The sequence below is a fragment of the Shewanella litoralis genome, from assembly GCF_009828585.1.
Classification (GTDB): domain Bacteria; phylum Pseudomonadota; class Gammaproteobacteria; order Enterobacterales; family Shewanellaceae; genus Shewanella; species Shewanella litoralis.
Genome location: NZ_WSRZ01000002.1, coordinates 57,672 through 115,342, shown reverse-complemented (window position 1 = coordinate 115,342; position 57,671 = coordinate 57,672). Strand labels below are relative to the sequence as shown.

The following is a 57,671-nucleotide window of genomic DNA, read 5'->3' as shown; positions in this document are numbered from 1 at the left end:
ACAAACGGTATCTGCATTAACGCGTATAGATGATATCCGCACAGCTATAAGCACTATTAATTACATTTAAAACTGGTAAAGTTGGCAGAGCTGTTTACAATTAAACACATAAAAATATTAATAAAAGGGGCTTTTTCTTATGGGATTTTTAAGCCGTATTAGACGACTTATTTCAGGTCAGCCACAATTAACGGGCGGCATTGCTATTTTGGCACCGGTATCCGGTGAGATTGTTGCCATTGAGAAAGTACCCGATGTTGTTTTTGCCGAAAAAATCGTGGGCGATGGGATAGCCATCGATCCTAAAGGCGAATTTATTGTTGCCCCCATTGACGGCACCATAGGTAAAATATTTGAAACCAACCATGCATTTAGTATTGAGTCGCCACAAGGTCTCGAGCTATTTGTCCACTTTGGTGTAGGCACAGTTGAACTCAGAGGCAATGGCTTTAAACGGTTAGCCGAAGAAGGGCAACAGGTAAAAGCAGGCCAGCCTATTTTGTCATTTGACTTAGCCTTTTTACGCGACAATGTCGAAAGTTTACTCACCCCTGTGGTATTGGCTAACATGGAAGACATCACCAAGTTAGAAAAAGCTCAAGGCAGCGTTATTGCGGGTAAAGACGTGATTTTTACCGTACAAATGTAAGCTATTGCGCTCCATCACTTATGATGGTTTTACCGCCGCCCATGAACAAAATGCAAGCACCTTGGCTTGCATTTTGTGAAATCTATTCAAATACCTGCATTAGCCTTGTTCATGCTGCGACTCAATGCCACAATATCAGCATCATTTTTAGCAACAACGGCCTAGCCTCTACACAGTCGCTAAAACCATTTATTACCTCACCGACAAAGGGAGTTTTCTTTTGACTTTATACGGCATAAAAAACTGCGATACCGTGCGTAAAGCACGTAAATGGTTAGAAGCAGAAAAAATTGATTACACCTTTCATGATTTTCGTGATGATGGTTTAACGTCTGATACTGTCAATCAATGGGCCAATATTGTCGGCTGGGAAACATTATTTAATAAACGCAGTACCAGTTTTCGTGGTTTAACTGATGCAGAAAAATCAGACATTACCCAGGACAAAGCCATCGCGCTTATGGTGCAACACCCTACTCTCATTAAACGTCCAGTACTGGTCAATCAAGATCGCATTTTGGTTGGTTTTAAGGCTGAGCAATACCAAGCGTGGTTCGCATAATGAATAATGATGTTGTTGAATTAACAAAAGAGTTAATTTCTCGTCCGTCGGTCACGCCGCTCGACGAAGGCTGCCAAACATTAATGGCTAAACGCTTAGCTGCCATTGGTTTTGATATTGAACCCATGGTGTTTGAAGACACCACCAATATGTGGGCGAGACGAGGCAAAGGTAACCCTGTATTTTGTTTTGCAGGCCATACCGATGTTGTACCTACCGGTGACTTAAACCGTTGGCATACCCCACCGTTTGAGCCCACCATTATTGACGACTATATCCATGGACGCGGCGCTGCCGACATGAAAGGCTCGTTAGCCGCCATGATTGTGGCCACCGAGCGTTTTGTGGCAAAACATCCTGACCATAATGGCTCGATTACCTATTTGATCACCAGTGATGAAGAAGGCCCGTTTATTAATGGCACTACTCGCGTTATTGATACCCTAGAAGCTCGCAATGAAAAGATAACCTGGGCGCTTGTCGGTGAGCCATCATCCACTCATAAGCTTGGTGATATCGTCAAAAATGGTCGCCGTGGCAGTTTAACCGGCAATTTAACCGTTAATGGTATTCAGGGGCATGTGGCTTACCCTCACCTTGCTGATAATCCTATTCACAAAGCGTCACCCGCTTTGGCAGAGCTTGCGCAGATGCATTGGGACAATGGCAATGAGTTTTTTCCGCCTACCAGTTTTCAAATTGCCAACATCAATGGTGGAACCGGCGCATCGAATGTGATCCCGGGCGATCTTAAAGTGATGTTTAACTTCCGCTATTCAACTGAAGTTACCGCTGAAGAACTGATAAAACGTGTGGTGAATATTCTTGACGCCCATGGTTTAGACTACGAGATTGATTGGGTATTCAATGGCTTGCCTTTTTTAACTGGGGGCGGCCCACTGCTTGAAGCCACACGTGATGCCATTCGTGAAGTCACAGGCTATGAAACCGACCCTCAAACGACTGGCGGCACTTCAGATGGGCGTTTTATTGCGCCAACAGGGGCTCAGGTGATTGAATTAGGTCCAGTCAACGCCACCATTCATAAAGTAAATGAGTGTGTAAAAGTGTCTGACTTAGAAGTACTCGCTAATTGTTATGAGCGCATTTTGGAAAAATTGTTGTGCGACTAACCTCAAAGCCCAATGTTGATATTCCTCAGCAACAAGCTAAATTGTATGGCTTAGACAGCCAACATTTAGTTGCTGTTGGGGATTTTTTACTGGAGCAGCAAACGGCTGCGGCGTTTGGCAATATGCAACTCGCCGCCGCAAATAGTGGCATAGACTTACAGCTTTGCTCAGCTTATCGACCTTTTGAACGTCAAGTACATATTTGGAATGCCAAAGCCTCAGGCACACGACCTTTGCTGGATAAAGCATCGCACCCTATTGATTATGCTTCTCTGTCTGAGCAACAGCTTATCGACACGATTTTGATTTGGTCTGCCTTACCCGGCGCGTCGAGACACCATTGGGGCACCGATATTGATGTGTTTGATGCCAAGCAAATCAATAAACAATCGCTGCAATTAGTCAGTGCTGAATACCAGGCAACCGGCCCGTGTTTTGCCTTACATCAATGGCTTGTTGAACATGCCGTTGATTATGGCTTTTATTTTCCTTATCAAGCACAACAAAGTGGTGTAAGCCCTGAGCCCTGGCATTTAAGTTACTTTCCTGTCGCCAACGATTATCTCTGTCAGTTTCGGGCAGATGAATTAGCAAAGGTGTTGTCTCACGCTGAAATATCATTACAATCGCTGCTACTTGAACGATTAACCGAATTGGTTAATCACTATGTTTTTTATGTCGCGCCCTCTCCGGCTTAACGCCTGCGTGTCGCCCAGATAGACGAGCCAACAGCTATGCCAACCTTGCTACCCAGTATCATTATCGACAAACAGCCACTGCATTATATTGATAAAGGCTGCGGCCCTGTGGTGGTGTTTTGCCACGGTTTATTAGCCAATAGCCACATGTGGCAAGCGCAAATAGATGCGTTATCGACACAATATCGTTGCATTGCAATCGACTTTTGGGGCCATGGTCAAAGCCAAACCTTACCCGCTAGTTGCAATAATTTACAAGATGTCGCCAATCACGTCTTACAGTTACTTGATGCATTAGCAATTAACGATGTTGCATTGGTGGGTCATGGCAGCGGCGGAGCCATTGCTGCAGAAATGGCATTGCTGGCCCCAGCTAGGATACATGGTTTAGTGATGCTAAACAGTTTTGTTGGTTTTGAGCCACAAGTTAACTGTATAAAATATCAAGGCTTTATGGCGCAAGTGGCCAATGCCCAAGCGGTTCCTGTAGCGCTAGCCGCAAGCTTAACTGAATTGTTTTTCAGTAAAGACGCTAATGAAAGTAGCCAGCATAATATTGCCCTAGCTCAAGCCATCAAGGCGTTTGAGCAACAGTTAATTGCCATTAACGCGCAACAAATTGAGCCATTACTAAAGTTTGCCAACATGGCGATTTTTAAGCGCGATACCTTAGAGTCTGTTGAGGCTTTAACCTTACCGACACTGGTTGCTGTCGGTCTTAATGGCTACCTTCGCACTGCATTAGAAAGCTACTTAATGCACGACTGTATTGATGGTAGCCAATTACTGCATATCGAACAGGCTGGCCATTTAGCGAATATTGAAAAAGCCGATTTGTTCAATCAGCATCTTATTGATTTTTTGAGTAAAGTGAATTTTAATTAATCCACTAAATGGATAGACCAGATCCACAAACATTGCTGATATACTCGTAACTTAATGACATATTGCCTGTCAATCCTAACAGACAAAATACTGAATAATCCGAGCACCAATGAAACTCCTTAAACCATTATTTGATAATAATCGCCGTTGGGCAGAGCGGATCAACAAAGAAGATCCTACTTTTTTTGAACAGCTTGCTAAGCAACAAAATCCTGAATACCTGTGGATTGGTTGCTCTGATAGCCGAGTGCCTTCAAACCAAATTATTGACCTGTTACCCGGCGAAGTCTTTGTTCACCGTAATATCGCCAACATGGTTATTCACACCGATTTGAATTGCTTATCTGTATTGCAATACGCGGTTGATGTGCTCAAAGTTAAGCACATTATGGTTGTTGGCCATTATGGTTGTGGTGGTGTACGCGCCGCAATGGGCACCAAGCGTTTTGGATTAATCGATAACTGGCTTGGCCACCTACGAGACATTCACCGTATCCATCATGATGATCTTGAGCCCATGACAGAACAGCAGCGTTTTGACCGCTTATGTGAACTCAATGTAATGGAGCAAGTGTCAAACGTGATATCAACCAATATTATTCAAGAAGCATGGGACCGTGGCCAGGATGTGGCCGTTCATGGCTGGATCTACGGCATTAATAACGGCTTGCTTACAGACTTGGACGTAACCGTAGACCGTGTCCATGGCCGTAATATTCCGTAAATATCACATCACTTAAATATCGGCCTGCATTATCCTACAAAGGGTATTTCGCAGGCTTTTGTTTATGTTAAGCGTCAATTCTTGCGAGTTAACTTTTTAATAAAACAATATCAACCGCTAGTTTTTTAAACATCCATCCCTTGATGTCGGAATGAATTAACGAAAGATGCAGATTAAAATATTACCTTGTATATACCCAATCAACTTGAAGATCCGTGTTTCAGCGCTTCACCGTGTTTTCAATACTAGGCGCGTTAATGCGGTAATGTAGGTACCTTATAAATTAACGCAACAACGCTCTTGATTTAATAATCCTGGGAACACGGTGAAACTCCCAAAGGGCAAGTTTTACACGCGTTTATGCTGCGGCTTTTGTTAATTTAGCTGATTTTGGAGAGGGAATAACCATTACCCGCAATCAATGCCTTGTCTAAACGCGTGTAAATTCTTGCTGAAATCGAGCATCTTCAGGTTGTTTGGGTATATAATAAACCTCATCAGCTAACCCAAGTTGCGGTTAACTCACAACATATTTTGTTATTGAGGTGTCGTTTATCCTCAATCACTATTGTCGACAAACTGTAAGGCTAATTTAATGAACGTTACTCTTATCATTCCTGCACGTTATGGCTCAAGTCGTTTTCCTGGCAAACCTCTCGCCCTCATTGCGGGTAAGCCGATGATCCAACGCGTGTATGAGCGTGCTGCACTGGCTAAAGGCATTGACAATATTTACGTTGCCACTGATGACGACAGAATTAAGAACACTGTTGAAGGCTTTGGCGGTAAAGCGGTCATGACCGATCCTGATGCCGCATCGGGTACCGATCGCATTAACGATGCCATTGAACGTTTAGGTTTAGGTGAAGATGATTTAGTGATTAACCTGCAAGGTGACCAACCGCTTATTGACCCAAGCTCAATTGAACAAATGGTGAGCTTGTTTCAACAACACCCGGGCGAATTTGAAATGGCCACATTGGGCTTTCAAATTACCGAAGAAAAAGAATTAGACGACCCAATGCACGTTAAAGTGGTGTTTGATAACGACCACAACGCATTGTACTTTTCTCGTGCTCGTATTCCATTTGGCCGTGACATTAAAGACTACCCTGTTTATAAGCACATTGGCGTTTATGCTTATACCAAGCGTTTCATCAATGCATTTGCTAAATTACCAGTAGGCAGACTAGAAGACATCGAAAAGCTTGAGCAATTACGTGCATTAGAAAATGGCCATAAAATTAAAGTCGTTATCAGTAAATACAACGCTCCTGAAGTTGACGTGCCGGACGATATTGAAAAATGTGAGCGCATTTTAGCGGCAAATTAAATGCTACCGACACACACAATTAACAAGGAGTAACCCATGAGTTTAGAAGGCTATGAAGTCTGGCTGATTATCATCCTAGTGCTTGGTGTTATTGCCAGTAATATTGCCGTGTTAAAGTATTCAGCAAAATTTAAAATGCCACAATTTGGTGATCCAAAAGACAACAAGGCGACACCCAAGCAAAATAGCGCTGACACAGACCAACCGTCAGACACTAAAGATGATGACAGTAAGCCTAATGGCTAATATTGAGTCTCTGATCTAATGCTTATTAGAAACAAAAAACGCTAGCCTCTTCGCAGTGGCTAGCGTTTTTATTTATCTCGGTGAAGGCGTTGAAAGGACTGAACTGAACCCAACCGTACTTAATTTAGCAACGCTTAATCTTCGGCAATAAATCGAGCTCGGTTGAATAACATAAAACTAAGCCGGCATTACTCGTTGTCATACATCTCTTTAGGTGAGGCTGCATGAGGCCAGGCATTAATCACTGCTTTAACTAATGATGCTAATGGAATCGCAAAGAAAACCCCCCATACGCCCCACAGCCCGCCAAACACGAGTACCGCAGCGATAATAACCACTGGGTGTAAATCAACCGCATCAGAGAATAATAACGGCACTAATACGTTACCATCTAACGCCTGAATAATACCGTAACCAAGCATTAAGTAACCAAACTCAGGGCTAAACCCCCACTGGAAAAAAGCCACAAGTGCAATGGGTAACGTCACTAAGGTCGCGCCAACATACGGGATTAATACTGACAAACCGGTAAGCACACCTAGCAAAGCAGAGTAGCGCAGTCCCATGACGGCAAAAAAGATATAACTGACCACGCCAACAATCACAATTTCGATTACTTTACCGCGGATATAGTTAAAAATTTGCTGATCCATTTCAAACCAAACATTGCGCGCTAAATCGCGATTTGTTGGGAAAAAACGTTTGCTGCCTTTCATTAATTGATCTTTGTCTTTTAAGAAGAAAAACACCAACAATGGCACCAAAATCGCGTATACCATCAACACTAATAATGACGCAGAATATCCTAACAACTGCTTGCCTAAGTCTAATAAGTGCTGAGTATCAAGCATCTTATTAATCTCTTCCATCATCGAGTCTAGTTGAGATGCACTGACAAACTGAGGGTAATCAGCGCTAAACTCTCTAACAATGATCATACCTTTATCAATCATTGACGGTAAATCGGTGACCAATGACACGCCCTGACGCCAAATACTGGGTGCTAATCCCAACATTAAAATCAGCATTAAGCCTAAAAATACCACTAACACGATAGATGCTGCCGCGGTTCGACTAATGCCCAAACGCGACATTTGCGCCACAGGCCATTCAAGTAAAAATGCGAGCACCAACGCAACCAATAACGGCGCCAGTAAACCTGCACCAAAGTACAACGCAAGGCCGATACCGATAATAATGAACATTAAAGTAATGGCTTGAGGATCGCTAAAACGGGTTTTGTACCATTCAGTTAAAAATGCCAGCATTGAACAACCTTTATATAAAAACACTCATTAGTTTGTTTTGGTAATGATCACAGACAAACAATGCGACTCATCTTTGATGATTTCAATACCAAAACCCATTTTTTTCATTAATAGGGGAACATCTCGACGTGAACCGTGGTCAGATAGAAGTACGTGTAAGGTTTCACCCACTTGTAATTGCTTGAGTAAAAGTTTCACTTTAACTAAAGGATAAGGACAAGAATACGGTGTTAAATCAATAAAAATCATTATCAACTTGCTTTAATCATTCTAGGGCTATTATCCTAGCTTGAACAACAAACCACAAGCGATGTTGCAAAACCAACTTGTGCGTTAAGCCAAGAACTTACGACTCATTTAGCATTATAGGTTTCGCTTGCGTAAATTATCAGTATCGAGCTTTTCAAAAGCACTAACAGCCACTGCCATTAGCATTGTATTTGCCGGCAGTATTGCCCACAGTTTTGCCAATAATGATCTTCCCGATCTTGGTACTGCAGCTGTTAACACCTTCAGTTTAGAAAAAGAAACCGTGTACGGTGACGCATACATGCGAGTCATCCGTTCATCTGCACCCGTATTGGCCGATCCGGTACTGACACAATATTTATCTGAATTAGGGAATAAATTAGTCGCCAATGCGACAGGCGTTAAAACTCCTTTCTACTTCTTCTTACTGCGCAATGATGAAATCAACGCTTTTGCCTTTTTCGGCGGCCATGTGGGCGTGCATACGGGTTTGTTTTTAAATGCTGAAAACGAAAGTGAATTAGCATCAGTGCTGGCGCACGAAATTACCCACGTTACCCAACGACATTTGGCCCGTTCACTCGAGGCGCAGCAAAAAAGCTCGTCGGCGACTATTGCAGGTATGTTAGGCGCGATTTTATTAACGATTGCCGCCCCGCAAGTGGGAATGGCGGCATTAGCGACAACACAAGCGATGGCAACGCAATCGAAAATAAACTACACCCGCCTGCATGAAAAAGAAGCTGACCGAATAGGCATGCAAATATTGGTTGATGCTGGTTTTGACCCTAATGCCGCCTCTACTTTCTTTGGCCAACTGGCGGTGCGATATCGTTTTTCGACCACGCCACCACAAATGTTGCTCACTCACCCGTTACCCGAATCACGTATTACTGACGCGCGTAACCGTGCGGCACAATACCCCAAGCGCTTTGTGCCCGACAGCTTAAACTACCAATTAGCCAAAGCCCGTATTCAAGTGCGATTTTCTAACTTTAGTGACGACGGCGCGTTATCGTTATTTGAACAACAGCTAAAGAAAAACAACTACACATTTGAAGATGCCGCCCTATACGGTAAAGCCTTAGCGTTATTCCGTTTAGAAAAATTTGAACAAGCAGAAGTCATTATCGATGCTTTATTGAAAAAAGATGATAATAATTTGTTTTATCTAGACACCAAAACAGATCTGCTCGCTCAGAAAAAAGACTTCACCGCTGCCATCGCACTACTGGAAGCGCAGCGTAAAATTAAACCTACATCGCAAGTGGTCAATACCAACCTTGCCAATATTTACGTTGAAGCAGACCAACCGCTAAAGGCCATTCCATTGCTTGAAGAGTTAATTTTTTTCGACAAACAAAATATGTTGCCTTACCAAATTATGGCTGACGCTTACCGTAAGCTTGATAATAAAGCGTTAGAGTATTACAGCAATGCCGAAATTATGGCATTAACCGCTAATTATCAAGGTGCGATTGACCAATTAAACTATGCCTATCGTTATTCTGAAGGGCAAACCTTACAACTTGCCCGAATTGAAGCCAGGATCCGCCAGTTTAGACAGGCCGATAGAGAACTTGATCAGTTTAAGTAACCATAACGATGTAACTTAAGCGGTCTTTTTTTGATAGAATAATGGCAAACTGAAGGTTTGCCATTTTTTATGACGGAAAATAAACATGACAAAAACTAAAACGACTATTTTACACAATCCTCGTTGCTCAAAAAGCCGTGAGACGTTAGCGTTACTTGAAGCCCAAGGTGTTGATATTACTGTAGTCGAGTACCTAAAGCAGCCTCCGAGTGAGACCGAAATCAGTAATATACTTACCCTTTTAGGTTTAACAGCACGCCAAATGATGCGCACCAAAGAAGATGAATATAAAGCGCAAAACTTAGCAGACCCGGCACTGACTGAAGCACAGCTTATCAGCGCAATGGTTGCAACGCCAAAATTAATTGAACGTCCAATTGTACTGGCTAATAACCAGGCTGCGATTGGCCGACCACCTGAAACTGTTTTATCTATTCTGTAACGAGCAAAATAATGACCACACAAACCTTATTCCAACTCAGCCGTATTGGTTACCTTGCATTACTTTTGCTGCTTAGCGGCTGGTTTATTCAACAAGGCTTAAATGGCACCTATTCTCTTGGTTTTAGTTTAATTTGGATTGTCCCATTACTCTTTCCGCTAAAAGGCATTATTACCGGCAACCCATACACCTATGCCTGGGCGAGTTTTATTTTATGTGTATATTTGCTACACGGTTTGACCCTAGCGTATATCACCACTGACGCGTTTGCCTTTGCACTGATTGAATCTGTGTTGATTTGTATTTTGTTGGTTACCTTTCCTTTCTATGCCCGCAAACGCGGCCGCGAATTAGGCTTAGGATTAAAGAAGAAATCTGAACAAAAATAGTGTTCTAACATTTAAATTGTTTTATTAATAAAAGCGCCTTGGGCGCTTTTTTTGTTTATTGCATTTAATAAACAATGCGTGTTAGGTTAATACGTTAACAAGATGTTATATAAGTGTATTTTATAATTCTAACAAATAAACATGGAGTCGTTTAATGAATGCATCGCGTAATGTAGGCTTTTACAGTCTTATAGCCAGTGCCATATTAGTCAGTGCGTGTGGAGGAGACTCTTCTGATGATAACTCAGGCATACCATTCTCTTCAGCTTTTGAGATCTGCAGCGACGATTCAAGCTCAAGCTTAATCTCTACCGATTCTGAACTGGTTTTTATCGTTGAAAAAAATTATGCCGCCAATAGACCTGGCAGTATTACCGCGTCAATAGCCGATCAAAATAGTGCCGGCCGTACGTTTCTATGGCAACAAGTCTCAGGTCCTAGCCTTGAATTAGCCTCAGTGAATAGCCCAGTATTAGCCTTTACACCCAGCAGTAACGATAACTACAGTTTTAAAGTGACGGTAACCGGCGCTTCGAGCAATTATGAAGAGGTAGTGACAATAACCGCTGACTCTACTGATAATATTTTACGGATTAACAATGACCATCAAATGGTGGCAAATATAGATGCTAGTTTAAGAATTCAAAATATAAATGGCCAAATACCCACAGATATTAGCTGGTGCATGTACCCAAACATCGACAACGTTGGTTTTAATAGCGTCGATTTAACTGACCTTAATCGACCACTGTTTAACGCACCAGACGTAAACAGCGACCGACGTATTAGCCTAAAAGCCACAGCAACCTTTGACGGCCAAACCGTCAGTGATGATGTACATTTACTTGTCACAAAAGAGCAAGCTATCCCATCGAAGGCTTACTATAATTACCCTCTTGCACGGGTACATCCCTACAAAGCAGATTCAGCTTATGCCGATAACCTTGTTAACTGTACTTACTCTAACCAGCAAATTGACCCATGTAACATCCTCAACGAGCTACCATTTATTAGCCAAGACAGTCAGCCAGACCCAATTGATACCATAATGGACAGAGTCGTAGTGTCCCACGACTGGATGGGACAGAATTTTGAAACTTACCTTCGTACACAAACAAACACTGACTTTGTTGAGCTATTACAATCAGTGACTGCAGTCATTATTAGTTACGATATCAGGCCAGCTTATTATTCGGGTTATATCGGAGCTATCTATCTCGACCCTGAAGATTTATGGCTGACGTCTGCCCAGCGTGACACCATTAACGAAACCCCAGACTTTCGCAGTAATTTTGGTAAAGACTTAAATTACTTATCTCCATACCGTTATGTTAAAGATAACGATTATGCTAGCGTATATATAGAAAAAGATAACCGAATCAACCGCACCATGGATAATATGTCTTATAATTTAGCAGATCTCCTGTACCACGAACTGGCCCATGCTAATGACTATTACCCGCAAAGTATTCATGCCACGCTGCAAGGGCCAAGCCTAAGAGAAGAGTTTGATCGTCGCGCCGCTTCAGATGACATGCCATCCAACCAACTTCAAATGCGTTATCCATTACTCAGTGATGAAATGTATGGCCTTGCTAAGGTTCAATACATAGGGGAATCTGCAAACAGTACTCAAAAAGCGTTTAGTCCCAGTGATGTCGCTGAATTTTTTGCTAATGATTTAGCCAATGATGATTATGCTTACTCGTCAAAACGTGAAGATGTTGCCATGCTGTTTGAAGAAATAATGATGAGCCATCGCTATGACACTTCACGTGATATCGCCATTACAGATAAACCTGAAGTACAAACAAGCTCAACCATTACTGTTGAATGGGGAGTGCGCGGCCGAGTTGGACAGGCTGAATTGCGCGATCGCGCCAGCTACGTTCTCGGACAAATGCTGCCTGATATTAACACCCAACTGGTGATGGACGGTTTACCAGAGCCCGTTGCATTAGTGAAAGGTCAAACCTGGGCACAGAATTTAGTCTTAACTGCGGATCAGTCTAAATCGCTACAAAAAGTCTCTAACCAGTCTGATGACACTGTCATTGATAATCGACCATTGCAGTTTAGTGGCGACCAACATGCACATTAGTCACTGTATTTAACCTGAGTTCAGGTTATTTAGATAAATAAAAACGCCAAATGAATTCATTTGGCGTTTTTTATTGTCATTTACAATGTATGACTGCATGCTCGCGGCATACATAAGCGTGATTTATAGCCTAAGCATTTCTTTAATGAACGGAATCGTCAGTTTACGCTGATGCACCATCGAGGCTTTATCAAGCTTATCAAGCACGTCAAATAACGTACGTAAATCACGTGCCATACGGGTAAGCAAAAAGCGCCCTACCTCATCAGATAACTGTAAACCGCGCATTGCAGCGCGGCGCTGTAAGGCGGCGAGCTTTTCATCATCTGCCATAGGTTGCAGCTGATAAATTAATCCCCATTGCATACGCGAGACTAAGTCAGGTAAAGAAAATCCCACCTCGGATGGCGAGGCGTTACCGCTGACAATCAAACGACAATCTTGCTGCTCTGCAATACGATTATACAGATGAAAAATAGCTTCTTCCCATACAGGGTGGCCGGCAATGGCTTCAACATCATCTATACAAATGAGCTCTAATGATTCGAGCCCTTCAAAAAGTGCTGGCGAAATACTGGCGTGGATCCCAAGTGGAATATATAAAGTGCGTCGCTCTAAATCGTTCGCGTGGGCACAAGCAGCATGCATTAAATGTGTGCGACCTGATTTTTCGGGACCGTATATATACAAAGAAGACGCAAGAGATCCTTCAGCACTGGCTTGAAGTTTTTGGATCAGTTCATCGTTACCCGAAGCAGGATAATAACTTTGAAAGGTTTCATCGTCAGGTAAGTAAACGGGTAAAGATAATTGTCTTGGTGAGTTTTGTGTCACTCAGATAGGTCTCAAAATCATAAACGAACAAACGTTATTATACATGTAAGCGCTCTATAATCACAGAGCGCCACCTTAACGACTTATTGGCCGAGCCATTGATACATTAACGAGGGCTGCGAAACCTCAGTTTTCTGTTGGTAAAATGACTCCACACTGCCCATTGTGTCGAGTTTTGACAGGCGACTGTCGATATCCAGTAAACGCTGTAAGTCATCAACACTACTATACAGTTCTACGTTATAGGTCGCAGTGCTGCCTTTAAATGAATGTAAGCTTATTGATTTAATGGCACTTAATTGGCGTAAATAGGCTTCAATATTGACCACTTGAGTCATATTGTTTAAACCTGAAAAACTCACTTCTGTGGCCGCATTACTGCCCGTTGATGCTATCGCATACTGGCTAATGTGGTAATCGGCTAAAATCGTCATCATGCGTTTAACCGCTTGTTGATTATTCGCCGCCTCACCTTGCTGAGCCACTAAAGGTTGTAATACCCCGTTGGTTCGAGTTTTATTGAATAAACTTATGGTAAACATCACGCGACTGCCTTGGTTTTCAATATTGGCAATCGCAAAATAATCTGACTGATAACGGGCAGAGGCAACAAATACTACATCGGTAAAACCGCCACGCACATCATTGACGGTGACCCCCATAACATCATCAAGATCCATTACCGGTAACATCACCGGAATGCCTTTATTGGCAGACGCTTGGGTGAAGTCATCACGAATTTCAGATAATGAGGCATCAGCTAAAATAGTAGGCTCGGTGTTTTCATCGACTGTTAACCATATTAGCGTTAATGGGCGTTGGCTTCCCCATACAGGCAAACCAGCCTGACGTAGCTTGGCAATCACTCTTTGATGGTCAAAACTGGCTTTAAGCATCAGCTCGCCGTTTTGTTCAAAATAGCCGTATTGAGTCAAAATGACTTCTGGCTCGTTTATCTGCGCTTTAATAAGTGGGTTTAACACCACACTTGGGCTACCAGAGTTTTTTAAAAACACTGCCGCTAACGCTTCTTTCAACGCACTATTTTTAACATCGTTTGCACGTGAACTCACCGCAATATCAGCCTCATCAAGCTTACTGACTTCAGCAGCTTGCACAAGCGTAATTGAGGTTAACGCAATTAAAGGTAACACAATGAGATTAATTAGTTTTTTCAGCATCTGATAACATAAACGCAGTAAATATAAGTGGCAAAATTATATCATACTAAAAAATGGATAACGAAAACTCTTTTTGATAGCAGGTTAACACTTAGGTCAATTTGACTAAGTATTGTAGCGATATCAAATAACTATAATCGCCACACAGACCTAATACAGGTTATGAAAACACAGGCTTTTATGTGACAATTCGCGCCGTTTAATCACACGCCTGCTTCTAGATAATGATGGAGAAAAATATGAAACGCGTGTTAATCCCGCTTCAAGGTGCACAAATGTTATTTGTCGCCTTTGGTGCACTGGTACTTATGCCATTACTAACTGGCCTAGACACTAGCGTCGCCCTGTTTACTGCCGGTTTCGGTACCCTTTTGTTCCAACTCGTCACTAAACGCCAAGTCCCTATATTTCTTGCTTCTTCTTTTGCCTTTATTGCGCCGATTTTATATGGCGTACAAACCTGGGGCATTCCGGCCACTATGGGTGGATTAATGGCGGCTGGTGTGGTGTACATGTTACTGGGCTTATCGGTTAAGTTACGCGGCACCGGCTTTATTCATAGGCTATTACCGCCTGTGGTTGTCGGCCCTGTCATTATGATTATTGGCTTAGGCTTAGCCCCTGTTGCGGTTAATATGGCACTGGGTAAAAGTGGCGATGGTAGCATAGTAATTGTTGAGCAAAACACCGCGTTATTTATTTCACTTGCCGCTTTAATGACGACGGTGTTGGTTGCTGTATTCGCCAAAGGGCTTGTGCGTTTAATGCCGATCCTTGCCGGTATTTTAGTCGGCTACGGCGCCAGCTTAGCCTTTGGCATTGTTGACTTTACCCCGGTAACACAAGCGGCGTGGTTAGCCATGCCCAACTTTGTCGCACCAGAGTTTAACTGGCACGCCATTTTATTTATGATCCCGGTCGCCATTGCCCCAGCGGTTGAGCATATTGGTGATATTTTGGCGATTTCTAATGTGACGGGTAAAGATTATCTTAAAAAGCCAGGCCTGCACCGCACCTTAACTGGTGACGGTATTGCAACTATTGCAGCATCGGCACTAGGTGGACCACCAAACACCACCTACAGTGAAGTCACTGGCGCCGTCACATTAACCAAAAGCTTTGACCCACGCATTATGACATGGACGGCTATCACCGCGATTACACTGGCCTTTGTTGGCAAACTCGGTGCATTAATGCAAACAATCCCTGTACCGGTGATGGGCGGCATTATGTGCTTGTTGTTTGGCTCTATTGCGGCGGTTGGTTTAAATACCTTGATACGCCATCAGGTTGATTTATCTGAACCACGCAATTTGAGTATTGTTGGTGTAACACTGGTATTTGGTATTGGCGGTATGGCCTTTGGTATCGGTTCGTTCAGCTTAACTGGCATCAGCTTGTGCGGTATTGTGGCTATTTTAATGAACTTGATTTTACCCGCAGCTAAAAAGCATAAAGCAGACGCCTAAACATTGTGTGAACAACTAAAGGCTAACAAAAAGCCCCGATGGCACTATGCAATTGGGGCTTTTTCATTGTGTGTAAATAAACACACATCTAAAAACGGTTATTCTGCAGCATCTTCTGTACGGAATTTATCTGCAGTGGCTTTAATGATTGGCTGAAGCTCACCTTTTTGGAACATTTCTGTGATGATGTCACAACCACCAATCAACTCGCCTTCAACCCATAATTGTGGGAATGTTGGCCAGTTAGCAAATTTTGGTAATTCAGCACGGATATCTGGGTGCTGTAAAATGTCTACGAATGCAAATTGTTCACCACAGTTGATCATCACCTGAGCAACCTGAGATGAAAATCCACAGCTTGGTAATTTAGGCGAACCTTTCATGTACACAATAATTGGGTTTTCGCTAATTTGCTGTTTAATCTTTTCTACAGTTTCCATTTGATTTCCTAAGTACGACGACTGAACACATAATAGCTATTGTACGACACCTAGACAAATAACAAAATGCTACGATTTGTAAGGTTAATCTAAAATCCAGCAAATCAATTAGTCCAAGCGCGATAATTCCCTAAACAATGATTCACATCACAAAAATAATCAGTACAATAGCAGTAGAGCAATGTTACCTGATTGGTAAACAAAAACGATAACCTGAATCCATGGAGAGATACTAATGGCTTTCGAACTACCAGCATTACCTTATGCAAAGAACGCACTTGAACCGCACATTTCACAAGAAACTATCGAATACCATTACGGTAAGCATCACAACACTTATGTGGTAAAACTAAATGGTTTAGTTGAAGGAACTGAATTTGCTGGCAAGACGCTAGAAGAAGTTGTTAAAACTTCAACAGGTGGCATGTTCAACAACGCAGCTCAAGTTTGGAACCACACTTTTTACTGGAACTGTTTAGCGCCTAACGCTGGCGGCGAAGCAACTGGCGATATCGCCGCTGCTATCAATGCATCTTTCGGTTCTTTTGAAGAATTCAAAGCTAAATTTACCGATTCTGCAGTAAACAACTTTGGTAGCGCTTGGACTTGGCTTGTGAAAAAAGCTGACGGTTCTTTAGCTATCGTTAACACCAGCAACGCTGCGACTCCGTTAACAGACGAATCAGTTACTATCCTATTGACTGTAGACGTATGGGAACATGCTTACTACGTTGATTACCGTAACGCACGTCCAGAGTATTTAGCTCACTTCTGGCAACTTGTTAACTGGGAATTTGTTAACAAGAACTTTGCTGCTTAAGCTTCATTAACAGCAAAACTTAAGGAGCCTACGTGGCTCCTTTTTTGTGCCTGCTCGTTATTAAAAACCAGACTTTATGACGACTTCTATTTTTGCAACTATTGCAAATGCTACTGTTTGTCTTTGTTTTTATTTAATTTATTTATTAATAAAATTTAGCTAAGTCGGTTGCCCTGTCCTACACTTTAGTCGTAAAGCCTAATATAGCTGGATAGGTCTAGCAGCATACTCCACTAGATCCTCTCCCATCACTTTGGCTTTTAAAAGTGAGACAACTGTCTGTTTTGAGGGGGTTACCATGGGTATATTTGAGCATTATCAACAACGTTATGAAAAAAAACTCGACGAGGAATACACCCTAGCGCAATTTCTTGATATTTGTCAGCAAGACAAAAGCTCATACGTTTCTGCTGCAGAGCGTTTATTAATGGCCATTGGTGAAGCCAAAATGGTCGACACGGCTAAAAATCCTATCTTGAGTCGGATTTTCTCTAATCGGTTAATTGCAAGTTATCCCGCTTTTAAAGATTTTTATGGCATGGAAGAGGCCATCGAACAAATCGTGGCCTATTTAAAACATTCAGCTCAAGGGTTAGAAGAATCAAAGCAGATCCTGTATTTGCTTGGCCCTGTCGGTGGCGGTAAATCATCGCTTGCTGAAAAATTAAAAGCCTTAATGCAACAGGTGCCTATTTATATCCTCAGTGCAGATGGTGTGCGCAGCCCGGTTAACGACCACCCTTTTTGTTTATTTGATCCCGAAGAAGACAGCACGCTTTTACAAAGCGAATACAATATCCCTGCCCGCTACCTTAAAACCATCATGTCGCCCTGGGCAGTCAAACGCTTGCATCAGTATGGCGGTGACATTTCGAAATTTAGAGTGGTTAAAGTTTATCCGTCGGTATTAGATCAAATCGGTATTGCGAAAACCGAACCCGGTGATGAAAACAACCAGGATATTTCAGCCCTTGTCGGTAAGGTGGATATTCGTCAACTTGAACATTTTTCACAAGATGATGCCGATGCTTACGCTTATTCAGGCGCCCTGTGTCGTGCTAACCAGGGCTTGATGGAATTTGTCGAGATGTTTAAAGCCCCAATTAAAGTGCTACACCCATTATTAACCGCCACTCAAGAAGGCAATTACAACGGTACCGAGGGCTTATCTGCATTGCCCTACAACGGAATTATTTTGGCCCACTCAAATGAGTCGGAATGGTCGACATTTAGAAACAACAAAAACAACGAGGCGTTTTTAGACCGTGTGTATATTGTTAAAGTGCCTTATTGTTTGCGCGTGTCAGAAGAAATGGCCATTTATCAAAAGTTGTTAGCTAACTCTGAATTATCGATGGCGCCGTGTGCCCCTGGAACCTTAGAAACCTTAGCGCAGTTTAGTGTGTTATCACGCTTAAAAGTCCCTGATAATTCATCGATTTATTCAAAAATGCGTGTCTATAACGGCGAAAGTTTAAAAGACACCGATCCTAAAGCTAAATCATACCAGGAGTATCGAGATTACGCCGGTGTAGATGAAGGCATGCAAGGGTTATCAACCCGTTTTGCCTTTAAGATTTTATCGCGGGTGTTCAACTTTGATAGCGCTGAAATTGCTGCTAATCCAGTGCATCTTTTTTACGTACTCGAAAAACAAATTGAACAAGAGCAATTCCCAAGTGAAACAGGCGAGAAGTACCTTGAGTTTTTAAAAGGTTACCTTATTCCTAAGTATGTTGAATTTATTGGTAAAGAAATTCAAACCGCCTATCTTGAGTCTTATTCTGAGTATGGCCAGAATATTTTCGACCGTTATGTCACCTACGCAGACTTTTGGATCCAGGATCAAGAATATCGCGATCCTGAAACCGGGCAGTTATTTGACCGTGGTGCATTAAATGCTGAGTTAGAGAAAATAGAAAAACCTGCAGGCATCAGTAACCCTAAAGACTTCCGTAATGAAATCGTTAACTTTGTTTTACGTGCCAGAGCCAACAACGAAGGAAATAACCCATTGTGGACCAGTTACGAAAAACTGCGCACAGTGATTGAAAAGAAAATGTTTTCTAATACCGAGGATTTATTACCCGTTATTTCGTTCAATGCCAAAACCTCAAATGATGATCAACGTAAACACGATGATTTCGTCAATCGGATGATGGAAAAAGGCTATACCAAGAAACAAGTCCGATTATTGTCTGAATGGTATTTACGCGTTCGAAAATCATCATAATCAACACCCAGCCCTGGCTGAGGCTTACTCAGCCAGAACGTAGACTTGGGGGGGCGTATGGCAAATTTTATTGATAGACGACTCAACGCTAAAGGAAAAAGCACAGTTAATCGTCAGCGGTTCATTGAACGCTATAAAAAACAAATCAAAAAGGCCGTCAGTGATGCGGTGACGCGTCGTAGTGTCACCGATATTGATAAAGGTGAAAAAATCAGTATCCCTACCCGTGACATCAGTGAACCACTATTTAGACAAGGCCAAGGTGGTAAACGAAATCGTGTCCACCCAGGTAATGATCAGTTTAATCGTGGCGACCAAATACAGCGCCCGAATGGCGGTCAAGGTGGTACTGGCCAGGGTGATGCTTCAGACAGTGGCGAAGGCAATGACGATTTTGTCTTCAATATCTCAAAAGATGAATACCTAGAATTATTATTTGAAGACTTAGCACTACCCAACTTGCAAAAGAATCGCCTTAATAAGTTGGTTGAATATCAAACTTACCGGGCGGGTTTTACCAATGATGGCGTGCCAGCCAATATCAATATTGTCCGTTCACTGCGATCATCTCTTGCCCGAAGAATTGCGATGTCTGCCAGTAAAAAGCGCGCCCTTAAATTATTAGAAGCCGAGCTTGAGCAATTACAAAATACACCTGGTTCAAAAGCTGAAAACATTCTCGCATTAAAAGAGCAAATTGAATTACTCAAAAAACAAATCGCCAATGTACCTTTTATCGACACCTTTGACTTACGGTTCAATAACTACTCAAAACGTGAAAAACCGTCCAGTCAGGCAGTAATGTTCTGTTTAATGGATGTATCAGGCTCGATGGATCAAGCGACTAAAGATATTGCCAAACGGTTTTATATATTGCTGTATTTGTTTTTAACCCGCAGCTATAAAAATCTTGAGGTTGTCTATATCCGTCACCATACCCAAGCCAAAGAAGTTGACGAGCATGAGTTTTTTTACTCTCAAGAAACCGGCGGTACCATAGTATCAAGCGCGTTAAAACTGATGAATGAAATCCAACAAGCACGTTATCCTGAAAACGAGTGGAATATTTACGCCGCGCAGGCGTCGGATGGTGATAATTGGGCCGATGATTCGCCCCACTGCCATGACTTATTAGCTAAGCATATTTTACCCAAGGTGCGTTATTTCAGTTATATCGAAATCACCCACCGAGCCCATCAAACCTTATGGGATCAGTACCAGGACCTGCAGAAACAATTTGATAATATTGCTGTGCAACACATTCGTGAAGTTGAAGACATTTATCCGGTATTTCGCGAACTCTTTAAAAAACAGGCTGTATAGGGGGCAATCATGGTTAAAGCAACTCGCAAGCCGTTAGATGATGGACCCGAATGGACATTCGACTTACTAGACCAATATCAGCAAGCCATTGCTGAAGCTGCAGATTATTTTAAATTGGATGCCTACCCCAACCAAATCGAAATAATCACCGCCGAACAAATGATGGATGCCTATGCCGGCATTGGTATGCCCATTGGTTACACACATTGGTCTTTTGGTAAACGTTTTATTGAAACTGAACAAGGGTATAAACGCGGGCAAATGGGCCTTGCATACGAAATTGTAATTAACTCAGATCCATGTATTGCCTACTTAATGGAAGAAAACACCATCACTATGCAAGCACTTGTTATGGCCCATGCCTGTTATGGTCATAACAGTTTTTTTAAAAATAATTATTTATTTAAAACCTGGACCGATGCTAGCTCCATTATTGATTACTTAGTATTTGCTAAAAATTACATTCGAGAATGCGAGGTTAAATACGGTATTGAGCAGGTTGAGCTAACCCTCGACTCTTGCCATGCTTTAATGAATTATGGCGTGGACCGATATAAGCGCCCTGCTGAAGTGTCGTTTAAAGAAGAGCAAGCACGCCAACAGGAGCGCGAGGATTACCTGCAAACTCAAGTGAACGATTTATGGCGCACCATCCCCGTATCACCGCAAAAAACACCCGAAGATAGCCGTAAAATTTTCCCTGAAGAACCACAAGAAAATATTCTGTATTTTATCGAAAAAAACGCCCCTTTATTAGCCCCATGGCAACGTGAACTAGTGAGAATTGTGCGCAAAATGGCGCAATATTTTTACCCACAAAAACAGACTCAGGTTATGAATGAAGGTTGGGCAACCTTTTGGCATTACACCATTTTGAACCACCTGTACGATACCGGCAAAGTCAGCGACCGTTTTATGTTGGAGTTTTTGCAAAGCCACACCGCTGTTGTTGCGCAGCCCTCTTACAACAGCCCGTACTATAATGGCATTAACCCTTATGCTCTTGGTTTTGCCATGTTTGTCGATATCAGACGCATTTGCGAACACCCAACGGATGAAGACCGTCAATGGTTTCCTGATATTGCGGGTAGTGACTGGTTAACCACAGTGCATTTTGCGATGCAAAACTTTAAAGATGAGAGTTTTATTAGCCAATATTTATCCCCAAAAGTCATTAGGGATTTTAAATTATTTGGCATATTAGACGATGAAAAGCGCAGTCATTTGGCTGTCTCAGCGATTCACGATGAGCAAGGTTATCAAGACATTCGTAATATCATGTCGCAGCAGTATAACTTATCCAATATCGAGCCCAATATTCAGGTGCAACAAGTACAAGTCAATGGTGACCGTTCAATTACGCTACGCTACATTCCGTTTGATAACATCCCGCTGGCTGACAACCATCAGGAGGTGTTGAAACATCTACATCGATTATGGGGGTTTACTGTGACACTAGAGCAAGTTGATGAACTTGGCATGATAAAAGTAATATCAACATGCCCTGAAATGGAATCACAGCCTCACCATTCTTCTTATAACGTTATCGCTTAGGCTCACTAAATCAGTTAACTATACGAGCTAAATAATATTATAAGCCCTTAGCTTATGGGCATAAAAAAACCAATCACTAAAGGATTGGTTTTTTATACTTGAGGTCTCAAACTGATTTAGCTGTTGTCATGACCGATTTCAGCGGGCATATCATCACGCAGTTTTTGCCATAATTTACCGCTTTCGATACCATTGTTACGCATTAACGTTGGCACTTCGGCATAGTTTTTATCTTTGGCCAGCTTTTCAAGTTTGATATAGAAACGCATGGTCAATTCTCGAGCTTCTTGGCTTGAAAAGTAGAAACGCCCCACACGATTATATAAACCTTTAAACCCATTCAAAATCAACACGTACAGTGGATTTCCAGACGCAAAAGCCAGGGTATGATGCAATTGATAATCAAACTCGGCATAGGCTTCAGCATCATTTTCTAACGTATGAATTCCTGCAAGAGCGGCTATGGCTTTGTCTGGATTGTGTCTAATCGATGCTCGGAAATAAATATTACTCACGTTGCCACGTGCCGACATTAACTGATCGACCAATAACGGAAATCCATCTGGATTCAAATCCGCAATGGTCTCAAGAATATTCAGCCCAGATGTTTCCCAAAAGTTGTTTACTTGGGTTGGCTTGCCGTGTTGAATTTTCAACCAGCCATCGCGTGCTAAACGTTGTAGCACTTCACGTAATGTTGTACGCGTAACCCCAATAAGTTCAGAAAGCTCGCGTTCAGCTGGTAAAATTGATCCGGGTGGAAATTTGTTTTCCCAAATAGAACGAACAATGTATTTCTCGGCAAAACTTGCTGGGCCTTTGGCATTGATGATCATTAGCCTTCATATCCTATTGCTAAACAATGGCGAAACTATTGCACTGATCATACCAGAGCGGTGGAAAATAAAAACCATTGTTTATTCACAACACACATAATGCTGCTTTTTTAAACAAAGCACGTTAATTCAAATAGAATTAACGGAATTAACATCACATTAATCGACTAATATCATCAACATATCAAGATTTATGTCGATATAATCAAACAAGTTTAGTATATACTCATGTAGCTAGTTTGTTATTGCTGTGTAGTAATTTTTGCTAGAACAACGGCATTACAATTTGTTTCTTTTAAGCTAAACTAGCGACGAAAATAATGAACCATACTGAGTTTGCCGCATAAAAATGTGTGCTAACACCTTGTTTATCATATCAATGCATTACTATTTACAACTATTTCACAGGCTGTTTTGTAATACAATAGTAGGTAGAGTTTTAATGGAAATGAATGAAATATTGATTTTCATCAAGTTTTAAATCTGAACTTGCCTCTATTCTCCCAAACCTGTTGAAAATAAGAATGTGTTGTTTGCTATCAAGAAATGGTACCAATACTGTCACAATAACAATATCGGAGAGGCTGCTATGCAGGCAACCAAGGGTCAAGCGCTGTTTGTTAACTTTTTAGGCAATTCGCCTAAGTGGTACAAATACGCCATTTTGGCATTTTTAATTATCAATCCCCTGCTGTTTTTTTACGTCAGTCCATTTGTCGCAGGATGGGTACTCGTCGTTGAATTTATTTTCACCCTTGCGATGGCATTAAAATGTTATCCATTACAACCCGGCGGTTTACTTGCCATTGAAGCGGTGATGATTGGCATGACATCGCCCACCCAGGTTTTGCATGAGATTGAAGCTAACCTGGAAGTGCTTTTACTCTTAGTGTTCATGGTTGCAGGTATCTACTTTATGAAACAGCTGTTGCTGTTTGTATTTACCAAAATGATCACAAAAGTGCGTTCTAAAATTGTCGTGTCATTAATGTTTTGTACGGCATCGGCTTTTTTATCGGCCTTTTTAGATGCCTTAACCGTTATTGCGGTAATTATTGCTGTGGCAGTAGGTTTTTATTCTATTTACCACAAGGTCGCGTCTGGCAAAAGCTTTAGTGATAATGATGGACACGACCATACGTCCGAATCATCTGGGCAACTCAACGACGATGAGTTAGAAGCATTTAGAGCGTTTTTACGTAACTTATTGATGCATTCTGGTATCGGTACAGCCTTAGGTGGTGTATGTACCATGGTGGGTGAGCCACAAAACTTAATCATTGCAGCGCAAGCGCATTGGCAGTTTGGTGAGTTCTTCTTACGTATGTCACCAGTAACAATGCCAGTGTTAGTTGCCGGTATTTTTACCTGTTTCCTTGTTGAAAAATTAAAGTGGTTTGGTTATGGCGCGCAGTTACCCGATGCTGTGCATCGTATTTTAACTGACTACGCCGCTCATGAAGATTCGCACCGAACCAATCAAGATAAAATGAAATTGGTTGTTCAGGCGTTAATTGGTGTGTGGTTAATTGTTGGCCTAGCTCTGCATTTAGCCTCTGTTGGCTTAATCGGCTTATCTGTGATTATTTTAGCGACTGCCTTTAACGGCGTCACAGATGAACATGCACTGGGTAAAGCATTTGAAGAAGCCTTACCCTTTACCGCGTTATTAGCCGTGTTTTTTGCGGTTGTGGGTGTAATCATCGACCAGGGCTTATTTGCGCCAGTAATCCAGTGGGCACTTAGCTATGAAGGCAATACGCAGTTGGTGATTTTCTATATCGCAAACGGCTTACTGTCTATGGTGAGTGACAACGTGTTTGTGGGTACGGTGTACATTAACGAAGTTAAATCAGCATTACTGAGTGGCCAAATTACCCGAGACCAATTCGACTTACTGGCTGTCGCCATTAACACAGGTACTAACCTACCGTCGGTTGCCACGCCAAATGGTCAAGCTGCGTTCTTGTTCTTGTTGACCTCTGCTATTGCACCGCTTATTCGTCTGTCTTATGGTCGCATGGTGTGGATGGCATTACCTTATACCATCGTATTATCGATTGTGGGTGTGATGGCCATTGAAACCGGTTTCTTAACGGATATGACACAAATACTCTACGATACGCAGTTGATTATTCACCACTCTGCGAAAGATTTAGGCGGTATGGTTAGCGGCCATTAATGCGCTAGGATGTTGGACTTACTGGATAATTTATCTTAAAGTCGACACAACCCATTTGAACACCCTCAATTGAGGGTGTTTTTTTATCTCAAAAATGCACTAGGAGCAGTACTTGTCAACGTTACAACTCTTTTGTCGTGGTCGTTTATCGTGGGGATTACTCGCACTGTCTGGGGTCGTGCTAGAACTGGCAGCACTGTTTTTTCAGTACGTAATGGATTTGGCTCCTTGCGTCATGTGCATATACGTGCGCGTAGCCGTTCTTGGCCTTATATTGGCTGGATTGATTGGCTTGCTACAACCGAAACTGTGGATAGTACGCTTTATAGGCCTAGTCAGTTGGGCTGTGTCTTCAGTGTGGGGGTTTAGATTAGCCTATGACCTTAACGACATGCAGGTGAACCCATCCCCTTTTGCGACGTGTTCTTTTTACCCTGAGTTTCCAAGCTTTATGCCGTTAGATGTGTGGTTACCCTCGGTGTTTTCACCGACCGGAATGTGCAGTGACCTTCCCTGGACATGGCTCTCTGTGAGCATGGCACAATGGATGATGGTGTGTTTTGTTATCTATGCGGTGATTTGGTTAGCCATGCTTGTTCCGTGTTTAAAACCGGCAAAGTAACTTATCCCAATTGATGAACAAAAAAGACCTCAATTGAGGTCTTTTTGATTCAAAGTGACGCATTGATTACCCGTGGTTGAACTATTCAACGTCGAGTAATGGCCACAGCACTATACAGTCTTCGAGGTATTTAACCTTCATCTCGTTAACCGTTTTACCTTGCACCGAAATACCTGCAGCATGCATAGCCTGTTTGTCACCGGTTAATAATGGGTGCCAGCTGGGCAACGCTTTACCTAAATATAAACGACGATAAGCACAGCTGTCTGGTAACCAGGTTAATTCACTAATGTTAGCAGGCGTTATTGCTGTGCATTCTGGCACGTATTTAAAACGTTCAATGTAGCGTCGACAACTGCAACTGTCTGCATCGAGCAAATGACAAGCCGCATTGGTGTAATACAGTTCATCAGTTTCATCATCAATAATTTTATTTAAACAGCATTTACCGCAGCCATCACAGAGCGACTCCCATTGTATGGGCGTCATTTCATCTAAGGGGGTTGTTGTCCAGAACTGAGTCATCATGGTCTATCTAAAGAGTTATTCATCAAAATTTGTAGGTATTTTACACCGAAAACGGTACAAGTTACTGCTTAATTTTTTCAGAAAGGTAGGTTAACGCTAAGGTGTCATGAAATGAAGGCGTTAACTGGTGTAATAATCGAAAATTATCGTAAACCAAATAAAAGCGTCCTTTGTTGCCGTCAGGAGCAATTAACGACACATTCATGTCGCTGCGAGATGGCAAGTTATCACCATTAAAACGCCTAATGCCATAAGCCTGCCATTGTGGAAAAGTATGGGTCGTGGCCAACCCTAACAAATTAGGGTCCAACATCATGGTCGCTTTAACTTGCCTGCCCCAAGTAGAGTCAAATTGCCAACCTTGTTGATGTAACATATTGGCAGCGCTGGCAAACGCATCTTCTGTCGTATCCCAAATATCAATTTTGCCATCTTGGTCACCATCGACAGCATAGCGTAATAGTTGTGAAGGCATCATTTGCATTTGCCCCATAGCCCCCGAAGATGAACTGCGAAGTAACGCTATGGGGATCTGCTTTTGCTCGATGAGTTTAAGCGCCGCAATAAACTCATTAATATAAAAAGCTTCATTTTCACCTTTAAAAGCAAGGGAAGCTAAAACTGATAATGTTGAAAACCGGCCAGACTGCTCGCCAAAGCGCGAATTAACACCCCATAAGGCAATCAGAAAACGAGGTTGAACTTGATAACGCTGGCTGAGCTTGTTAACTAAAACTTCATGCTGTTGCAACATGGCTCTTGCGGTACTGACGGTAATTTCGGGTATAGCTTGCGGAATGAATGTCTCAAGGGTGTATTGTGGATTAGATGCTATATTGGCTTTTTTAAAAATTTTAATCTGTGAAATATACCGCTCTGCGGTCACAGCTGAAACACCGGCATTAATGGATTGCTGTTGCAAAGAAAGCAAATAATCCGCAAATTGGTGATGGCTACTATTAGCCATCACTAACGGAGAAAGTAAGAAGTAAATGGTTGTGCTTAAGATGATTTTTAGAATCATATGAGTCCTGTTTACTCCTCAAAAGATTCAGTTTATTGCTTAAAACCTATCTCTTGTTTGTGTTGGTCGAGTAAATTAATGATCGGTGGCGGAATTTGTAAATAAAAGCCTTGTTCTTCTAATGCCGCTTTTACTTTGCCAATATCAGCAATCCCCAGATGATCACGCTTGGATAAAGGCACAACCATCACTAACGTGGGCGCACCAAACATGTCCATTAGCGGAGCAGGAACATCATCAAAAACATCACGTTTTTTGACAAAAAGGTAAGTATCGGCTTTTCTACTACTTTTATATACTGCACAGATCATTTTAGTGTAAATTTCCAAAGGTTCAAACTTGATAGTCAACTAAGCACACTATAACATGGTGACTCAAGAAAATAATTGTAAATCAGTTTATAGCTGATGTTTTGGAGAATGATGCCGGGATGGCTAAACAAAATCTCGAATTAAAAGCCACGTCTTTTACATTATCAGTGCTGCACATAAATAATAGTAATCTCGACCTTATTGCGACTGAATTAGATAACAAACTGGCACAAGCCCCACAATTTTTTTTGGGGGCACCTTTGGTGTTAAATCTTGCTGCGATTAAACATTCCCAAATCGATTTTTACGCGCTCAAACAATTATTAACTGACCGAAATTTAATTATCGTTGGAATTACCGACGCGAATGAAGCGCAAATAGAACAGGCTAAAAACATGGCGATTGCCGTGGTAAAATCAGGTAAACAGGCACCAAAAGCTGAGTTGCCTAAAAGGGCCACTAAAATTGTTAAGCAAAATGTGCGTTCTGGACAACAAATATACGCACAAAATGCTGATTTAATCATTTTTGGCGCCGTTGGTAATGGCGCTGAAGTGATTGCTGATGGTAGCATTCATATATATGGTGCACTTCGTGGTAAAGCCATGGCAGGTGCTGCGGGCGATAATCAAAGTGTGATTATCGCCAACTCGCTTGAAGCTGAATTAGTGTCGATTGCTGGGCAGTATTGGTTAACTGAACATTTACAACAATACGCTCTCGATCAAAGAGGTTGTGTCCGCCTTGAAGGCGAGTCTCTCACAGTTGAATCATTGCCTCAATAATTGGCAAATAAAAGGATATAAAACAAAATGGCGCAAATTATTGTTGTCACATCAGGTAAAGGTGGTGTGGGGAAAACAACATCCAGTGCAGCAATTGCCACGGGATTGGCTTTAAAAGGAAAAAAAACCGTTGTCATCGATTTTGATATCGGCTTACGAAACCTTGATTTAATTATGGGTTGTGAGCGCCGCGTAGTGTATGACTTTGTCAACGTGATTAATGGCGAAGCAAACCTCAATCAGGCCTTAATTAAAGACAAGCGTTGTGACAAACTGTTCGTGTTACCGGCCTCGCAAACACGTGACAAAGATGCATTGACCAAAGAAGGCGTAGGCAGAGTTTTAGACAATTTAGCCAAAGACTTTGACTACATTGTTTGTGACTCCCCTGCGGGGATTGAGCAAGGCGCCATGATGGCATTGTATTTTGCCGACATCGCCATTGTAACGACAAACCCAGAAGTTAGCTCAGTACGCGACTCAGACCGCATATTAGGCATGTTACAAAGCCGTTCGCGCCGTGCAGAGCAGTCACTCGAACCTATTAAAGAATATTTATTACTGACACGCTATTCACCTGCTAGAGTCAAAACGGGTGAAATGCTCAGTGTAGAAGATGTACAAGAAATTTTAGCCATCGAACTACTTGGGGTTATCCCTGAGTCTCAGTCGGTACTTAAAGCGTCAAACTCTGGTGTACCAGTGATTATTGATCAAGAAAGTGATGCAGGCCTAGCCTACAGCGATACTGTCGCACGCTTATTGGGTGACGATGTACCGGTTCGATTTATCACAGAAGAAAAAAAGGGATTCCTTAAAAGGATTTTTGGTAGCTAACTATGTCGATACTTGATTATTTCAGAAGCAATAAAAAACCTAATACTGCATCCTTAGCAAAGGAAAGATTGCAAATTATTGTGGCACATCAGCGTGGAGAACGTGGTGCGCCCGATTACTTCCCGAAGATGAAGCAAGAAATCATCGAAGTGATCCGCAAATATGTTCAGATATCAGATGACCAAGTCTCTGTGCAACTCGATCAAAACGATGATAATTTATCGGTATTAGAACTTAACGTTACCTTACCAGATTCAAAGTAATTGGCTATGGTGAAACTAAAAAGGATACTGGCATAATGCGAGTATCCTTTTTTATTGGCTATCGAAAATAAGGACATTTACGATAAAAGTTAAAGCTACTTAACTAAACTGAATATCGGCCAATAAGTCACCAACTAACTGCCCTCTCCAACCGCACAATAATAATGGTGTGGCTGTTTGTTTATTGTGATAAAGCCACAACAAATATTCGTGAATATGACGTTTTGAACCGACAAATTCTAACGCCACCTGCTCACGTTCACACAACTCAGTTAAACGCGTTTTAAGATCTTTAAAGGCTGACTTGTAACCTGACTTTAAAGCAACAATATCAACTTCTTCAGGCAGATTAGTTAAATCGGCTGTGGCCATCACAGCTAACAAATCTTTACCATGAATGCGTTTTTCTTGCTCAGTTAAATCGGTTAAGCGGCTTAATTCAGCTAGGGTTGTAGGCTGCTTTTTAGCCAAAGCAATCAGCGCATGGTCTTTAACGACAAACCCCAGCGCTAAATTACGGCTAACCGCTTTGTTTAAACGCCATTTCGCCAGTACTTTTAAATATGCGAGTTGTTGGCCATTGAGCTGAAATGCGTTTTTGACTTTAAGGTAGATACTGTCACCGTCAGGTAACGTCATTCTTCCCTCGGTCATGCGCTGACCTTCTTCAAACAACCAGGCTTCACGCTGGTTTTCAGCCAGCTTTTGTTGTAATTGCGGATACAGTTTATACAAATAATACACATCGTTTGCAGCGTACTGCAGCTGCGCTTCAGTCAGTGGGCGTTTCATCCAGTCAGTACGAGATTCGCCTTTATCCACTTCTACTTGCAAACAAGCGTCAACCAGCTTGGCATAGCCTAAGCCGTGACCTAAACCAGCAAGACTGGCTGCAATTTGGCTGTCAAATAACGGGCTTGGCTGACATTCACCATAATGGGCAAACACTTCTAGGTCTTCACTGCAAGAGTGAACCAATTTAACAATATTGGGGTTAGTCAGAAGCTGCCAAAAAGGACTGAGATCGGTAATCGCAACAGGATCAATTAAGGCCAAGGTCTTGCCATCATAAGCCTGGATCAAACCTAATTTTGCATAATAGGTGCGGGTGCGGACAAACTCAGTATCAAGTACCAACAAGGTACTTTGTTGGTATTGCTCAACTAATGATAAAAGACTCGCATCATCACTGATATATTCAAACGTTAACAAAATAAGCTCCGCTAAAAAATACAAATGGGGAAAGGCACCAATAAAAAAGCCGGCTCAATTGCCGGCTAGTATTTTATGCTTTCTTCACTTCATCTCGAAGTTGTCGGCGTAAAATTTTACCCACATTCGTTTTTGGTAATTCGTCCCTAAATTCTACCAGCTTAGGCACTTTATATCCCGTTAAATGATGTTTACAGTGCTTAATTAGCTCTTCTTCGGTAAGTGACTTATCTTTGGCGACCACAAAAATTTTCACTAATTCACCACTGGCTTCATGCGGTACGCCCACAGCGGCAACCTCAATCACCTTCGGGTGCATAGCAACCACCTCTTCTACTTCGTTGGGGAATACGTTAAAACCTGACACTAAAATCATGTCTTTTTTACGATCCACAATAAAGAAAAAGCCCTGCTCATCCATGTAACCAATATCACCTGTCGCAAGCCAGCCGTCTTTGTCGATAACTTTGGATGTTTCCTCAGGACGTTGCCAGTACCCTTGCATGATCTGCGGGCCTTTTACATACAGCTCACCGGTTTCACCCTGGGCCAACACTTTTGAGTCATCATCGCGAATTTGGATTAGGGTTGAAGGAGCTGGAAATCCAATAGAGCCGTTATAACCATCTAAGTTATAAGGACAACACGTCACCAATGGTGATGCTTCGGTTAACCCGTAACCTTCTAGTAAGCGAGTTTTGGTAATTTTTTGCCATTTGTCTGCAACAGCACGCTGCACCGCCATGCCGCCACCAATTGAAAATTTAAGCCTAGAAAAGTCTAGGTTATTAAATTCGTCATTGTTAACTAATGCATTAAATAAGGTGTTTACCCCGGTAAGTGCTGTAAATGGGTATTTTTTCAATTCGCCCACAAACGCAGGAATATCACGAGGGTTGGTAATTAATAAATTCTTGCTGCCTTTATGTAAAAACAATAAACAGTTAACCGTTAACGCGAAAATATGATAAAGCGGCAATGCGGTGACAACAAACTCAACACCATCGTCAAGGGCTGGAGAATAAGCACCATTGGCTTGCAATACATTACTGACCACGTTTTTATGGCTGAGCATTGCCCCTTTAGAGACGCCAGTTGTTCCACCGGTGTATTGTAAAAAAGCTAAATCATCGCCGTTAATATCAGCTTTAATGTACTGCAGGCGACGACCTTTTGTTAACGCATCACGAAATGACAATGCATGTGGTAGATGATATTTGGGCACCATTCTTTTGATATATTTCACCACAAAGTTAACGAGTGTACGTTTGGGCGCACTGAGCTGATCGCCAAGGCTAGTAATAATGACCGACTCAACCGGCGTTTGGTCAACGACTTCTTCAAGGGTATTGGCAAAATTTGAAACAACCACAATGGCTTTTGCGCCCGAGTCGATTAGTTGATGCTTCAACTCACGAGGGGTATACAGTGGATTAACGTTAACCACCACCATGCCTGCGCGTAAAATACCAAATAAAGCAATAGGATATTGCAATAAGTTTGGCATCATAATGGCGACACGATCACCTTTATTTAAATGCAGATCATTTTGTAAATAGGCTGCAAATGCGCGGCTGCGTTCTTCAAGCTTACGATAGGTCATCGTCGCGCCCATGTTGATGAATGCAGCTTGGTCGGCATATTTAGCCACTGAATCTTCAAACATGTCTACTAACGAACTAAATTGAGATGGGTCTATTTCGGCCGGAACATGTTCAGGCAGGTGATTAATCCAAGGCTGGTCCACAGGTGTCTCCTAATCATTCCACTGTGCTAAGACGTGCATTCCCCGTCAGTGGTAAAAATTTTATAGCACTGCGTATCATTAATATTGTTATCGCAGGCTTTTTTATGTTTACTGTAATGATAAATTGTCGTGACAAAAATCATACAAGTGTTTTAATTTTTGACCATAATCACATAAATGCTTTCAAAATAACAGCGATTTTAGCTGTCTGAGCCACTAATTTAGAACAAAAGCTCCAATCGTTTCTGCAACGAGATCAGCATTGCCCATATGTAGGTGATGATCGCCTGCCAATGTTACCATTTTAATGTTGCTAAACCAGGTATTTGCATGCTGTTCTGTTAAGGTGAGTTGTTTATAACCGTCTTGTGCACCAATGAAGAGTGTTTGCGTATCACTGGTGGACATTAATGCATCAACCTGTTCAAAAGTAAAACGATTTAATGAATCAAGTTTCAATCTTGGATCGCTTCGCCACGCACATTTATCATCGATAAATTGCATATTTCGTTGCGTTATTAACTCGCACCAGGGCAATGCAAGTCCAGTCAATTGATGGCGAGCCTGAATGGCCACATCCATCGAGGAATAAGTCGGTATTGGCCGCGATAACTGCCGATTAAAACGTTGTTGTTGCTGTAAACCTTTACGAAGCCGAGTTTTAGCGTGCTCTGCCGATTCATACAAAGGCCCGAGTGCTTCAATCAAGATGAGCTTGTTAATATTCTCTCCCATACAGGCATTATACGCAGAGGCAATAATGCCCCCTAATGAATGCCCTATCAGTGTTACAGGCTGTCCTTCAATTGATATCTCCTGAATAACGGCTTGTAAGTCATAGATATAGTCAATCCAGTGTAAGGGGTAACGTCCGGGGCGATGTTCAGATAATCCGTGGCCGGGCAAATCAATACAGATCAGTTGATGCGACTCAAATAATCCATGTTGAGCAAATGCATTGGCGAGTGGAACAAAACTGTCGGCGTTATCTAACCAACCATGCAATGCCAATATAATCGGCATATCGGCTTGGCCATAACGCTTTGCTGCAAGGGTAATATGCGCCAATGGTATTTGAAATTCGGTTGAGTTCAGTGTCAGCATGCTTGGCTCACTTTTTTAACGGTAAAACGGCTTTGATAGAGATAAGGATGAGTAGCAGAATAGACCATAATCAATGATCAATAAGGAAGTCATTAAGAGAACAGGGATAAGCCACAGCATAAACGCGGTAGATTACCCCTTAGCAGGTTACTTAGCCGCTGTTTTGGTGAATTTAAGCGTCATACGATCACTTTCACCAATGTCGATGTATTTTTGCTTATCTTCTTCACCCATAGCCAAACGTGGCGGAAGAGTCCACACACCTTTTGGATAATCTTTGGTGTCTTTAGGATTAGCATTAACTTCGGAGCTCGCGGTTAATTCAAAGCCATACTTTTTCGCCAATTCTACCATTTGGTTTTGGTCCATATAACCGCTTTCTGCAGCCATACCAATGTTAGCACGATGCTCAACCACACCAAATGAACCACCCACTTTTAGCACATCATGAGCGGCTTTAAACACACCTTCTAACTCGCCTTTCATTGCCCAGTTGTGCAAGTTACGAAATGTCAGTACATGATCAGCAGAGTTATCTTTACCTAATGAGAATTTAGCCGGTGGATCTAAGGTCACAAATTGCACATTGCCCACACTGGCTTTGTTGTCGCTGACCCATTTTTCAAACTTTAATCCAGCCGATTGATAATAAGCAGTTTGCTTGGTGTCTGTCGCTGGTTTTGTTTCAAAGTTAGCCGCAACGTATTGACCTTTTTCGGCTAAATATGGCGCTAAAATTTCAGCATACCAACCACCGCCTGGCCACAACTCGATGACGGTTTGCTCTGGTTTAATATCAAAAAACGATAGGGTTTCTGCCGGGTGACGATAATTATCACGTAATTTATTTTCTGCAGAACGAAACTCACTTGCAACGGCTTTAGCTAACGCAGCATTGATTTGCGGCATTGCCTCTTGTTTAGCTGGCACAGCATCTGCTGCAAGTACAGTGGTGGTAAATCCAAGGCTCGAAAAACCAATTAAAGCGCCTAACATCATGTTACGTTTCATTTAATTACTCCCTTTTTATAATCTACTTTTTGCCAACACAGCCACAGCATAACACCACTGAATAGTAGCCATGTCATAACCCATATCCATGCAGGTATCCAGGTCAGTTGCGCAAGCATGACCGCATCGCCCTGACCGCTTAAACCCAATAATACCATTGGGCTTGCCATGGCATTCAAAATTATCATGAGTCCTAATATACGCAGTAAGGTGTTTAACACACTACTGTTTTTTAATTTAAGTGGTAACAAAAAAACAATGGCTAACACCAGTAAGATAGCAATGGTGAGCAAATCGCGTGCCCAGAACACTAATGATGCCGCGACAGTTAGCCCGAGTAGGCTGAGTGTAAAGCGAATAATGCTTTTTTTCGTCGCTAATAAAAAAATCACATAACCCCATAACGCTGCACCAAAATAGCCTGCATAAGCAATGAAAATGCTGCTGCCACCCTGGCTAAAACACAAACCGGCGCCATTAGGAAATAATTGAATATGGCTCACCATACCACCGGTTAATAGCGTGGCAATACCATGGGATAATTCATGGAAGTAGCTTTCGAGCCATTTAAACGGAACGGATATGTATGGAAATCGTGTCAGTAAAAAAGCCACCAGCAATTCAAGCATAAAACGGCTGCGACTAGGCGTTGCCGAAACCGCACTAGGCATATAAGTCGATACCGACCATTTGTTGGATTTCGTCACGCTTAGCTGAATGTTGTGTAGACAAGTATTGGGCTATCGCGCCGCGTTGGCTCGTTGTGTCACGATCATATTCAACGCGAGCTTGTTGCTTTGCTGATAAAGTGACATCATCAACGATTGCAAGTTTCTGACTATCATTGTTTTGCTGAGCAGCATCTGTAGGAATAGGGTTAACAACAATAGGGTCACGGGCTGGCGCAATAGGACGATTTCCGGCAACAGCTTGACTCAGGCTCACTGGGCCTGATTGATTATGTGCTGTTGATAGTGCTGGATTAATCGTCATTTACGATTCAGTTACCTTATACTGTGATTAACACGTCTATGTAAATAATATGTCAAAATATCGCCAATGGCTATTCTCGACCGGGAAGTTTTTTCCAAGTGACGGTATCACGCAAATAAACCGGTGCAAGCTCATCAACGCTGGTATGCAAGCCTTGTTGTTGACCTTGCTGAGCCAAAACAAGCATATACTTGGCATCGGGATAACGGGCTTCGGTACAGGGCATCGTTTGAGGCGTCAGTGTTAACAGTTGTGGATATGCATCAAATCCGGTACCACAAGCATGAATATCTTGGCGTGGGTCAAGTAATAATTCAATCGATTCAGGCGCACTCACATGCTCCTCACCCACTAATATCGCCATGCCATCTTGAGCAATATATTGTCCCCAATACACTTCATTCATGCGCGCATCAATACAGCAAAGCACTTGAGTTGCGCCGGCTTCAGTAATGGCAGCTTGTGCCATTGCCGCAAGTGTAGAAATACCAATCACTGGTAAATCAAGACCTAGTGCTAAACCTTGAGTCATACTGGTGCAAATACGTATTCCGGTAAAACTGCCAGGGCCGCGGCCATATGCAATTAAATCCACATCGGCTAACGTCACTTGAGCTTGTGCTAATACGTCATCAACCATAGGTAATAAACGCTGGCTGTGCTCACGTGGGGCATCAGCAATCTGGGCAAACACCTTGCCATTGACAGTAAGTGCTGCAGAACAGGTTTCGGTGCAGGTATCAAGCGCAAGGATGGTTAACAGCTGTGACATTATAAAAAAGTACCCAGTAAAAAAGCATCAAATAAGCCGAGTATGATAACTGATGCGCCGCGTTTTAAAAAGCTTAAGGGATGTGTTTTAGAAACTGCAGCGCTTTGTCTAAATCACGTGTGCGCTGCATTGGCGGCAATGAATTAATAAAAGCTTGCCCATAAGCGCGATTAACAATGCGGTTGTCGCACAAAATCAACACGCCACGATCTTTCTCATCACGAATAAGCCGACCAACACCTTGCTTTAAACTAATCACCGCCTGGGGTAACGATATGTGGCTAAAAGGGTCTAACCCTTGGCGCTCTGCATTGGCTGCTCGTGCTTTATAAAGCGCATCATCAGGCGACACAAACGGTAACTTATCGATGATGACACAACTGAGTAATTTACCGCGCACATCGACCCCCTCCCAAAAACTACTGGTGCCGAGCAGTACCGCATTACCAAGTTGCCTAAATTTATTTAATAAGCTTTGTTTACTTGCCTGCCCCTGCACCAATAACGGATAAGTTGTACGCCCATGCAATGACGAGGCGACTTGCTCAAGCATTTGATGGCTGGTGAACAATATAAATGTTCTTCCCTGAGCGGCATTAATGGCTTGAATACACACATCAACCAATTGTTTCACCGTATGTTGCGATTGCCCTACTTTGCCTAAATGTCTCGGTACACAAAACATCGCTTGGTTGGGGTAATCAAACGGACTGTCTAAAATGATTTGTTTGGCTGATGTTAAGCCTAACTCGGTGGCAAAGTGACCTAAGCTGCGGTTGACCTGTAATGTGGCCGAGGTAAAAATCCAGCGGGTGTTAGCATCAAATAATTGTTGGCATTGCTTAGCCACATTAATTGGGCTTAATCTTAGCATGACAAACCTTGCACCTAATTCAACGCTGTAGGCAGCTTGCATGTCTGTGCATTCAAAATAATCTTGTAGTTTTTCAGCGAGATCATGCAGTTGCTCAAACGCTAAATCAAGCTGATCGTCGCGACCAAGATGATGTGTCATGAGTGTTGCTAAATCAGCTAATGCTTGTTGTAAGGTCCACGACACTGTAGCTAACTGTTTGTTAGCCAAAACTTTACGCCAGTCAGACACCTGATTGTCGTACATGGCGTTATGCCAATCACTTAGCGCCTGCAAACCACGCTGGGCTAATTGCTCTATTTGAATACTGTCGCGGATCACTTCTCGATGAAGTTTGATAATACCATTGAGTAAGGTGTCGATTTCACGGCTGGATATATGGCTGCCAAAGTAATTAATGCAAATGTCTGGCACTAAATGGGCTTCATCAAAAATCACCACGTCGGGATCGGGCAGTAACTCTGCAAACCCAGTGTCTTTGAGTAATCGGTCAGCAAAAAACAAGTGATGATTCACTACTACCACTTTCGCATCCATAGCCCGCACACGTGCTTTACGAGTAAAACACACATCGTAATGTTCACACTTTTTACCGGTGCAGGTTTCTTTAGTACTTACCACACTGGGTAATACCTCAGAATGTTCGGCAACCGAGGTTAAATTACCTATGTCACCGTCTTTACTTAAATTCGCCCATTGATTAATTTTGAGTAAATCGTCGATGTAATAGTCACTAAAATGCGCAGCATTTTGCATTTGTTTTTCAAGACGTAACTGGCATAAATAGTTATTACGCCCTTTGAGCAATGCAATAGGTACATGTACATCTAGCATGCCGAGTAAGGCGGGTAGGTCTTTTAAAAATAGCTGTTCTTGCAAATTTTTACTGCCAGTACTTATCACTACCTGTTTACCACTGAGCAACGCAGGGATTAAGTACGCAAACGTTTTGCCCACTCCCGTACCAGCTTCAAGGATAAGGTTATGTTTTTGGCCTATGGCCTCACTCACTGCCAGCGCCATATCGGCCTGGCTTTGACGATGATGATAATTGTGCACATTTTTAGCCAAGGCACCGTGCTGGCTAAATTGATGCATCACGGTTTGCGTAAGTCTTGAGCTCAAAATATCCTCAATTTATGTAATGTACCCAATAATAGGCAAACATTGGACGTATTATGCTGTTATCCGCAACATCTTCCAATCATTAATCGCATTAATACTGTTGATATGCAGTTTTTTATTTCATGATATCTTTACAGTATTTTAATACTACCCGCTTGACCCCAACGCGACTCTATAGAATAGTTAGCGTCCTTTTAAAAATTCAATAGTGACTGCATTTCCTCTAGGGCGATATGAATACAGCTGCGCTTATTTTGGCTTTCTCGTTGCAACTACTAATCATCATTGTTGCATCTCAAATAATGGGGTATTTAGCAAAATTTATTGGCCAACCCAAAGTTGTTGGAGAAATGATTGCAGGCGTAATGTTGGGTCCTTCTCTTTTGGGGCTCATGTGGCCAGAATGGCAACAAAGCGTTTTTATTGAACAAACCCAATCTTGGCTATATTTGGGTGCCCAATTAGGGGTTGGCATTTACATGTTTTTGGTTGGATTAGAATTTAACACCGCTTTATTTAAAAAACAGGTAAGGTCAGCACTGGCAGTGTCATTAGCTGGCATGCTCGTTCCCTTTGTTGTCGCGATCATCTTATGCATTTGGCTGGTAGATGTACCCGGATTATTCACCGAAAATATCAGTTTTACGCAAGCTGCGTTGTTTATGGGGGCTGCAATTGCCATTACCGCCTTTCCAATGCTGGCTAGGATCGTTTATGAACGAGGATTAGCAGGCACATCTTTGGGCACATTGGCGTTGGCAGCGGGTGCCATAGACGATGTTGCTGCCTGGTTTATTCTTGCAATTGTACTTGGCAGTTATGGCGGAGGTTTTTTGTTGGTTATAAAAGCTCTGTGCGGAGGCGCCTTTTATGGGTATATCATGCTTACAAAAGCAACCACCTGGCTGCAACCTCTCGCTAATCATGTGCAAACGCGTGGTAAGTTGGCCTTTGCTCCCTTTATGGGAATTTTATTGTTATTTGCCATCTCCGCATACGTAATGGATTGGGTTGGGCTGCATGCTGTATTTGGCGGTTTTTTACTCGGTGTCGCGATGCCTAGAGGTAAACTGACTGACATACTAACAGCAAGATTACTCTCGATTACGGTAATCATTTTGTTACCCATGTTTTTTACCTATTCTGGTTTAAAAACCGAGTTAACCTTACTAGCTTCATGGCAATTATTCGGCATTACCGCAGTAATTTTACTGGCCTCCATATTGGCTAAAGGACTGGCATGTTGGGCTGCTGCTAGGTTAAGTGGTGCCGACAACCCAACCGCGATGGCCATTGGTGCTTTAATGAATGCCAGAGGGTTAATGGAGCTTATTATTATCAATATTGCACTACAACATGGCATTATTGAACAAGGATTATTTTCGATTATGGTGGTTATGGCAATAGTAACAACATTTATGGCTACGCCTTTATTTTCGATAGTATATACCCAATCAACTTGAAGATGCGGGTTTCAGAGCTTCACTGTGTTTTCAATACTAGGCGCGTTAATGCAGTAATGTAGGTACCTTATACCAATTCCATTAATTATCTGGTCATTCAGCGGGAGTTCTGTGCCTTCTAGGCAAGTAATAGAATTGTAGGCATAGTTGCTCTCGGCAACGGCTCCTGCGTTGCTCTACCTCCTGCATCCATGCAGTCGTACGTCAAAATGCTATTAAGCAGCATAGAAGGCACAGAAACCCGCCTTGCAGGAGGCTCTCAGACCGTTCATTTCTTTGTTGCATTGCCTTAGAAGGGAATAACCATTATTTCAACAATGCGCCTCAAACTGAACAATCTGAGTGACTCTGATTGGTCACATAATTAATGGAATTGGTATTATGAATTAGCGCAACAACGCTCTTGATTTAATAATAAGGGGGACACGGTGAAGCTCCCAAAGGGCAAGTTTTACACGCGTTTATGCTGCGGCTTTTGTTAATTTAGCTTATTTTGGAAAGGGAACGACCATTCCCCGCAATCAATGCCTTGCTTAAACGCGTGTAAATTCTTGCTGAAATCGAGCATCTTCAGGTTGTTTGGGTATATGCAAGAAAGTCGTCTAAGATGAACAATGTCGTTACGCAGGTGCACTAATGAAATTTATTTTATTGTTGTTTGTATTATTGCCAATCCCCTCTTGGGCCGAAAAGTGTGAAAGGCTCTCTGACCTAAACGCGTTATTAGGCACCTGGCAGAGTGTGCAATCGCAGATAACTCGGCAAGAACAATGGTTACAAGTCAGCGACAACACTTTTGAGGGCAACGGTCAAACCTATAACGAACAGTGGAAACACAATGAATCTTTGCATTTATTGAGCATGCCTGAAGGGATTTTTTATGTGGCAACAGTGGCGCATAATCCTTTGCCTGTGGCATTTAAATTAACCCAATGTGAAAAAACACGACTTGTATTTGAAAATAGCTCACATGACTTTCCAAATAAAATTGAGTATGACTTTATCGACCATGATCAGATCACAGTGAAGATCAGCGGCCATAATAACAAAGGCTTTAATATTGAGTTTACTCGCCTATCAGAAAATAATAAGGCAAATTAATGCAACGTAGACAGTTTTTAAAAGTGGGCATGATAAGTACCGTTGTTGGTATTAGCGGCGCAAGTACGCTTTGGTTAAGTCAAGGTGCCGATACCAAATTACTGACAATTGAAGCATTACTGTCTAAGCTGCAACAGCTTGCTGTGCTGCCAGCAGAGGAACTAGCAGACTTGAGTATAGGCCAATGGAATAGTGCACAAATCTTTACGCATTGTGCTCAAAGCGTTGAGTTTTCAATGAGCGGATTTCCTCAGCACAAATCTGCAATGTTTAAACACACAATAGGTGCGTTAGCATTCTCTGCTTTTGCCACAAAAGGCGCAATGACTCACAACCTTACAGAAGCTATCCCTGCCGCCCCCATGCTTGAACCACTAACTGATACTCATCAAGCTTTAGCTCGACTAATAACGTCATTGCAAGATTTTTCGCAATATCAGGGAAAATTAGCGCCGCACTTTGCTTATGGTGAACTCACTAAACAAGATTATGAATTCGCTCATGTACTGCATTTTTATAACCATCTAGACAACTTCAAGCAACTGAGTAAGGGCTAATTCATCTCAATTGACATACTCATAAAATGACATTTATTAGCGGTACTTATTTTAGAGCTAGTGATTAGTGGCAGTGATTAGCGGCACTGATTAATGATACTGATTGGCGCCGCTCAAACGTAATGCCCAATTGCCATGGTGTTGTTGTGCGCATGCAGCTTCGGTATCAAACTTAACATGTTGCTCGATATTGTTGAGCACAATACCATCTTTAGCCAAAGTGCCTTTAATTAACTGAAGTAATTCAAGTTTATGGCCGTTGTGGTTAAGTTGAGTAAGGAGAGCCTCGGTGTCAAACACGCACACAATGCGTAAACTTTTAGGGAATGTATTGTAGTCAACAGTGTGTGTTAACCATTCAAATCCCGCATATGCAGCCAAAGCATGATCACAAACTTCAGTGAGTGATTGCCTAAGTTGGTTATCTATTTTCTTATCTGTTTTACGCATAATGTTCCGTTAGTCGTCTATATAGTGCTTGAGTCAAATAGCATGCAGGAGTGCGAACCCGGATTCACCATAAAAGGCTTTTCCATTTTGCCAACCTGAAATCTCAACATTTCATTGCAATCTAAATGGCATCATAATACCGTAAACATCATGATTTTTTTAAACACAGCTTAAGGAAAAGCAATAATGAAATGGTTAATCGTGGTCGTCATCAGTTGGAGTATCGGTTTTGTCAGTTACCCACTGCTTTGGCCTAGCGACGCTCACAATACCACGAGCAGTGCCAATGTTTTAAACCAAAGCACGGTAGTACAGCATACATCTTCAGCATCATCAAACCATACATCGCCACAACAGCCTCAACTCATCGAGCAAAAACAGTTTGATCGTGACGCGCTAAAAGCCTCGTTAAATACTGATGAAACACCGTACATGTCGATTTTCAAAATCATGCAGCTCGCAGAACAAGATCCTTTAGAAGCCCTACTCATTGCTCAAGAAACACAACATGAAGACTTATACGGCTTTATCTTAGAGATTGCCGGTAAAAAACAATTTTCGAACGTGATTTCATGGCTTGAACAACAAAAAAGTACAGAGCTATACGAATCGTTACTGGACAGCTACTTACGCGGCTTAGCCTCAGTTAACCCACAACAAGCATTAAGCGATGTTGAACTGTTAGCAGTAGAACCAATGAGATCTTCGATTGTCATGTCGATTGTCGATTCATGGGCCAGCAGCGATGCTATTAGCGCATTTGAATGGTTAAAACAGCAATCAGAAACACAATCGACTTTAAAGATGTATTTGAACACCATGTACTACTACATTGAGCAATCGCCCAATGAAGCGGCTAATTTAATCTCATCATTGCCTTTGAATGAATCAACCAACTATTTGGTCACGTCGATGGTTTATCAGTTAGTGGAAAAAAACATTCAAGATGCTGTCGACTGGTTAGAGGGTATTTCGGTTGAGCAGCGTGCCAGCGGTGTGTTTATTATTTCTCGCAAAATGGCTGAAACCGATCCCGAGGCGGCATTAGTGTTTTTAAATAATCAAAAACAAGCTTACGATTTAAACCAAGACTATTTCAACAGTGCGTTAGCTGAAATCGCCAGCGTAGAACCCAATATGATGCTCGCCAGAATCGATAATTACGATGCTAATGTGCAGCGAGATATTATTATTAATGCCAGTTATGCGCTAGCAGATTATTCTGAATCAAGCTTTTTACAGGTAGTAGAAATGCTATCAGATGACAATAAAGACATTGCCTACCGCCAAAGAGCAAACCAACTCAGCCAAAGCGATCCACAACAAGCCTTTAATGTCGCAGAGAGGATTAGCGACGCCGCCTCACGTGAAGAGTCGATTGTCAGTACGGTGAATGTCTGGAGTGGATTTGATAAACGCGCTGCACTGAGTGCCATTGATAATTCAACGCAATTAACGGCAAGTCAAAAAGTCGATATAAGCAATCAAATACAGTTGCAACTCACTTCATCAAACATGATTTATCCATAAAATGGACCCACAGACTCAAGAGAATATTTGAAAAAAGGGTTAAATACGCTAATAACTGACGTATTAGCTATTGAATTTCAATGCGGTTGCCGCCCGCATTTTTGGCTTTGTACATGGCATTATCTGCATGTTTGAGTAATTGTTGCTCGTTGTCACCATGCTCTGGATAACGCGCCACACCAATACTGGGTGAAAGCTGTAAATTATGCTGTTCGAGTTGGTATGGCCGTTCAAGCTCTGCACGAATGGTTTCAGCAATAAGCAATACATCAGTCAATAAATCAATTCCATTGAGCACTACAACAAACTCATCACCGCCAAAACGCCCTACCGTGTCAGAATGTCGCACACAATCCCTTAAACGTTGCGCAATGCACTTTAACAGTTTGTCGCCGATGAGGTGGCCATAGTTGTCATTTACATGTTTAAAGCCATCAATGTCGATAAACAATAAAGACAGGTGGGAACCTTCGCGACGCGCTAGACCGAGAGAGGTTTGTAAACGGTCAAAAAACAATGCCCTGTTAGGTAAGTCGGTTAATGGGTCGTGTCCGGCACTATAATGAAGCTGTTGTTCCATCAGTTTTCGCTCAGTAATATCATGAGCAATGGCGATGCGAAATTGGTGGTCTTCAGACCAACGCGCAGACCATAAAACATGAATAATAGTGCCATCTTTACGGATCCAACGATTTTCAAACCGAGGCAGAAGATTGCCATCCAATAAACCGGCGACAACATTGAGTGTCACGTCACCATCGTCCGGGTAAACATGATCAATCATAGGTTTGCCGATAACTTCGTCTGGAGAATAACCAAAAATATCTTCAAATGCGGCACTGACAAAAACAAAATCGCCTTTTTTGTTTACCACACAAACCGCATCTAGCATCAGATCCATCACATCTTTAAGTGCCACTAAATCAAAGGTCTTCATGCATACACACCTCGAGTAACGCTTTATATTATAAAAGGATAATACACCCTAGCCTGCAAGGCGAATCAATAGCTTTATGGGGCGTGCAACATTACGTTTATGTGGGCTGACTTAAACAGGACTTTTAGGCCGTTATATCACAAGAGTCAAACCCCATGATGACATGACACAATTTTAGCACTTGTCATATATTGCGTGATGTTAACTGCATTATTCCTAACAGCCATTAACATCACGGCGTTCAAATTTTATCCTTAATGGGCGTAATTGATCGCCAATTAACAACAAAGCATAACTTATGCAAAAAATCTGGTAATTAAATGACATTAATGCATTCTCCACTATTGCAAACAAACATAAATGCGGTTAAGTTAACTGCAAGTCGATTTACACGACATTTAATGAGTGAATAACTCCTCATTAAAAATGACTAAGTAACACAGAATTAAGAGATCAATTATGAACATCCAAGTGACTACATTCCATCATCATCACCATATGCGGTAGCCTTCGGATGCTTACTGCCGAAGGACGTTATCCTTCTGGTGGTGAACATATTTTCACATAAACCCCTGGAAGGAATTTCAGGGGTTTTTTGTTTTCTACCGTATTATTTTTATTTAAGCTTTTAAATTTACAACATTTTATATTTGACACATTAAGGAAGTATCACATGAGCCAGTCTAAACGTTTACGCATCGCCATTCAGAAATCAGGCCGTTTATCAAAAGAATCTCAGCAGCTACTTAAAAGTTGTGGTGTGAAATTCAACGTCAACGAACAGCGCCTTATCGCTCACGCAGACAACATGCCAATCGATTTATTACGCGTTCGTGATGATGATATTCCAGGCTTAGTCATGGACGGCGTTGTTGACCTCGGCATCATTGGTGAAAACGTACTAGAAGAAGAACAAATTGAGCGTCAATTAGCGGGCAAACCAGCACAATGCACCAAGCTACGTGAATTAGATTTTGGTTCATGCCGTTTATCACTTGCCGTACCAAATGAGTTTGCTTACAAAGATGCTACGTCACTTGAAGGCCTTCGCATTGCCACCTCTTACCCAAATCTGCTACGTCGTTTTATGCAAGAAAAAGGCATTAACTACAGCGACTGTATGCTAAAAGGCTCTGTAGAAGTTGCCCCACGTGCAGGTTTGTCAGATGGCATTTGTGATTTAGTCTCTACCGGTGCCACACTTGAAGCTAACGGCTTATATGAAACGGAAGTAATTTATCGCTCGATGGCTTGCATTATCCAATCAAATGAAACTCAATCGACTGAAAAACAAGCACTCATCAATAAAATCTTATCGCGTATTAATGGTGTTATTCGTGCCCGCGAAAGTAAGTACATCTTATTACACGCACCACTTGAAACCTTAGATCAAATTGTTGCCCTACTGCCAGGCGCTGAAAACCCAACAGTATTGCCATTAAATGATGACACTAACCGTGTGGCTATTCACGTGGTAAGCACAGAAGATTTATTCTGGGACACGATGGAAGAGTTAACCGCACTGGGTGCAAGTTCAATTCTTGTGATGCCAATTGAAAAAATGATGGGGTAACACACATGCAAATTCTCAATTGGGCGTCTTTATCTAAAACTGAGCAACAACAAACGTTAGCGCGTTCGCCATTAATCGGTGACGCCAGTGTTGAGCAAGGTGTGCGTGATATTATTGAACAAGTCAGCAGCCAGGGTGATGCGGCGTTAATCAACTTTAACAAGCGTTTTGATGGTGTTGAACTGACCGAGCTCGCGTTAACTGCTGAGCAAATTAATGCCGCATGTGCTCGTGTCAGTGACGATGTTAAGCAAGCTGTAGCGCAGGCTGTTGCCAACATTGAGACATTCCATAACGCACAAGTGTTTAATGGTGTCGATATTGAAACCCAAGCGGGAGTGCGCTGTGAGCTTCGAAGTGAGCCAATTGAACGTGTAGGCTTATACATTCCTGGTGGTACTGCGCCACTGATTTCGACCGTGATGATGCTAGCGTTACCCGCAAAAATTGCCGGCTGCGAAAAACGTGTATTAGTAAGCCCACCGCCGATAAATGATGCCATTGTGTATGCAGCCAATGTGTGTGGCATTACCGATATATTCCAGGTCGGTGGCGCCCAAGCCATTGCAGCACTGGCATTTGGTACCGAATCTGTGCCAAACGTCGATAAAATTTTTGGCCCTGGTAATCGCTATGTTACCGAAGCAAAACGTCTTGTATCGCAAGACAATCGTGTCAGCGTGTCGATAGATATGCCTGCGGGTCCGTCTGAAGTGCTAGTGATTGCCGACAAAGACGCTAATGCGAGTTTTGTGGCCTCAGACTTATTATCACAAGCTGAGCATGGGGTTGATTCACAAGTGATGTTAGTGACTGACTCAGTTGATTTAGCAAAAGCGGTTAACCAAGCGTTAACTGAACAACTTGCGCAGTTGAGCCGTAAAGACATTGCCGCAACTGCACTAGAATGCAGCCGCAGTATTGTTGTCAGCGACATGAGTGAAGCCGCTAAAGTGTCTAACTTATATGGCCCAGAACACTTGATTATTCAAACCGATTCGCCACGTGATGTGCTTAAACAAATACGCGGTGCAGGCTCAGTATTTTTAGGCGCTTATACGCCAGAGTCTGTTGGGGATTACGCTAGTGGCACCAACCATGTATTACCAACCTATGGATACAGCCGCTCAGTATCAAGCTTGTCTTTAGCTGACTTTAGCCGTCGTTTTACCGTGCAAGAGCTCAGCAAACAAGGGTTACAAACTTTAGGTCAAAGTGTCATGGTACTGGCCGAAAATGAGCTGTTAGATGCGCATAAAAATGCCATCGCAATTCGTTTAGCCAGTTTAAGTTAAGATCGCAACAACAAAAGATCAGTTAACACCTATAACGTGTAGAAAGTAGAGAGCAAAACCATGAGCCAAACCTTAGCCGCGCCTTTTGACCCAAAGCAATTAGCCAGACCAGAATTGCTACAGTTAACCCCGTACCAAAGCGCCAGACGCATTGGTGGACGTGGTGATATTTGGATCAATGCTAACGAGTCACCGTTTAACAACAGTGATTTAGATAAAGTAAATCGTTACCCTGAGTGCCAACCTCCTGAGCTGATTAATGCATACAGCAACTATTCAGGCGTAAAGGCCAGTAACATTATTGCAAGTCGCGGCGCTGATGAAGCTATTGAACTGTTAATCCGCACCTTTTGTGTGCCTGGTGTCGACAGTATCGCTTGTTTTGGTCCCACTTACGGTATGTACGCCATTAGCGCAGCTACATTTAATGTTGGGGTAACTGCATTAAATTTAACCGATGATTATCAGCTACCACAGGCATGGCCAACTCAAATTGGCGCCGCTAAAATCGTGTTTATTTGTAACCCAAATAACCCAACAGGGACAGTGATATCAAAAGAGAAGATTGAGCAAGCCATTCAAGCTGCGCCTAATGCTATCGTGGTGGTTGATGAAGCCTATATTGAGTTTTGCCCACAATACAGCGTGGCAGATTTACTCAGCACCTACCCTAACTTGGTCGTACTGCGCACCTTATCAAAAGCATTTGCATTGGCCGGCGCGCGTTGTGGCTTTATGCTAGCCAATGATGCCATTATCGATTTAGTCATGTTAGTGATTGCACCTTATCCTGTGCCACTGCCCGTGTCTGAATTAGCCACTAAAGCCTTAAGTGCGCAAGGCCTTGATACCATGCAAACCCAGGTGGCGAGTTTAATCGAACAAGGCCAGCGGTTAAGTGCTGCATTAAGTTCATTTGGCGCTAACGTTTTGCCTGCAAATGGTAATTATGTATTAGCCAAATTTGAGGATGTTGCTAGCGTAGCTGAGCGCCTACGAGACTCAGGTATTGTTGCCCGTGCATACAAAGATCCACGCTTAGCTGATGCTATCCGCTTTAGCTTTACCAACGAGCCACAAACCAATGCCATTGTTGCGTTATTTGACGGCTCTGCGGCATAAACCCAATTAAACTTGTAAAAGTTAACTATAAAAATTACACCCTATTGTTAAGGTAGTCACATGAAACAGAACATATTATTCATCGACCGCGATGGCACATTAGTCGAAGAGCCTGCAATCGACAAGCAATTAGACCGCTTAGAAAAACTGGTTTTTGAGCCGCAGGTTATCCCGGCATTACTCAAGCTACAAAAAGCCGGCTTTCGCTTAGTGATGGTGAGTAATCAAGACGGTTTAGGCACGCCATCGTTTCCAAAAGAAGACTTTGATGCCCCGCACGATATGATGATGCAAATCTTTGCCAGCCAGGGTGTAAAGTTTGACGATGTGGTCATTTGCCCACACTTTAATGACGAAAACTGCAGTTGTCGCAAGCCAAAGCTTGGCCTGGTGAAAGACTACTTAACTCAAGGTAAAATCGACTTTACCAACTCCGCAGTAATTGGCGATCGCGACACTGACGTAGAACTTGCTAATGCCATGGGCATTAAAAGCTTTAAATACGACCGTCAAAGCCTTAACTGGGACGACATTGCCAATGCCCTGCTAAGCAAAGGTCGTATCGCAACGGTAGTTCGTACGACCAAAGAAACCAACATCAAAGTCACTATCGACTTAGACAGTCAAACCAAAGGTTCAATTGAAACCGGTATCGGCTTTTTTGACCACATGCTTGACCAAATTCAAACTCACGGCAATTTCAAAATGGACGTGCACGTCGACGGCGATTTAGAAATTGACGATCACCACAGTGTTGAAGACACCGCCCTAGCCATTGGTGATGCTATTCGCCAGGCACTCGGCGACAAACGGGGTATTGCGCGTTTTGGTTTTAGCTTACCGATGGATGAAGCCAGCGGCGAATGCTTAATGGACATTTCAGGTCGTCCATTCATTAAATTCACGGCTGATTTTGATCGTGAAATGGTCGGCGAAATGGCCACTGAAATGGTGCCGCATTTCTTCCGCTCATTTGCAGACGGTCTTCGTTGTACATTGCACATTGGTTCAACAGGCGATAACGATCACCACAAAGTGGAAGCACTATTTAAAGTATTAGGCCGCACACTTCGCCAAGCGGTGAAAGTCGAAGGCGACATACTGCCATCAAGCAAAGGCGTACTGTAAGGAGTTAACGTGACACTACAATCAGTTTCTTCAAGCAATGACCTTACAGTGATTATCGACACGGGCTGCGCCAATTTAAGCTCTGTGCGATTCGCTTTTGAACGTCTTAACGCCAATGTCGTTGTCAGTGCTGACTTTGATGTTATTCGCAGCGCTGCGCGCGTAGTACTGCCAGGTGTGGGCACCGCTGGCGCTGCGATGGATGCGTTAAAGCAAAAAAACTTAATCGAGTTAATTAAAAGTTTAACTCAGCCGGTCATGGGTGTGTGTCTTGGCATGCAAATGCTTGCCAGTTTATCAAATGAGCATGGCGGGCGTAGCGAGCAAGATATCACCTGTTTAGGCCTTGTACCGACTGATATTGGCGACCTTGACAGCAAAGGCTTGCCATTACCGCACATGGGTTGGAACCAAATAGATGTAGGCGACCACCCGTTATTTAGCGGGATTGAAAATGGCAGTTATGTGTACTTTGTACACAGTTACCGCGCGCCCATCAGTGAATACACCTTAGCCAGCAGCACTTATGGCGAATCATTTAGTGCAGCCATTGGCAAAGATAACTTTTTCGGGGTGCAATTCCACCCAGAAAAGAGCGCTAAAGTGGGTGCTCAAATCTTGCAAAACTTTTTAAATATGGGGATACCACAGTGATTATTCCAGCCATAGATTTAATTGACGGCCAAGTGGTGCGCCTATACCAGGGCGACTACGACAAACAAACCACCTTTGACTTAAGCCCGCTGGCACAATTGCAGTCTTATCAAGCACAAGGTGCTACGTTACTGCACATTGTTGACCTCACCGGCGCAAAAGATCCCAACAAACGTCAAACCCAGCTGATCAGCGAATTAGCCGCAGGGCTCAATGTTGATATTCAAGTTGGCGGCGGTATTCGCAGTGAAGAACAAGTTGCAGAGCTATTAAAAATTGGCGTTAAACGTGTGGTAATTGGCTCACTAGCCGTTAAAGAACCTGAACTGGTAAAAAGCTGGTTTGTAAAATACGGCAGCGATGCCATCTGCCTAGCACTTGATGTCAACATCAATGACGCTGGCGAAAAAATTGTTGCGGTTTCAGGCTGGCAATCAGGTGGCGGTAAGTCACTCGAATCGTTAGTCGCCGAGTTTGAAACCGTTGGTTTAAAGCATGCTTTAGTCACTGACATCAGCCGTGATGGCACCTTAACCGGCGCCAATACCGAGCTTTATACAGAGCTGGCATCTGCATACCCTCACATTTTGTGGCAAGCATCAGGCGGTATCGCCACCCTTGATAACGTTGCCGCGGTGCGTGACAGCAAAGCGTCGGGCATTATTATCGGCAAAGCCTTGCTGATTAATCAATTTACCGTTGAGGAGGCAATACAATGCTGGCCAAACGCATAGTTCCTTGTCTTGACGTTCGTGAAGGTAAAGTCGTTAAAGGCGTACAATTTCGCAACCACGAAATTGTCGGTGACATCGTTCCCCTAGCCGCCCGTTATGCCGAAGAAGGTGCAGATGAGTTGGTGTTTTATGACATTACCGCCAGTGCCCATGATCGGGTAATCGATAAATCCTGGGTGAGCCGTGTCGCTGAGCAAATTGATATCCCCTTTTGTGTTGCCGGTGGCATTAAAACCATTGAACAGGCACGGGAAAAGCTGGCTTTTGGCGCCGATAAAATCTCAATTAACTCGCCTGCATTAACCGATCCTAGCTTAATATCACGCTTGCAAGATGAGTTCGGCCGCCAGTGTATTGTGATTGGGATTGACTCATACTACGACGAAGCAACCGACAGCTATAAAGTGAAACAGTTTACCGGCGATGAAGCCGCCACCAAAGATACCCAATGGTATACTCAAGACTGGGTTGAAGAAGTGCAAAAACGCGGTTGTGGTGAAATTGTGCTTAACGTCATGAACCAAGACGGCGTGCGTGGCGGTTACGACATCAAACAACTCAGCATGATACGCGCTATTTGTGATGTACCATTAATTGCTTCAGGTGGTGCCGGCACCATGGAACACTTTAAAGACGTGTTTGAACTTGCCAAAGTCGACGCCGCATTAGCGGCAAGTGTATTCCACAAAGGCATTATTGATATTGGCGAATTAAAGCAATACTTACACGCCAATCACATCGCCATTCGTTTATAACGTTGCCGAAAAAAGAGAACCTCAATGACTGATATCGTATTTGACAGCACAAGCGTAGATTGGGACAAACAACAGGGGCTTATCCCTGCAGTTGTTCAACATCACCTAACCGGCAAAGTACTCATGCTTGGTTACATGGACCAGGCCGCGCTAGAAAAAACCCTAGCCACTAAGCAAGTCACTTTTTTTAGCCGCTCTAAGCAGCGTTTATGGACCAAAGGTGAAACCTCAGGTAACACACTCGACCTTATCGCTATCGACAAAGACTGCGACAACGACAGCTTTTTAGTGCAAGTCATTCCAAACGGCCCAACCTGCCACACAGGCACAGAAAGCTGCTGGAAAGACGGTAACGCGCACCCTTTTATTGATAATCTGACCAATTTGATTATTTCACGTAAAGGCCAAAGTGCTGACTCAAGCTATACCGCATCATTATTTGAACGTGGTACTAAGCGTATTGCCCAAAAAGTCGGTGAAGAAGGCCTTGAAACCGCACTTGCTGCAGCCACTCACGACAAAGAAGAGCTGGTCAATGAAGCCTCTGATCTGATGTATCACTTAATCGTGCTACTTGAAGACCAAGGACTATCAATGGCTGATATCAATAAAAATTTGTTGGATCGTCACACTAAAGCCAGCAAATAACATCCATTTAGCCATGCTGCTAAATAAACAACAAAAAAGACGCCGCGGCGTCTTTTTTATTGTTTTAAAATGGTCAACAGTTAGTTTTTATGGCTTTGAGTAATGGTTAGGTTGCCATCTACATGTAAATCACGTTGTGGGTAAGCTATCACCACTTGATGCTCATTAAACAACTCATACATTCTAAAGCGAATTTCGCTGCGACGACGGCGAATATCTGTTTCAGATACCGCACTCACCCAAAAGATTAAGTCAAAAATAAGTGCGTTATCGCCAAAGTCTTCAAACAACACTAACGGTTTAGGTTGTGGCAAAATATCATCGCGCTCACCAATGACTTGATAGATTAAATCGCGCACTTTAATCACATCAGAGCCATAAGCCACACCAACACGGATAAAGGTACGGGCGTTTTTATCAATTAAGGTCCAGTTGGTCACCGTGTTTTCAAGTAATTGGCTATTTGGCACCAACATGTGTACACCATCGTTACGACGAATTAACGTTGAGCGAGTATTAATACACTCAACTACTCCCCGCGCCTCACCCACTTCTAAAAAGTCGCCAATACGAATGGGTCGCTCCCACATTAAAATCCAACCACTGATAAAGTTGTTAATGATATTTTGCGCACCAAAACCTACACCAATGGCTATCGCACCAGACACAAACGCAAATGCGGTTAATGGAATATTTAAAATCTCCATACTGGTAAATACCAGCACCGCAATACTGATAATAAAGTACATGCGGGTAAATAAATGAATCGCATCAGCTCCAACATTACGACGTTTAAGCGCTTTGACAATTAATCGCCCAGCCCTGCTAACGACAAACCAGGCCAAAAAGATGTATAGCGGCACTTGCAACAATTGCAGCAAGGTAATCGGACTATTGTCGTAGGTGAATACCACAAACGATAAGGCAGATAACAATTCGTTAAAATCCATATAAACCTCTTTTTATTTTTATAATTAGTATTGTTGAGCTTGTTAGCGCACCTTTAACACTTAGTAATGTGCGTATTAGTAAAAGCGCTGCTCACCCGGTGGACGAGTTTTAAGTAGCTTTAAAAACCACATGTATTGTTCTGGGTAAGCTTTAATCACCTGCTCAACCGCTTTGTTTAATGCCAAGGCTTCGTTTTCTTTACCTGCCATATCTTGTGGATCTATCGCAGGCATTACCGTCATAATAAATTGCTTATCTTGTTCATTATAGCCAATTTTTACAGGCATCACTTGTGCATTGCCTGCTTGAGCAAGGCGACCTACTACGGGTAATGTCGCTTTGACTGTACCTAAAAACGGCGTAAATACGCTTTTATCTGGTCCTAAATCTTCATCGGGTAAATAAAAGAAGCTGTTATCTTTTTTAAGTTCAGCTAATAACGCGCGGATCCCAGCTTCACGCATGTATACACGGCCATTTTGGCTGGTGCGCATAAGATTACTAAACCAGTTAAACAAACCGTTACGATGTGCTTTTGCCATCGTTACTAAGGGAATTTCCATGTTGACACGCAGCCCAGCGTATTCCATTGGCCACACGTGAGGCATAATAAAAATAATAGGTTGACCAGCATCTCTGGCCGCTTTGACGTGCTCAAAGCCATTCATTTGGATACGACGCTTTAAATGAGCCGTAGATCTAAACAGTAATTCCGCTTGTGAAAGCAGCACCAACACAAACATCTTCACATTTTGCTTAACTAACTCTGCAACTTCTGCTTCTGACATTTCCGGAAAACAATGACTGATGTTAATTCGGGCAATATTGATGGGCTTTTTGGCTATTTTCATCACAATGACCGCTAAAAATCTGGCAATAGGATCGCGCACACTGGCGGGTAAAATACCAAATAAAAACAATATCGCTATGGCTAACCATGTCAGCCAAAAACGCGGATGTAATAAGGCCATTTTAAAGCGGGTATCAAAATGTTTTGCTTCTCGAGACAAAAGGAACACTCCAAATTAACGTGCACGAACAATACACACTTAAGGTTGATATCTAGGATTATACCAAGGCTTTGGCAAACTCAAAAACAAAAGAGCCACTCAATAAAGAGTGGCTCTTAGTAATACAGATCCAGTAAACGGATTTGGCGTATTAACCAGTGATCTATTTCTTACCCGAATTTGCCGCTTCAACGCGTGATTTTAACTTCTGTCCAGGACGGAAGGTCACAACACGACGTGCAGAAATGGGAATATCTTCACCAGTTTTCGGGTTCCTTCCCGGTCTTTGATTCTTGTCCCTAAGGTCAAAGTTGCCAAAGCCAGATAACTTGACCTGCTCACCATTTTCGAGTGCTTCTCGAATTTCTTCAAAAAAAGACTCAACCATCTCTTTGGCTACACGTTTGTTAATGCCTAACGTTTCAAAAAGATGTTCTGCCATTTCGGCTTTGGTAAGTGCCATACTTTAATCCCTCAACGATGCGTTGAACTCGGTCTTTAGAGCAGATAATACTGAATCCATAGTTTCGGTAATATCTTTTTCTTCAAGTGTACGAGTAGTGTCTTGTAATGTAAGTGCGATAGCGAGGCTCTTTTTGCCAGCCTCAACACCTTTACCTTGGTATACATCGAACAAGTTTAAGCCAACCAACTGATTTTCGCCAACTTTTCTTATCAAATTCATAACATCAGTTGCAGAAACTGCTTCGTCTACTACTAGCGCTATGTCGCGACGGTTAGCAGGAAACTTAGATACAGCTTGGGCTAGCGGCAAACGGGCGTGCAATAATGCATCCAGTTCTAACTCAAAAACAATTGTTTTGCCATTGAGTCCAAACGGCTTTTCCAAACTAGGATGGATAGCGCCGATGTAACCAATGACTCGATTATTTCGTAATATTTCAGCACATTGACCTGGATGCAGCGCAGGATGTGTTGCCCCTTTAAAACTAAATTCTGAAGCGGCAACTGTCAAGCCGAGAATTGCTTCTAAATCACCTTTTAAATCAAAGAAGTCGACAGTTTTCGACTCCATTGACCAATGTTCTTCGTTTTGTACACCTGAAATAACCGCGCCCAGCATGGCTTGCTGACGAACGCCAGAATCTGCTTGTGCATCAGGAACAAAGCGTAAACCGGTCTCAAATAATCTTACTCGACCTTGTTGGCGACTCTGATTATACCCTACAGCAGTTAATAACCCAGTGAACATAGACAAACGCATTGCCGACATTTCGATTGAAATTGGGTTTGGTAACACCATGGCTTCTTGACCTGGATGCACTAAATTTTGCATTTTAGGGTCAACAAAGCTGTAGGTCACTGCTTCTTGGAAACCTCTCGCAACAAAAATGCTACGAACACGCTTAAGCGAAATGTCCGCTTCTTTGTGATCTGGCATAGTAAGCGCTGCTTGTGGCGCGGTGTTAGGGATATTGTTGTAGCCGTAAATACGCGCCACTTCTTCGATTAAATCTTCTTCAATCGCCATATCAAAGCGGTACGTTGCAGTTGTGACCTGCCATGCATCATTAGCCGCTTCAACGTTAAAGCCTAAACGCTGTAAAATATCAACAATATCAGCATCAGGAATATGATGACCTAACGTTTTGTCTAACTTATTACGACGTAAAGTAATGTTGGCCGCTTTTGGCAAATGTTCAGCAGAGACAGCTTCAACCACCTGGCCAGCTTCACCGCCACAAATATCAAGTACAAGGCGTGTAGCGCGATCCATTACTTTATGTTGTAGCTGGGGGTCTACACCACGCTCAAAACGGTGTGAGGCATCTGTGTGTAAGCCTAAACGACGAGATTTACCCATAATGGCAAGTGGTGCAAAAAATGCGCACTCTAATAAGATATTTTGGGTGCTTTCATTCACGCCAGTACTTTCGCCGCCAAATACACCTGCAAGTGCAACGGCCTGTTTGTCGTCGGCAATCACTAAAGTGTCGTTAGGAATGGTGATTTCGTTACCGTCAAGCAAGGTTAACTTTTCAACGCCGTCAGCTAAACGCACGGTAATACCGCCGTTTAAGGTGTTTAAGTCAAACGCGTGCATAGGTTGACCGAATTCAATCAACACATAGTTGGTAATATCGACAATCGGGTCGATTGAACGAATGCCACTGCGACGTAATTTTTCTTGCATCCATAACGGCGTAGCGGCTTTCACATTGATGTTTTTAACCACTCGGCCTAAATAACGTGGACACAAATCAGGCGCAACCACATTGATGCTAAATGGTGCATCAATTGTTGCATCTGCAGCTTGCCATGTTGGCTCGGTCACTGCTTGACGGTTTAACACGCCCACTTCGCGCGCAAGACCTGCCATGCCTAGGCAATCTGCACGGTTAGCCGTTAAGTCAACATCAATGATGGCATCATCTAATTGTAAAAACTCACGCACATTTACACCAAGTGGCGCATCTGTTGGTAGCTCAATAATGCCATCGCTTTCGATATCGATACCAAGTTCACCGTATGAGCAAAGCATGCCCATTGATGGTTGACCACGTAATTTGGCTTTTTTGATTTTAAAATCACCAGGCAATACTGCGCCCACCATAGCAACCGCAACTTTTAAGCCTAAACGGCAGTTTGGTGCGCCACAGACGATGTCGATAAGCTCATCGCCACCCACATTGATTTTAGTTACACGTAGTTTGTCAGCATCTGGGTGCTGACCACATTCAACCACTTCACCAATAATCACGCCGCTAAAATCAGCCGCTACTGGGTCTACGCCGTCAACTTCAAGACCAGCCATAGTAATTTGGTGTGATAATGCGTCACGACTTACCGATGGGTTAACCCATTCACGAAGCCAAGATTCACTGAATTTCATCTAATATTGCTCCGTTATTTGAATTGCTTAAGAAAACGTAAGTCGTTTTCAAAGAAGGCACGTAAATCATTTACACCGTAGCGCAACATGGTTAAACGCTCAACGCCCATACCAAAAGCAAAACCAGAGTATTTTTCAGGGTCAATGCCCACACTGCGAAGCACATTTGGGTGCACCATACCGCAGCCTAAAACCTCTAACCATTTACCGTTTTTGCCCATTACGTCCACTTCAGCTGAAGGCTCTGTGAATGGGAAGTAAGATGGACGGAAACGCACTTCTAAATCTTCTTCAAAGAAGTTACGTAAAAAATCGTGCAAAATGCCTTTTAACTCTGCAAAGTTGACATTTTCAGCAACCATCAACCCTTCAACCTGATGGAACATTGGTGTGTGAGTTTGGTCGTAATCGTTACGGTAAACACGGCCAGGAGAAATAATGCGCAGCGGTGGCTTTTCGTGTTCCATGGTGCGAATTTGCACGCCCGAAGTTTGGGTACGCAACATCACTTTTGGATTAAAGTAAAAAGTATCGTGATCGGCACGAGCTGGAT

59 protein-coding genes (2 of these 59 cut by a window edge) are annotated in these 57,671 nt (G+C 42.6%); 35 read left to right on the top strand and 24 right to left on the bottom strand.

Annotated elements, in window-relative coordinates; all coding sequences use genetic code 11:
- From ptsP to GQA99_RS20775, 9 genes are all read left to right on the top strand, one after another.
- Positions 1–70, top strand: the 3' end of a protein-coding gene (ptsP, locus tag GQA99_RS02605; RefSeq protein WP_160052304.1) for a phosphoenolpyruvate--protein phosphotransferase. It extends 1,646 nt beyond the left edge of the window; the window shows 70 of its 1,716 coding nt (coding positions 1,647–1,716); its start codon lies off the left edge, out of view; its stop codon occupies positions 68–70.
- A gap of 69 nt (positions 71–139) precedes the next feature.
- Positions 140–649, top strand: a complete 510-nt coding sequence (crr, locus tag GQA99_RS02600; RefSeq protein ID WP_160052303.1) for a PTS glucose transporter subunit IIA — start codon at positions 140–142, stop codon at positions 647–649.
- Positions 650–869: 220 nt separating this feature from the next.
- Positions 870–1,211: an ArsC family reductase gene (locus tag GQA99_RS02595; protein WP_160052302.1), complete on the top strand. Its 342-nt coding sequence runs from the start codon at positions 870–872 to the stop codon at positions 1,209–1,211.
- A complete protein-coding gene (gene dapE, locus GQA99_RS02590) occupies positions 1,211–2,344 on the top strand; it encodes a succinyl-diaminopimelate desuccinylase (protein ID WP_160052301.1) in 1,134 nt (377 codons plus the stop codon). Before GQA99_RS02595 ends, dapE begins: the two co-directional genes overlap by 1 nt.
- On the top strand, positions 2,335–3,042 hold the full coding sequence (locus GQA99_RS02585; protein WP_160052300.1) for a M15 family metallopeptidase: 708 nt from the start codon (positions 2,335–2,337) through the stop codon (positions 3,040–3,042). Before dapE ends, GQA99_RS02585 begins: the two co-directional genes overlap by 10 nt.
- 36 nt (positions 3,043–3,078) lie before the next feature.
- Positions 3,079–3,927 (top strand): alpha/beta fold hydrolase, encoded by an 849-nt coding sequence (locus GQA99_RS02580; protein WP_160052299.1) that lies wholly within the window; start codon positions 3,079–3,081, stop codon positions 3,925–3,927.
- A gap of 109 nt (positions 3,928–4,036) precedes the next feature.
- Positions 4,037–4,651: a carbonate dehydratase gene (gene can / locus GQA99_RS02575; RefSeq protein ID WP_160052298.1), complete on the top strand. Its 615-nt coding sequence runs from the start codon at positions 4,037–4,039 to the stop codon at positions 4,649–4,651.
- Between the two features lie 595 nt (positions 4,652–5,246).
- Positions 5,247–5,984, top strand: coding sequence for a 3-deoxy-manno-octulosonate cytidylyltransferase (gene kdsB / locus GQA99_RS02570; RefSeq protein WP_160052297.1), 738 nt, complete (start codon positions 5,247–5,249; stop codon positions 5,982–5,984).
- Positions 5,985–6,020: 36 nt separating this feature from the next.
- Complete coding sequence (locus GQA99_RS20775) at positions 6,021–6,230, top strand: DUF2897 family protein (RefSeq protein ID WP_229785848.1); 210 nt, start codon at positions 6,021–6,023, stop codon at positions 6,228–6,230.
- Between the two features lie 188 nt (positions 6,231–6,418).
- On the opposite strand, the gene GQA99_RS02560 is transcribed toward GQA99_RS20775, so the two are convergent.
- Both GQA99_RS02560 and GQA99_RS02555 read right to left on the bottom strand, forming a co-directional pair.
- Positions 6,419–7,498, bottom strand: a complete 1,080-nt coding sequence (locus GQA99_RS02560) for an AI-2E family transporter (RefSeq protein ID WP_160052296.1) — start codon at positions 7,496–7,498, stop codon at positions 6,419–6,421.
- 27 nt (positions 7,499–7,525) lie between these two features.
- The gene (locus GQA99_RS02555; protein ID WP_160052295.1) at positions 7,526–7,747 is read right to left on the bottom strand and encodes a sulfurtransferase TusA family protein; all 222 of its coding nucleotides are present in this window, start codon (positions 7,745–7,747) and stop codon (positions 7,526–7,528) included.
- A gap of 127 nt (positions 7,748–7,874) precedes the next feature.
- Here GQA99_RS02555 and bepA point away from each other — a divergent pair, with 127 nt between their 5' ends.
- From bepA to GQA99_RS02535, 4 genes are all read left to right on the top strand, one after another.
- Entirely contained in the window at positions 7,875–9,344 is a 1,470-nt protein-coding gene (gene bepA / locus GQA99_RS02550; protein ID WP_160052294.1) for a beta-barrel assembly-enhancing protease, read from the top strand.
- A gap of 85 nt (positions 9,345–9,429) precedes the next feature.
- Positions 9,430–9,786 (top strand): arsenate reductase (glutaredoxin), encoded by a 357-nt coding sequence (arsC, locus tag GQA99_RS02545; protein ID WP_160052293.1) that lies wholly within the window; start codon positions 9,430–9,432, stop codon positions 9,784–9,786.
- An 11-nt stretch (positions 9,787–9,797) separates the two neighbouring features.
- Positions 9,798–10,175: a DUF2069 domain-containing protein gene (locus GQA99_RS02540; protein ID WP_160052292.1), complete on the top strand. Its 378-nt coding sequence runs from the start codon at positions 9,798–9,800 to the stop codon at positions 10,173–10,175.
- A 154-nt stretch (positions 10,176–10,329) separates the two neighbouring features.
- Positions 10,330–12,276, top strand: coding sequence for a PKD domain-containing protein (locus GQA99_RS02535; RefSeq protein ID WP_160052291.1), 1,947 nt, complete (start codon positions 10,330–10,332; stop codon positions 12,274–12,276).
- A 123-nt stretch (positions 12,277–12,399) separates the two neighbouring features.
- Here GQA99_RS02535 and hda read toward each other — a convergent pair whose 3' ends face one another.
- Both hda and GQA99_RS02525 read right to left on the bottom strand, forming a co-directional pair.
- Positions 12,400–13,110: a DnaA inactivator Hda gene (gene hda / locus GQA99_RS02530; protein WP_160052290.1), complete on the bottom strand. Its 711-nt coding sequence runs from the start codon at positions 13,108–13,110 to the stop codon at positions 12,400–12,402.
- 83 nt (positions 13,111–13,193) lie between these two features.
- On the bottom strand, positions 13,194–14,291 hold the full coding sequence (locus tag GQA99_RS02525) for a DUF2066 domain-containing protein (RefSeq protein WP_160052289.1): 1,098 nt from the start codon (positions 14,289–14,291) through the stop codon (positions 13,194–13,196).
- Between the two features lie 239 nt (positions 14,292–14,530).
- Between GQA99_RS02525 and GQA99_RS02520 the strand changes: the two genes are divergently transcribed.
- Positions 14,531–15,760 carry a uracil-xanthine permease family protein gene (locus GQA99_RS02520; protein WP_160052288.1) on the top strand — a complete coding sequence of 410 codons (1,230 nt, stop codon included), beginning with the start codon at positions 14,531–14,533 and terminating at the stop codon, positions 15,758–15,760.
- A 98-nt stretch (positions 15,761–15,858) separates the two neighbouring features.
- On the opposite strand, the gene grxD is transcribed toward GQA99_RS02520, so the two are convergent.
- Positions 15,859–16,200, bottom strand: a complete 342-nt coding sequence (grxD, locus tag GQA99_RS02515) for a Grx4 family monothiol glutaredoxin (protein WP_011637214.1) — start codon at positions 16,198–16,200, stop codon at positions 15,859–15,861.
- A 235-nt stretch (positions 16,201–16,435) separates the two neighbouring features.
- Between grxD and sodB the strand changes: the two genes are divergently transcribed.
- From sodB to GQA99_RS02495, 4 genes are all read left to right on the top strand, one after another.
- Positions 16,436–17,020, top strand: a complete 585-nt coding sequence (gene sodB, locus GQA99_RS02510; protein ID WP_160052287.1) for a superoxide dismutase [Fe] — start codon at positions 16,436–16,438, stop codon at positions 17,018–17,020.
- A 298-nt stretch (positions 17,021–17,318) separates the two neighbouring features.
- Complete coding sequence (locus tag GQA99_RS02505; protein ID WP_160052286.1) at positions 17,319–19,253, top strand: PrkA family serine protein kinase; 1,935 nt, start codon at positions 17,319–17,321, stop codon at positions 19,251–19,253.
- A gap of 57 nt (positions 19,254–19,310) precedes the next feature.
- Positions 19,311–20,576: a YeaH/YhbH family protein gene (locus GQA99_RS02500; protein WP_160052285.1), complete on the top strand. Its 1,266-nt coding sequence runs from the start codon at positions 19,311–19,313 to the stop codon at positions 20,574–20,576.
- Between the two features lie 9 nt (positions 20,577–20,585).
- Positions 20,586–22,130: a SpoVR family protein gene (locus GQA99_RS02495; RefSeq protein WP_160052284.1), complete on the top strand. Its 1,545-nt coding sequence runs from the start codon at positions 20,586–20,588 to the stop codon at positions 22,128–22,130.
- Positions 22,131–22,246: 116 nt separating this feature from the next.
- Here GQA99_RS02495 and fadR read toward each other — a convergent pair whose 3' ends face one another.
- The gene (gene fadR / locus GQA99_RS02490; protein ID WP_160052283.1) at positions 22,247–22,966 is read right to left on the bottom strand and encodes a fatty acid metabolism transcriptional regulator FadR; all 720 of its coding nucleotides are present in this window, start codon (positions 22,964–22,966) and stop codon (positions 22,247–22,249) included.
- A gap of 589 nt (positions 22,967–23,555) precedes the next feature.
- Between fadR and nhaB the strand changes: the two genes are divergently transcribed.
- Entirely contained in the window at positions 23,556–25,148 is a 1,593-nt protein-coding gene (nhaB, locus tag GQA99_RS02485) for a sodium/proton antiporter NhaB (protein WP_160052282.1), read from the top strand.
- A 112-nt stretch (positions 25,149–25,260) separates the two neighbouring features.
- The gene (gene dsbB, locus GQA99_RS02480; RefSeq protein ID WP_160052281.1) at positions 25,261–25,770 is read left to right on the top strand and encodes a disulfide bond formation protein DsbB; all 510 of its coding nucleotides are present in this window, start codon (positions 25,261–25,263) and stop codon (positions 25,768–25,770) included.
- A gap of 81 nt (positions 25,771–25,851) precedes the next feature.
- On the opposite strand, the gene GQA99_RS02475 is transcribed toward dsbB, so the two are convergent.
- The 3 genes from GQA99_RS02475 to GQA99_RS02465 all read right to left on the bottom strand — a co-directional run bounded on the left by GQA99_RS02475 (position 25,852) and on the right by GQA99_RS02465 (position 27,633).
- Positions 25,852–26,298, bottom strand: a complete 447-nt coding sequence (locus GQA99_RS02475) for a YcgN family cysteine cluster protein (protein ID WP_160052280.1) — start codon at positions 26,296–26,298, stop codon at positions 25,852–25,854.
- Between the two features lie 61 nt (positions 26,299–26,359).
- Positions 26,360–27,322: a lytic murein transglycosylase gene (locus GQA99_RS02470; protein ID WP_160052279.1), complete on the bottom strand. Its 963-nt coding sequence runs from the start codon at positions 27,320–27,322 to the stop codon at positions 26,360–26,362.
- Between the two features lie 32 nt (positions 27,323–27,354).
- Entirely contained in the window at positions 27,355–27,633 is a 279-nt protein-coding gene (locus GQA99_RS02465) for a YcgL domain-containing protein (protein ID WP_160052278.1), read from the bottom strand.
- A 119-nt stretch (positions 27,634–27,752) separates the two neighbouring features.
- Here GQA99_RS02465 and minC point away from each other — a divergent pair, with 119 nt between their 5' ends.
- Genes minC through minE form a run of 3 tightly spaced genes read left to right on the top strand, consistent with a single transcriptional unit; the run spans position 27,753 to position 29,518 of the window.
- On the top strand, positions 27,753–28,418 hold the full coding sequence (gene minC, locus GQA99_RS02460; RefSeq protein WP_160052277.1) for a septum site-determining protein MinC: 666 nt from the start codon (positions 27,753–27,755) through the stop codon (positions 28,416–28,418).
- Between the two features lie 27 nt (positions 28,419–28,445).
- Positions 28,446–29,255 carry a septum site-determining protein MinD gene (gene minD / locus GQA99_RS02455; protein WP_160052276.1) on the top strand — a complete coding sequence of 270 codons (810 nt, stop codon included), beginning with the start codon at positions 28,446–28,448 and terminating at the stop codon, positions 29,253–29,255.
- A gap of 2 nt (positions 29,256–29,257) precedes the next feature.
- Positions 29,258–29,518: a cell division topological specificity factor MinE gene (gene minE, locus GQA99_RS02450; protein ID WP_160052275.1), complete on the top strand. Its 261-nt coding sequence runs from the start codon at positions 29,258–29,260 to the stop codon at positions 29,516–29,518.
- 99 nt (positions 29,519–29,617) lie between these two features.
- On the opposite strand, the gene rnd is transcribed toward minE, so the two are convergent.
- From rnd to yoaA, 8 genes are all read right to left on the bottom strand, one after another.
- Positions 29,618–30,730 carry a ribonuclease D gene (gene rnd / locus GQA99_RS02445; protein ID WP_160052274.1) on the bottom strand — a complete coding sequence of 371 codons (1,113 nt, stop codon included), beginning with the start codon at positions 30,728–30,730 and terminating at the stop codon, positions 29,618–29,620.
- Between the two features lie 73 nt (positions 30,731–30,803).
- Positions 30,804–32,477 (bottom strand): long-chain-fatty-acid--CoA ligase FadD, encoded by a 1,674-nt coding sequence (gene fadD, locus GQA99_RS02440; RefSeq protein ID WP_160052273.1) that lies wholly within the window; start codon positions 32,475–32,477, stop codon positions 30,804–30,806.
- A gap of 216 nt (positions 32,478–32,693) precedes the next feature.
- Positions 32,694–33,581, bottom strand: coding sequence for an alpha/beta fold hydrolase (locus GQA99_RS02435; protein WP_160052272.1), 888 nt, complete (start codon positions 33,579–33,581; stop codon positions 32,694–32,696).
- A 147-nt stretch (positions 33,582–33,728) separates the two neighbouring features.
- Entirely contained in the window at positions 33,729–34,592 is an 864-nt protein-coding gene (locus GQA99_RS02430; protein WP_160052271.1) for a class I SAM-dependent methyltransferase, read from the bottom strand.
- The gene (locus tag GQA99_RS02425; RefSeq protein ID WP_160052544.1) at positions 34,589–35,263 is read right to left on the bottom strand and encodes a M50 family metallopeptidase; all 675 of its coding nucleotides are present in this window, start codon (positions 35,261–35,263) and stop codon (positions 34,589–34,591) included. The genes GQA99_RS02430 and GQA99_RS02425 overlap by 4 nt, the downstream gene beginning before the upstream one ends.
- Positions 35,256–35,585 carry a hypothetical protein gene (locus GQA99_RS02420; protein WP_160052270.1) on the bottom strand — a complete coding sequence of 110 codons (330 nt, stop codon included), beginning with the start codon at positions 35,583–35,585 and terminating at the stop codon, positions 35,256–35,258. The genes GQA99_RS02425 and GQA99_RS02420 overlap by 8 nt, the downstream gene beginning before the upstream one ends.
- Positions 35,586–35,655: 70 nt before the next feature.
- Entirely contained in the window at positions 35,656–36,357 is a 702-nt protein-coding gene (tsaB, locus tag GQA99_RS02415) for a tRNA (adenosine(37)-N6)-threonylcarbamoyltransferase complex dimerization subunit type 1 TsaB (RefSeq protein ID WP_160052269.1), read from the bottom strand.
- A gap of 73 nt (positions 36,358–36,430) precedes the next feature.
- Positions 36,431–38,329: a DNA repair helicase YoaA gene (yoaA, locus tag GQA99_RS02410; RefSeq protein WP_170293497.1), complete on the bottom strand. Its 1,899-nt coding sequence runs from the start codon at positions 38,327–38,329 to the stop codon at positions 36,431–36,433.
- 260 nt (positions 38,330–38,589) lie between these two features.
- Here yoaA and GQA99_RS02405 point away from each other — a divergent pair, with 260 nt between their 5' ends.
- The 3 genes from GQA99_RS02405 to GQA99_RS02395 all read left to right on the top strand — a co-directional run bounded on the left by GQA99_RS02405 (position 38,590) and on the right by GQA99_RS02395 (position 41,477).
- The gene (locus tag GQA99_RS02405) at positions 38,590–39,819 is read left to right on the top strand and encodes a cation:proton antiporter (protein WP_160052267.1); all 1,230 of its coding nucleotides are present in this window, start codon (positions 38,590–38,592) and stop codon (positions 39,817–39,819) included.
- 636 nt (positions 39,820–40,455) lie between these two features.
- Positions 40,456–40,920: a DUF6265 family protein gene (locus GQA99_RS02400; RefSeq protein WP_160052266.1), complete on the top strand. Its 465-nt coding sequence runs from the start codon at positions 40,456–40,458 to the stop codon at positions 40,918–40,920.
- Complete coding sequence (locus GQA99_RS02395) at positions 40,920–41,477, top strand: DUF1569 domain-containing protein (RefSeq protein ID WP_160052265.1); 558 nt, start codon at positions 40,920–40,922, stop codon at positions 41,475–41,477. The genes GQA99_RS02400 and GQA99_RS02395 overlap by 1 nt, the downstream gene beginning before the upstream one ends.
- 90 nt (positions 41,478–41,567) lie before the next feature.
- Here the strand turns inward: GQA99_RS02395 and GQA99_RS02390 are convergent, their stop codons facing one another.
- Positions 41,568–41,927, bottom strand: a complete 360-nt coding sequence (locus GQA99_RS02390; protein WP_160052264.1) for a Fis family transcriptional regulator — start codon at positions 41,925–41,927, stop codon at positions 41,568–41,570.
- 186 nt (positions 41,928–42,113) lie between these two features.
- Here GQA99_RS02390 and GQA99_RS02385 point away from each other — a divergent pair, with 186 nt between their 5' ends.
- Positions 42,114–43,457: a hypothetical protein gene (locus GQA99_RS02385; protein WP_160052263.1), complete on the top strand. Its 1,344-nt coding sequence runs from the start codon at positions 42,114–42,116 to the stop codon at positions 43,455–43,457.
- A 67-nt stretch (positions 43,458–43,524) separates the two neighbouring features.
- Here GQA99_RS02385 and GQA99_RS02380 read toward each other — a convergent pair whose 3' ends face one another.
- A complete protein-coding gene (locus tag GQA99_RS02380; RefSeq protein ID WP_160052262.1) occupies positions 43,525–44,394 on the bottom strand; it encodes a diguanylate cyclase domain-containing protein in 870 nt (289 codons plus the stop codon).
- Between the two features lie 673 nt (positions 44,395–45,067).
- On the opposite strand from GQA99_RS02380, the gene hisG reads away from it, so the two are divergent.
- Genes hisG through hisIE form a run of 8 tightly spaced genes read left to right on the top strand, consistent with a single transcriptional unit; the run spans position 45,068 to position 52,303 of the window.
- Positions 45,068–45,967, top strand: coding sequence for an ATP phosphoribosyltransferase (gene hisG / locus GQA99_RS02375; RefSeq protein ID WP_160052261.1), 900 nt, complete (start codon positions 45,068–45,070; stop codon positions 45,965–45,967).
- Between the two features lie 5 nt (positions 45,968–45,972).
- Positions 45,973–47,262, top strand: a complete 1,290-nt coding sequence (gene hisD, locus GQA99_RS02370) for a histidinol dehydrogenase (protein ID WP_160052260.1) — start codon at positions 45,973–45,975, stop codon at positions 47,260–47,262.
- 60 nt (positions 47,263–47,322) lie between these two features.
- Positions 47,323–48,384 carry a histidinol-phosphate transaminase gene (gene hisC / locus GQA99_RS02365; protein WP_160052259.1) on the top strand — a complete coding sequence of 354 codons (1,062 nt, stop codon included), beginning with the start codon at positions 47,323–47,325 and terminating at the stop codon, positions 48,382–48,384.
- Between the two features lie 60 nt (positions 48,385–48,444).
- Positions 48,445–49,512, top strand: coding sequence for a bifunctional histidinol-phosphatase/imidazoleglycerol-phosphate dehydratase HisB (hisB, locus tag GQA99_RS02360; protein ID WP_160052258.1), 1,068 nt, complete (start codon positions 48,445–48,447; stop codon positions 49,510–49,512).
- A gap of 9 nt (positions 49,513–49,521) precedes the next feature.
- Positions 49,522–50,166, top strand: a complete 645-nt coding sequence (gene hisH, locus GQA99_RS02355) for an imidazole glycerol phosphate synthase subunit HisH (RefSeq protein ID WP_160052257.1) — start codon at positions 49,522–49,524, stop codon at positions 50,164–50,166.
- Positions 50,163–50,900: a 1-(5-phosphoribosyl)-5-[(5-phosphoribosylamino)methylideneamino]imidazole-4-carboxamide isomerase gene (hisA, locus tag GQA99_RS02350; protein ID WP_160052256.1), complete on the top strand. Its 738-nt coding sequence runs from the start codon at positions 50,163–50,165 to the stop codon at positions 50,898–50,900. The genes hisH and hisA overlap by 4 nt, the downstream gene beginning before the upstream one ends.
- The gene (gene hisF, locus GQA99_RS02345; RefSeq protein WP_160052255.1) at positions 50,882–51,655 is read left to right on the top strand and encodes an imidazole glycerol phosphate synthase subunit HisF; all 774 of its coding nucleotides are present in this window, start codon (positions 50,882–50,884) and stop codon (positions 51,653–51,655) included. Before hisA ends, hisF begins: the two co-directional genes overlap by 19 nt.
- Before the next feature lie 24 nt (positions 51,656–51,679).
- The gene (hisIE, locus tag GQA99_RS02340; RefSeq protein ID WP_160052254.1) at positions 51,680–52,303 is read left to right on the top strand and encodes a bifunctional phosphoribosyl-AMP cyclohydrolase/phosphoribosyl-ATP diphosphatase HisIE; all 624 of its coding nucleotides are present in this window, start codon (positions 51,680–51,682) and stop codon (positions 52,301–52,303) included.
- An 80-nt stretch (positions 52,304–52,383) separates the two neighbouring features.
- On the opposite strand, the gene GQA99_RS02335 is transcribed toward hisIE, so the two are convergent.
- From GQA99_RS02335 to pheS, 5 genes are all read right to left on the bottom strand, one after another.
- Positions 52,384–53,253, bottom strand: a complete 870-nt coding sequence (locus GQA99_RS02335) for a mechanosensitive ion channel family protein (RefSeq protein WP_160052253.1) — start codon at positions 53,251–53,253, stop codon at positions 52,384–52,386.
- A 75-nt stretch (positions 53,254–53,328) separates the two neighbouring features.
- The gene (gene lpxM / locus GQA99_RS02330; RefSeq protein WP_160052252.1) at positions 53,329–54,264 is read right to left on the bottom strand and encodes a lauroyl-Kdo(2)-lipid IV(A) myristoyltransferase; all 936 of its coding nucleotides are present in this window, start codon (positions 54,262–54,264) and stop codon (positions 53,329–53,331) included.
- Positions 54,265–54,427: 163 nt separating this feature from the next.
- Entirely contained in the window at positions 54,428–54,727 is a 300-nt protein-coding gene (ihfA, locus tag GQA99_RS02325; RefSeq protein ID WP_160052251.1) for an integration host factor subunit alpha, read from the bottom strand.
- A 3-nt stretch (positions 54,728–54,730) separates the two neighbouring features.
- Positions 54,731–57,118: a phenylalanine--tRNA ligase subunit beta gene (gene pheT, locus GQA99_RS02320; RefSeq protein ID WP_160052250.1), complete on the bottom strand. Its 2,388-nt coding sequence runs from the start codon at positions 57,116–57,118 to the stop codon at positions 54,731–54,733.
- A 14-nt stretch (positions 57,119–57,132) separates the two neighbouring features.
- A protein-coding gene (gene pheS / locus GQA99_RS02315) for a phenylalanine--tRNA ligase subunit alpha (protein WP_160052249.1) crosses the window boundary here: on the bottom strand, positions 57,133–57,671 show its 3' portion. 445 nt of this gene lie beyond the right edge of the window; 539 of the gene's 984 nt are visible here — the last part of the coding sequence; the start codon falls outside the window, past its right edge; its stop codon occupies positions 57,133–57,135.

What these genes read in the sequence shown, in the direction of transcription:
- crr (WP_160052303.1), top strand. Translation starts at nt 140, where the DNA reads ATGGGATTTTTAAGCCGTATTAGACGACTTATTTCAGGTCAGCCACAA.
- dapE (WP_160052301.1), top strand. Translation starts at nt 1,211, where the DNA reads ATGAATAATGATGTTGTTGAATTAACAAAAGAGTTAATTTCTCGTCCG.
- GQA99_RS02580 (WP_160052299.1), top strand. Translation starts at nt 3,079, where the DNA reads ATGCCAACCTTGCTACCCAGTATCATTATCGACAAACAGCCACTGCAT.
- can (WP_160052298.1), top strand. Translation starts at nt 4,037, where the DNA reads ATGAAACTCCTTAAACCATTATTTGATAATAATCGCCGTTGGGCAGAG.
- kdsB (WP_160052297.1), top strand. Translation starts at nt 5,247, where the DNA reads ATGAACGTTACTCTTATCATTCCTGCACGTTATGGCTCAAGTCGTTTT.
- GQA99_RS20775 (WP_229785848.1), top strand. Translation starts at nt 6,021, where the DNA reads ATGAGTTTAGAAGGCTATGAAGTCTGGCTGATTATCATCCTAGTGCTT.
- GQA99_RS02560 (WP_160052296.1), bottom strand. Translation starts at nt 7,498, where the DNA reads ATGCTGGCATTTTTAACTGAATGGTACAAAACCCGTTTTAGCGATCCT.
- GQA99_RS02555 (WP_160052295.1), bottom strand. Translation starts at nt 7,747, where the DNA reads ATGATTTTTATTGATTTAACACCGTATTCTTGTCCTTATCCTTTAGTT.
- arsC (WP_160052293.1), top strand. Translation starts at nt 9,430, where the DNA reads ATGACAAAAACTAAAACGACTATTTTACACAATCCTCGTTGCTCAAAA.
- GQA99_RS02540 (WP_160052292.1), top strand. Translation starts at nt 9,798, where the DNA reads ATGACCACACAAACCTTATTCCAACTCAGCCGTATTGGTTACCTTGCA.
- GQA99_RS02535 (WP_160052291.1), top strand. Translation starts at nt 10,330, where the DNA reads ATGAATGCATCGCGTAATGTAGGCTTTTACAGTCTTATAGCCAGTGCC.
- GQA99_RS02525 (WP_160052289.1), bottom strand. Translation starts at nt 14,291, where the DNA reads ATGCTGAAAAAACTAATTAATCTCATTGTGTTACCTTTAATTGCGTTA.
- GQA99_RS02520 (WP_160052288.1), top strand. Translation starts at nt 14,531, where the DNA reads ATGAAACGCGTGTTAATCCCGCTTCAAGGTGCACAAATGTTATTTGTC.
- grxD (WP_011637214.1), bottom strand. Translation starts at nt 16,200, where the DNA reads ATGGAAACTGTAGAAAAGATTAAACAGCAAATTAGCGAAAACCCAATT.
- sodB (WP_160052287.1), top strand. Translation starts at nt 16,436, where the DNA reads ATGGCTTTCGAACTACCAGCATTACCTTATGCAAAGAACGCACTTGAA.
- GQA99_RS02505 (WP_160052286.1), top strand. Translation starts at nt 17,319, where the DNA reads ATGGGTATATTTGAGCATTATCAACAACGTTATGAAAAAAAACTCGAC.
- GQA99_RS02500 (WP_160052285.1), top strand. Translation starts at nt 19,311, where the DNA reads ATGGCAAATTTTATTGATAGACGACTCAACGCTAAAGGAAAAAGCACA.
- GQA99_RS02495 (WP_160052284.1), top strand. Translation starts at nt 20,586, where the DNA reads ATGGTTAAAGCAACTCGCAAGCCGTTAGATGATGGACCCGAATGGACA.
- fadR (WP_160052283.1), bottom strand. Translation starts at nt 22,966, where the DNA reads ATGATCATCAATGCCAAAGGCCCAGCAAGTTTTGCCGAGAAATACATT.
- nhaB (WP_160052282.1), top strand. Translation starts at nt 23,556, where the DNA reads ATGCAGGCAACCAAGGGTCAAGCGCTGTTTGTTAACTTTTTAGGCAAT.
- GQA99_RS02475 (WP_160052280.1), bottom strand. Translation starts at nt 26,298, where the DNA reads ATGATGACTCAGTTCTGGACAACAACCCCCTTAGATGAAATGACGCCC.
- GQA99_RS02470 (WP_160052279.1), bottom strand. Translation starts at nt 27,322, where the DNA reads ATGATTCTAAAAATCATCTTAAGCACAACCATTTACTTCTTACTTTCT.
- GQA99_RS02465 (WP_160052278.1), bottom strand. Translation starts at nt 27,633, where the DNA reads ATGATCTGTGCAGTATATAAAAGTAGTAGAAAAGCCGATACTTACCTT.
- minC (WP_160052277.1), top strand. Translation starts at nt 27,753, where the DNA reads ATGGCTAAACAAAATCTCGAATTAAAAGCCACGTCTTTTACATTATCA.
- minD (WP_160052276.1), top strand. Translation starts at nt 28,446, where the DNA reads ATGGCGCAAATTATTGTTGTCACATCAGGTAAAGGTGGTGTGGGGAAA.
- minE (WP_160052275.1), top strand. Translation starts at nt 29,258, where the DNA reads ATGTCGATACTTGATTATTTCAGAAGCAATAAAAAACCTAATACTGCA.
- GQA99_RS02435 (WP_160052272.1), bottom strand. Translation starts at nt 33,581, where the DNA reads ATGCTGACACTGAACTCAACCGAATTTCAAATACCATTGGCGCATATT.
- GQA99_RS02430 (WP_160052271.1), bottom strand. Translation starts at nt 34,592, where the DNA reads ATGAAACGTAACATGATGTTAGGCGCTTTAATTGGTTTTTCGAGCCTT.
- GQA99_RS02425 (WP_160052544.1), bottom strand. Translation starts at nt 35,263, where the DNA reads ATGCCTAGTGCGGTTTCGGCAACGCCTAGTCGCAGCCGTTTTATGCTT.
- GQA99_RS02420 (WP_160052270.1), bottom strand. Translation starts at nt 35,585, where the DNA reads ATGACGATTAATCCAGCACTATCAACAGCACATAATCAATCAGGCCCA.
- tsaB (WP_160052269.1), bottom strand. Translation starts at nt 36,357, where the DNA reads ATGTCACAGCTGTTAACCATCCTTGCGCTTGATACCTGCACCGAAACC.
- yoaA (WP_170293497.1), bottom strand. Translation starts at nt 38,329, where the DNA reads ATGCATCAATTTAGCCAGCACGGTGCCTTGGCTAAAAATGTGCACAAT.
- GQA99_RS02405 (WP_160052267.1), top strand. Translation starts at nt 38,590, where the DNA reads ATGAATACAGCTGCGCTTATTTTGGCTTTCTCGTTGCAACTACTAATC.
- GQA99_RS02400 (WP_160052266.1), top strand. Translation starts at nt 40,456, where the DNA reads ATGAAATTTATTTTATTGTTGTTTGTATTATTGCCAATCCCCTCTTGG.
- GQA99_RS02395 (WP_160052265.1), top strand. Translation starts at nt 40,920, where the DNA reads ATGCAACGTAGACAGTTTTTAAAAGTGGGCATGATAAGTACCGTTGTT.
- GQA99_RS02390 (WP_160052264.1), bottom strand. Translation starts at nt 41,927, where the DNA reads ATGCGTAAAACAGATAAGAAAATAGATAACCAACTTAGGCAATCACTC.
- GQA99_RS02385 (WP_160052263.1), top strand. Translation starts at nt 42,114, where the DNA reads ATGAAATGGTTAATCGTGGTCGTCATCAGTTGGAGTATCGGTTTTGTC.
- GQA99_RS02380 (WP_160052262.1), bottom strand. Translation starts at nt 44,394, where the DNA reads ATGAAGACCTTTGATTTAGTGGCACTTAAAGATGTGATGGATCTGATG.
- hisG (WP_160052261.1), top strand. Translation starts at nt 45,068, where the DNA reads ATGAGCCAGTCTAAACGTTTACGCATCGCCATTCAGAAATCAGGCCGT.
- hisD (WP_160052260.1), top strand. Translation starts at nt 45,973, where the DNA reads ATGCAAATTCTCAATTGGGCGTCTTTATCTAAAACTGAGCAACAACAA.
- hisC (WP_160052259.1), top strand. Translation starts at nt 47,323, where the DNA reads ATGAGCCAAACCTTAGCCGCGCCTTTTGACCCAAAGCAATTAGCCAGA.
- hisB (WP_160052258.1), top strand. Translation starts at nt 48,445, where the DNA reads ATGAAACAGAACATATTATTCATCGACCGCGATGGCACATTAGTCGAA.
- hisF (WP_160052255.1), top strand. Translation starts at nt 50,882, where the DNA reads ATGCTGGCCAAACGCATAGTTCCTTGTCTTGACGTTCGTGAAGGTAAA.
- hisIE (WP_160052254.1), top strand. Translation starts at nt 51,680, where the DNA reads ATGACTGATATCGTATTTGACAGCACAAGCGTAGATTGGGACAAACAA.
- GQA99_RS02335 (WP_160052253.1), bottom strand. Translation starts at nt 53,253, where the DNA reads ATGGATTTTAACGAATTGTTATCTGCCTTATCGTTTGTGGTATTCACC.
- ihfA (WP_160052251.1), bottom strand. Translation starts at nt 54,727, where the DNA reads ATGGCACTTACCAAAGCCGAAATGGCAGAACATCTTTTTGAAACGTTA.
- pheT (WP_160052250.1), bottom strand. Translation starts at nt 57,118, where the DNA reads ATGAAATTCAGTGAATCTTGGCTTCGTGAATGGGTTAACCCATCGGTA.